General features: G+C 64.3%; 58 protein-coding genes (2 of these 58 only partly in view). 46 read left to right on the top strand and 12 right to left on the bottom strand.

Going from position 1 to position 55,550, the window contains the following annotated elements; genetic code table 11:
* The 6 genes from tkt to RPPS3_RS23355 all read left to right on the top strand — a co-directional run.
* Window positions 1-392: the end of a transketolase gene (gene tkt, locus RPPS3_RS23380; protein WP_107346180.1), read on the top strand. 1,624 nt of this gene lie to the left of the window's left edge; only the last 392 of its 2,016 coding nucleotides appear in the window; the start codon falls outside the window, past its left edge; the stop codon is at window positions 390-392.
* 59 nt (window positions 393-451) lie between these two features.
* Window positions 452-1,537, top strand: a complete 1,086-nt coding sequence (gene fba / locus RPPS3_RS23375; protein ID WP_011160174.1) for a class II fructose-bisphosphate aldolase — start codon at window positions 452-454, stop codon at window positions 1,535-1,537.
* 58 nt (window positions 1,538-1,595) lie between these two features.
* Entirely contained in the window at window positions 1,596-2,981 is a 1,386-nt protein-coding gene (locus RPPS3_RS23370) for a ribulose-bisphosphate carboxylase (RefSeq protein ID WP_107346751.1), read from the top strand.
* A gap of 280 nt (window positions 2,982-3,261) precedes the next feature.
* Entirely contained in the window at window positions 3,262-3,654 is a 393-nt protein-coding gene (locus RPPS3_RS23365) for an acyl transferase (RefSeq protein ID WP_107346179.1), read from the top strand.
* A gap of 204 nt (window positions 3,655-3,858) precedes the next feature.
* Entirely contained in the window at window positions 3,859-5,550 is a 1,692-nt protein-coding gene (locus RPPS3_RS23360) for a methyl-accepting chemotaxis protein (protein ID WP_107346750.1), read from the top strand.
* Window positions 5,551-6,056: 506 nt separating this feature from the next.
* Window positions 6,057-7,748, top strand: a complete 1,692-nt coding sequence (locus RPPS3_RS23355; protein WP_107346749.1) for a methyl-accepting chemotaxis protein — start codon at window positions 6,057-6,059, stop codon at window positions 7,746-7,748.
* Between the two features lie 384 nt (window positions 7,749-8,132).
* Here RPPS3_RS23355 and RPPS3_RS24700 read toward each other — a convergent pair whose 3' ends face one another.
* Window positions 8,133-8,294, bottom strand: a complete 162-nt coding sequence (locus tag RPPS3_RS24700; RefSeq protein WP_199852173.1) for a hypothetical protein — start codon at window positions 8,292-8,294, stop codon at window positions 8,133-8,135.
* Between the two features lie 357 nt (window positions 8,295-8,651).
* Here RPPS3_RS24700 and RPPS3_RS23350 point away from each other — a divergent pair, with 357 nt between their 5' ends.
* Both RPPS3_RS23350 and feoB read left to right on the top strand, forming a co-directional pair.
* Entirely contained in the window at window positions 8,652-8,942 is a 291-nt protein-coding gene (locus RPPS3_RS23350; protein ID WP_107346178.1) for a FeoA family protein, read from the top strand.
* A gap of 37 nt (window positions 8,943-8,979) precedes the next feature.
* Window positions 8,980-10,860 carry a ferrous iron transporter B gene (feoB, locus tag RPPS3_RS23345; protein ID WP_107346177.1) on the top strand — a complete coding sequence of 627 codons (1,881 nt, stop codon included), beginning with the start codon at window positions 8,980-8,982 and terminating at the stop codon, window positions 10,858-10,860.
* A gap of 666 nt (window positions 10,861-11,526) precedes the next feature.
* On the opposite strand, the gene RPPS3_RS23340 is transcribed toward feoB, so the two are convergent.
* The gene (locus tag RPPS3_RS23340) at window positions 11,527-12,381 is read right to left on the bottom strand and encodes a xanthine dehydrogenase (RefSeq protein ID WP_107346176.1); all 855 of its coding nucleotides are present in this window, start codon (window positions 12,379-12,381) and stop codon (window positions 11,527-11,529) included.
* 357 nt (window positions 12,382-12,738) lie between these two features.
* Between RPPS3_RS23340 and RPPS3_RS23335 the strand changes: the two genes are divergently transcribed.
* From RPPS3_RS23335 to RPPS3_RS23175, 32 genes are all read left to right on the top strand, one after another.
* The gene (locus RPPS3_RS23335; RefSeq protein ID WP_349626913.1) at window positions 12,739-13,536 is read left to right on the top strand and encodes an SDR family NAD(P)-dependent oxidoreductase; all 798 of its coding nucleotides are present in this window, start codon (window positions 12,739-12,741) and stop codon (window positions 13,534-13,536) included.
* Window positions 13,537-13,849: 313 nt separating this feature from the next.
* Entirely contained in the window at window positions 13,850-15,604 is a 1,755-nt protein-coding gene (gene nifA, locus RPPS3_RS23330) for a nif-specific transcriptional activator NifA (RefSeq protein WP_107346174.1), read from the top strand.
* Window positions 15,605-15,881: 277 nt separating this feature from the next.
* On the top strand, window positions 15,882-16,076 hold the full coding sequence (locus RPPS3_RS23325; protein ID WP_011160163.1) for a 4Fe-4S binding protein: 195 nt from the start codon (window positions 15,882-15,884) through the stop codon (window positions 16,074-16,076).
* 158 nt (window positions 16,077-16,234) lie between these two features.
* A complete protein-coding gene (gene nifB / locus RPPS3_RS23320; protein WP_107346173.1) occupies window positions 16,235-17,791 on the top strand; it encodes a nitrogenase cofactor biosynthesis protein NifB in 1,557 nt (518 codons plus the stop codon).
* A gap of 26 nt (window positions 17,792-17,817) precedes the next feature.
* Window positions 17,818-18,039, top strand: coding sequence for a 4Fe-4S binding protein (locus tag RPPS3_RS23315; RefSeq protein ID WP_107346172.1), 222 nt, complete (start codon window positions 17,818-17,820; stop codon window positions 18,037-18,039).
* A gap of 10 nt (window positions 18,040-18,049) precedes the next feature.
* Window positions 18,050-18,406 (top strand): HesB/IscA family protein, encoded by a 357-nt coding sequence (locus tag RPPS3_RS23310; RefSeq protein WP_107346171.1) that lies wholly within the window; start codon window positions 18,050-18,052, stop codon window positions 18,404-18,406.
* A 3-nt stretch (window positions 18,407-18,409) separates the two neighbouring features.
* A complete protein-coding gene (locus tag RPPS3_RS23305; RefSeq protein ID WP_107346170.1) occupies window positions 18,410-18,949 on the top strand; it encodes a hypothetical protein in 540 nt (179 codons plus the stop codon).
* On the top strand, window positions 18,939-19,724 hold the full coding sequence (locus RPPS3_RS23300) for a 4Fe4S-binding leucine-rich repeat protein (protein WP_107346169.1): 786 nt from the start codon (window positions 18,939-18,941) through the stop codon (window positions 19,722-19,724). The genes RPPS3_RS23305 and RPPS3_RS23300 overlap by 11 nt, the downstream gene beginning before the upstream one ends.
* Window positions 19,721-20,020 (top strand): nitrogen fixation protein NifZ, encoded by a 300-nt coding sequence (locus RPPS3_RS23295; protein WP_107346168.1) that lies wholly within the window; start codon window positions 19,721-19,723, stop codon window positions 20,018-20,020. The genes RPPS3_RS23300 and RPPS3_RS23295 overlap by 4 nt, the downstream gene beginning before the upstream one ends.
* Window positions 20,020-20,253 (top strand): nitrogen fixation protein NifZ, encoded by a 234-nt coding sequence (locus RPPS3_RS23290; protein WP_107346167.1) that lies wholly within the window; start codon window positions 20,020-20,022, stop codon window positions 20,251-20,253. The genes RPPS3_RS23295 and RPPS3_RS23290 overlap by 1 nt, the downstream gene beginning before the upstream one ends.
* Window positions 20,254-20,289: 36 nt before the next feature.
* Window positions 20,290-20,490 carry a putative nitrogen fixation protein NifT gene (nifT, locus tag RPPS3_RS23285; RefSeq protein ID WP_107346166.1) on the top strand — a complete coding sequence of 67 codons (201 nt, stop codon included), beginning with the start codon at window positions 20,290-20,292 and terminating at the stop codon, window positions 20,488-20,490.
* A 2-nt stretch (window positions 20,491-20,492) separates the two neighbouring features.
* Window positions 20,493-20,771 carry a hypothetical protein gene (locus RPPS3_RS23280; RefSeq protein ID WP_107346165.1) on the top strand — a complete coding sequence of 93 codons (279 nt, stop codon included), beginning with the start codon at window positions 20,493-20,495 and terminating at the stop codon, window positions 20,769-20,771.
* Between the two features lie 14 nt (window positions 20,772-20,785).
* A complete protein-coding gene (locus tag RPPS3_RS23275) occupies window positions 20,786-21,688 on the top strand; it encodes an SIR2 family protein (RefSeq protein ID WP_107346164.1) in 903 nt (300 codons plus the stop codon).
* A 609-nt stretch (window positions 21,689-22,297) separates the two neighbouring features.
* Window positions 22,298-23,191: a nitrogenase iron protein gene (gene nifH, locus RPPS3_RS23265; protein WP_054161688.1), complete on the top strand. Its 894-nt coding sequence runs from the start codon at window positions 22,298-22,300 to the stop codon at window positions 23,189-23,191.
* A 71-nt stretch (window positions 23,192-23,262) separates the two neighbouring features.
* Entirely contained in the window at window positions 23,263-24,726 is a 1,464-nt protein-coding gene (gene nifD / locus RPPS3_RS23260) for a nitrogenase molybdenum-iron protein alpha chain (RefSeq protein ID WP_107346162.1), read from the top strand.
* A gap of 77 nt (window positions 24,727-24,803) precedes the next feature.
* Window positions 24,804-26,363, top strand: a complete 1,560-nt coding sequence (gene nifK / locus RPPS3_RS23255) for a nitrogenase molybdenum-iron protein subunit beta (RefSeq protein WP_107346161.1) — start codon at window positions 24,804-24,806, stop codon at window positions 26,361-26,363.
* Between the two features lie 38 nt (window positions 26,364-26,401).
* Window positions 26,402-27,865 carry a nitrogenase iron-molybdenum cofactor biosynthesis protein NifE gene (gene nifE / locus RPPS3_RS23250; protein WP_107346160.1) on the top strand — a complete coding sequence of 488 codons (1,464 nt, stop codon included), beginning with the start codon at window positions 26,402-26,404 and terminating at the stop codon, window positions 27,863-27,865.
* Between the two features lie 10 nt (window positions 27,866-27,875).
* Window positions 27,876-29,249 (top strand): nitrogenase iron-molybdenum cofactor biosynthesis protein NifN, encoded by a 1,374-nt coding sequence (gene nifN / locus RPPS3_RS23245; protein WP_107346159.1) that lies wholly within the window; start codon window positions 27,876-27,878, stop codon window positions 29,247-29,249.
* Between the two features lie 55 nt (window positions 29,250-29,304).
* Complete coding sequence (gene nifX, locus RPPS3_RS23240) at window positions 29,305-29,703, top strand: nitrogen fixation protein NifX (RefSeq protein ID WP_107346158.1); 399 nt, start codon at window positions 29,305-29,307, stop codon at window positions 29,701-29,703.
* 1 nt (window position 29,704) lies between these two features.
* A complete protein-coding gene (locus tag RPPS3_RS23235; protein ID WP_107346157.1) occupies window positions 29,705-30,169 on the top strand; it encodes a NifX-associated nitrogen fixation protein in 465 nt (154 codons plus the stop codon).
* Window positions 30,170-30,186: 17 nt separating this feature from the next.
* Complete coding sequence (locus tag RPPS3_RS23230) at window positions 30,187-30,393, top strand: CCE_0567 family metalloprotein (protein WP_107346156.1); 207 nt, start codon at window positions 30,187-30,189, stop codon at window positions 30,391-30,393.
* A 59-nt stretch (window positions 30,394-30,452) separates the two neighbouring features.
* The gene (gene fdxB, locus RPPS3_RS23225; RefSeq protein WP_107346155.1) at window positions 30,453-30,764 is read left to right on the top strand and encodes a ferredoxin III, nif-specific; all 312 of its coding nucleotides are present in this window, start codon (window positions 30,453-30,455) and stop codon (window positions 30,762-30,764) included.
* A gap of 17 nt (window positions 30,765-30,781) precedes the next feature.
* The gene (locus RPPS3_RS23220) at window positions 30,782-31,489 is read left to right on the top strand and encodes a nitrogen fixation protein NifQ (RefSeq protein ID WP_107346154.1); all 708 of its coding nucleotides are present in this window, start codon (window positions 30,782-30,784) and stop codon (window positions 31,487-31,489) included.
* A gap of 347 nt (window positions 31,490-31,836) precedes the next feature.
* Window positions 31,837-32,157, top strand: a complete 321-nt coding sequence (locus RPPS3_RS23215; protein WP_013504427.1) for a HesB/IscA family protein — start codon at window positions 31,837-31,839, stop codon at window positions 32,155-32,157.
* A gap of 27 nt (window positions 32,158-32,184) precedes the next feature.
* Window positions 32,185-33,174, top strand: coding sequence for a Fe-S cluster assembly protein NifU (nifU, locus tag RPPS3_RS23210; RefSeq protein ID WP_107346153.1), 990 nt, complete (start codon window positions 32,185-32,187; stop codon window positions 33,172-33,174).
* Window positions 33,171-34,403 (top strand): cysteine desulfurase NifS, encoded by a 1,233-nt coding sequence (nifS, locus tag RPPS3_RS23205; RefSeq protein ID WP_107346152.1) that lies wholly within the window; start codon window positions 33,171-33,173, stop codon window positions 34,401-34,403. The genes nifU and nifS overlap by 4 nt, the downstream gene beginning before the upstream one ends.
* Entirely contained in the window at window positions 34,396-35,589 is a 1,194-nt protein-coding gene (gene nifV / locus RPPS3_RS23200) for a homocitrate synthase (RefSeq protein WP_107346151.1), read from the top strand. Before nifS ends, nifV begins: the two co-directional genes overlap by 8 nt.
* Before the next feature lie 28 nt (window positions 35,590-35,617).
* Window positions 35,618-35,968: a nitrogenase stabilizing/protective protein NifW gene (gene nifW / locus RPPS3_RS23195; protein ID WP_107346150.1), complete on the top strand. Its 351-nt coding sequence runs from the start codon at window positions 35,618-35,620 to the stop codon at window positions 35,966-35,968.
* A 330-nt stretch (window positions 35,969-36,298) separates the two neighbouring features.
* Complete coding sequence (locus RPPS3_RS23190) at window positions 36,299-37,144, top strand: electron transfer flavoprotein subunit beta/FixA family protein (RefSeq protein ID WP_107346149.1); 846 nt, start codon at window positions 36,299-36,301, stop codon at window positions 37,142-37,144.
* A 24-nt stretch (window positions 37,145-37,168) separates the two neighbouring features.
* Window positions 37,169-38,275 carry an electron transfer flavoprotein subunit alpha/FixB family protein gene (locus RPPS3_RS23185; protein ID WP_107346148.1) on the top strand — a complete coding sequence of 369 codons (1,107 nt, stop codon included), beginning with the start codon at window positions 37,169-37,171 and terminating at the stop codon, window positions 38,273-38,275.
* A 12-nt stretch (window positions 38,276-38,287) separates the two neighbouring features.
* Complete coding sequence (locus RPPS3_RS23180; protein WP_107346147.1) at window positions 38,288-39,595, top strand: FAD-dependent oxidoreductase; 1,308 nt, start codon at window positions 38,288-38,290, stop codon at window positions 39,593-39,595.
* Between the two features lie 33 nt (window positions 39,596-39,628).
* On the top strand, window positions 39,629-39,925 hold the full coding sequence (locus RPPS3_RS23175; protein ID WP_107346146.1) for a ferredoxin family protein: 297 nt from the start codon (window positions 39,629-39,631) through the stop codon (window positions 39,923-39,925).
* A gap of 407 nt (window positions 39,926-40,332) precedes the next feature.
* Here RPPS3_RS23175 and RPPS3_RS23170 read toward each other — a convergent pair whose 3' ends face one another.
* From RPPS3_RS23170 to RPPS3_RS23160, 3 genes are all read right to left on the bottom strand, one after another.
* On the bottom strand, window positions 40,333-40,920 hold the full coding sequence (locus RPPS3_RS23170) for a DUF2478 domain-containing protein (RefSeq protein ID WP_107346145.1): 588 nt from the start codon (window positions 40,918-40,920) through the stop codon (window positions 40,333-40,335).
* Window positions 40,921-41,093: 173 nt separating this feature from the next.
* Window positions 41,094-41,549: a cupin domain-containing protein gene (locus RPPS3_RS23165; RefSeq protein WP_107346144.1), complete on the bottom strand. Its 456-nt coding sequence runs from the start codon at window positions 41,547-41,549 to the stop codon at window positions 41,094-41,096.
* 67 nt (window positions 41,550-41,616) lie between these two features.
* Entirely contained in the window at window positions 41,617-41,889 is a 273-nt protein-coding gene (locus RPPS3_RS23160; RefSeq protein ID WP_107346143.1) for a phosphopantetheine-binding protein, read from the bottom strand.
* Window positions 41,890-42,255: 366 nt separating this feature from the next.
* On the opposite strand from RPPS3_RS23160, the gene RPPS3_RS23155 reads away from it, so the two are divergent.
* Together RPPS3_RS23155 and RPPS3_RS23150 are read left to right on the top strand one after the other, a co-directional pair.
* Window positions 42,256-43,485: an acyl-CoA dehydrogenase family protein gene (locus RPPS3_RS23155; RefSeq protein WP_107346142.1), complete on the top strand. Its 1,230-nt coding sequence runs from the start codon at window positions 42,256-42,258 to the stop codon at window positions 43,483-43,485.
* Window positions 43,486-43,519: 34 nt separating this feature from the next.
* A complete protein-coding gene (locus RPPS3_RS23150; RefSeq protein WP_107346141.1) occupies window positions 43,520-44,461 on the top strand; it encodes an amino acid--[acyl-carrier-protein] ligase in 942 nt (313 codons plus the stop codon).
* Between the two features lie 73 nt (window positions 44,462-44,534).
* Here RPPS3_RS23150 and RPPS3_RS23145 read toward each other — a convergent pair whose 3' ends face one another.
* Genes RPPS3_RS23145 through RPPS3_RS23135 form a run of 3 tightly spaced genes read right to left on the bottom strand, consistent with a single transcriptional unit; the run spans window position 44,535 to window position 46,867 of the window.
* Entirely contained in the window at window positions 44,535-45,266 is a 732-nt protein-coding gene (locus RPPS3_RS23145; RefSeq protein ID WP_107346140.1) for an SDR family NAD(P)-dependent oxidoreductase, read from the bottom strand.
* Window positions 45,259-46,635 carry a class I adenylate-forming enzyme family protein gene (locus RPPS3_RS23140; protein ID WP_107346139.1) on the bottom strand — a complete coding sequence of 459 codons (1,377 nt, stop codon included), beginning with the start codon at window positions 46,633-46,635 and terminating at the stop codon, window positions 45,259-45,261. Before RPPS3_RS23140 ends, RPPS3_RS23145 begins: the two co-directional genes overlap by 8 nt.
* Window positions 46,622-46,867, bottom strand: a complete 246-nt coding sequence (locus tag RPPS3_RS23135) for an acyl carrier protein (RefSeq protein WP_012497748.1) — start codon at window positions 46,865-46,867, stop codon at window positions 46,622-46,624. Before RPPS3_RS23135 ends, RPPS3_RS23140 begins: the two co-directional genes overlap by 14 nt.
* A gap of 100 nt (window positions 46,868-46,967) precedes the next feature.
* Here RPPS3_RS23135 and RPPS3_RS23130 point away from each other — a divergent pair, with 100 nt between their 5' ends.
* Window positions 46,968-47,852 carry an acyl-CoA acyltransferase gene (locus RPPS3_RS23130; protein WP_107346138.1) on the top strand — a complete coding sequence of 295 codons (885 nt, stop codon included), beginning with the start codon at window positions 46,968-46,970 and terminating at the stop codon, window positions 47,850-47,852.
* A 27-nt stretch (window positions 47,853-47,879) separates the two neighbouring features.
* Here RPPS3_RS23130 and RPPS3_RS23125 read toward each other — a convergent pair whose 3' ends face one another.
* Both RPPS3_RS23125 and RPPS3_RS23120 read right to left on the bottom strand, forming a co-directional pair.
* The gene (locus RPPS3_RS23125) at window positions 47,880-48,749 is read right to left on the bottom strand and encodes a branched-chain amino acid aminotransferase (protein WP_234820040.1); all 870 of its coding nucleotides are present in this window, start codon (window positions 48,747-48,749) and stop codon (window positions 47,880-47,882) included.
* 11 nt (window positions 48,750-48,760) lie between these two features.
* Complete coding sequence (locus tag RPPS3_RS23120) at window positions 48,761-50,578, bottom strand: long-chain-acyl-CoA synthetase (protein ID WP_107346748.1); 1,818 nt, start codon at window positions 50,576-50,578, stop codon at window positions 48,761-48,763.
* Window positions 50,579-50,840: 262 nt separating this feature from the next.
* On the opposite strand from RPPS3_RS23120, the gene RPPS3_RS23115 reads away from it, so the two are divergent.
* Complete coding sequence (locus RPPS3_RS23115; RefSeq protein ID WP_107346136.1) at window positions 50,841-52,142, top strand: O-acetylhomoserine aminocarboxypropyltransferase/cysteine synthase family protein; 1,302 nt, start codon at window positions 50,841-50,843, stop codon at window positions 52,140-52,142.
* 13 nt (window positions 52,143-52,155) lie between these two features.
* Window positions 52,156-53,157, top strand: a complete 1,002-nt coding sequence (gene metA / locus RPPS3_RS23110) for a homoserine O-succinyltransferase MetA (RefSeq protein ID WP_107346135.1) — start codon at window positions 52,156-52,158, stop codon at window positions 53,155-53,157.
* Window positions 53,158-53,226: 69 nt separating this feature from the next.
* Here metA and RPPS3_RS23105 read toward each other — a convergent pair whose 3' ends face one another.
* Complete coding sequence (locus RPPS3_RS23105; RefSeq protein WP_234820038.1) at window positions 53,227-54,585, bottom strand: lipopolysaccharide biosynthesis protein; 1,359 nt, start codon at window positions 54,583-54,585, stop codon at window positions 53,227-53,229.
* Between the two features lie 252 nt (window positions 54,586-54,837).
* Here RPPS3_RS23105 and RPPS3_RS23100 point away from each other — a divergent pair, with 252 nt between their 5' ends.
* Entirely contained in the window at window positions 54,838-55,203 is a 366-nt protein-coding gene (locus RPPS3_RS23100) for a hypothetical protein (RefSeq protein ID WP_107346134.1), read from the top strand.
* 16 nt (window positions 55,204-55,219) lie between these two features.
* Here RPPS3_RS23100 and RPPS3_RS23095 read toward each other — a convergent pair whose 3' ends face one another.
* Window positions 55,220-55,550, bottom strand: partial view of a glucosamine inositolphosphorylceramide transferase family protein gene (locus tag RPPS3_RS23095; RefSeq protein WP_107346133.1) — the final stretch only. 1,199 nt of this gene lie beyond the right edge of the window; only the last 331 of its 1,530 coding nucleotides appear in the window; its start codon lies beyond the right edge, outside the window — the gene reads right to left on this strand; it ends in the stop codon at window positions 55,220-55,222.

The following is a 55,550-nucleotide window of genomic DNA, read 5'->3' as shown; positions in this document are numbered from 1 at the left end:
TGGCGCGCGGCGCTTACGTCGTGGTCGATCCCGGCCAGCGTGACGTCACCCTGATCGCCACCGGCTCGGAAGTGTCGCTGGCGCTGGATGCGGCCTGCAAGCTGGAAGCCGCAGGCATCAAGGCGGCGGTGGTTTCGGCCCCGTGCTTCGAACTGTTCGCCGAACAGGATGACGCCTACCGCGCCAGCGTGCTCGGCACCGCGCCGCGGGTCGGCATCGAAGCGGCGCGCGACACCGATTGGCGCCGCTGGATCGGCGATACCGGCGCGTTCGTCGGCATGACCGGGTTCGGTGCCTCGGCGCCGGCGCCGGTGCTGTACCAGAAGTTCGGCATCACCGCGGACGCGGTGGTGGACGCCGCCAAGGGCGCGATCGCCCGCGGCAAGCACTGAGCCCGATTTTTGAACATCAGGACGACCCTGTCGTCACACAGTTAGTTTGAGGAGACATCATGGCGCGTATCACTCTGAGGCAATTGCTGGATCACGCCGCCGAGCACGGCTACGGCGTGCCCGCGTTCAACATCAACAACATGGAGCAGGGCCTCGCGATCATGGAGGCGGCGGCGCTGGTCGACGCGCCGGTGATCATCCAGGCGTCGCGCGGCGCCCGCTCCTACGCCAACGACATCATGCTGGCGAAGATGATCGACGCGCTGGCCGAGATGTATCCGGACATCCCGCTCTGCATGCATCAGGACCACGGCAACGACGAAGCCACCTGCGCCACCGCGATCCGCTACGGCTTCACCTCGGTGATGATGGACGGCTCGCTCAAGGCCGACGCCAAGACCGCCGCGGACTATCAGTACAACGTCGACATCACCCGCCGCGTCGTCGACATGGCGCACTGGGTCGGCGCTTCGGTGGAAGGTGAGCTCGGCGTGCTCGGTTCGCTGGAACACGGCGGCGGCGAGCAGGAAGACGGCCACGGCGTCGAGGGCAAGGTCAGCCGCGAGCAGCTGCTGACCGATCCGGACCAGGCTGTCGAATTCGTGCGCGCCACCAAGGTCGACGCGCTGGCGATCGCGATGGGCACCTCGCACGGCGCCTACAAGTTCAGCCGCAAGCCGGACGGCGACGTGCTGGCCATGAAGGTGGTCGAAGAGATCCACCGCCGCCTGCCGAACACCCATTTGGTGATGCACGGCTCGTCGTCGGTGCCGCAGGATCTGCAGGACATCTTCAACGAGTTCGGCGGCGCGATGCCGCAGACCTTCGGCGTGCCGGTCGAGGAAATCGTCCGCGGCATCAAGCACGGCGTCCGCAAGGTCAACATCGACACCGATTGCCGTCTGGCGATGACCGGCGTGTTCCGCAAGGTCGCGACCCAGAACAAGGCGGAGTTCGATCCGCGCAAGTTCCTGAAGCCCGCGATGGATGCGATGCGCGACATCTGCAAGCTGCGCTTCGAGCAGTTCGGCACCGCCGGCAATGCCTCGAAGATCAAGGTCGTCCCGATGGCGGAAATGGCCAAGCGCTACAAGTCCGGCGCGCTCGATCCGCAGATCGGCCAGGTCGCCCGCGCCGCGGAGTAACCGCTTTCAATTCGCGGCGGCCAGCGCGCCGCCGCGCCTCGCATTGCAGGAGATCACCATGGACCAGTCGAACCGCTACGCCAACCTCAACCTCAAAGAGAGCGAGCTGATCGCGGGCGGACGGCACGTGCTGTGCGCCTACATCATGAAGCCGAAGGCCGGCTTCGGCAATTTCCTCCAGACCGCCGCGCACTTCGCCGCCGAATCCTCGACCGGCACCAACGTCGAAGTCTCCACCACCGACGACTTCACCCGCGGCGTCGACGCGCTGGTGTACGAGATCGACGAAGCCAAGCAGCTGATGAAGATCGCGTACCCGATCGAGCTGTTCGATCGCAACGTGATCGACGGCCGCGCCATGATCGCCTCGTTCCTGACCCTGACGATCGGCAACAACCAGGGCATGGGCGACGTCGAATACGCCAAGATGTACGACTTCTACGTGCCGCCGGCGTATCTCAAGCTGTTCGACGGCCCGTCGACCACCATCAAGGATCTGTGGCGCGTGCTCGGCCGGCCGGTGATCAACGGCGGCTTCATCGTCGGCACCATCATCAAGCCGAAGCTCGGCCTGCGCCCGCAGCCGTTCGCCAACGCCTGCTATGATTTCTGGCTGGGCGGCGACTTCATCAAGAACGACGAGCCGCAGGGCAACCAGGTGTTCGCGCCGTTCAAGGACACGGTGCGGGCCGTCGCCGACGCGATGCGCCGCGCGCAGGACAAGACCGGCGAAGCCAAGCTGTTCTCGTTCAACATCACCGCCGACGATCACTACGAAATGCTGGCGCGCGGTGAGTTCATCCTCGAGACCTTCGCCGACAACGCCGATCACATCGCGTTCCTGGTCGACGGCTACGTTGCCGGCCCGGCCGCGGTCACCACCGCCCGCCGCGCGTTCCCGAAGCAGTACCTGCACTATCACCGCGCCGGCCACGGTGCGGTGACCTCGCCGCAGTCTAAGCGCGGCTACACCGCCTTCGTGCTGTCGAAGATGGCGCGTCTGCAGGGCGCTTCGGGCATCCACACCGGCACCATGGGCTTCGGCAAGATGGAAGGCGAAGCCGCCGATCGCGCGATCGCCTACATGATCACCGAGGATTCGGCCGACGGTCCGTACTTCCATCAGGAGTGGCTCGGCCTCAACCCGACCACCCCGATCATCTCCGGTGGCATGAACGCGCTGCGGATGCCGGGCTTCTTCGACAACCTCGGCCACTCCAACCTGATCATGACGGCGGGCGGCGGTGCGTTCGGTCACGTCGACGGCGGCGCGGCCGGTGCCAAGTCGCTGCGTCAGGCCGAACAGTGCTGGAAGCAGGGCGCCGATCCGGTCGAGTTCGCCAAGGATCACCGCGAATTCGCCCGCGCGTTCGAGAGCTTCCCGCAGGATGCCGACAAGCTGTATCCGAACTGGCGCGCCAAGCTGAAGCCGCAGGCGGCGTAAGCTTCTCGCACCGCACACGACTGACGGCCCGCGCTTCGGCGCGGGCCGTTTGCTTTTTGACCTGGTAGTTGTTCGAGGACCGCCTGACGGCCCGCCGCATTCTCCGATCAGTTGATCTCAACGCCGGCGAAAGCCGCAACGGAAAAGAAACGATCCGCGCCGATTGGGGAGTGGCGGCTTGCGTTTCCTGAGCGTCGTGCAATGCTGGGGTGTGGTCACAGGTCAATTCGCGTTGGCGTCCGTTCGAGTTCGGCGGAAACCCTGACGTCGGAGAACTCAGATGACACACAGTCGTTCTGGCCCGTATCAGTTTCAGATCGCCGTCAACGGCGTGTACTACCCGAGCGCGTTCGTGATCATCGACAACCGGCTGATCACGGTGACGGCCGCCGGCCGGAAGCGGACCGAAGAGCTCGGCATGATGCCGCCGCTGGCGCTCGCGGAATTCCTGGCCGGCGAGCTGGTGCGCGAGCAGCTCACCCGTGCTGTGGCAGCGGCGGTCCACCCCCATCCTGAAGACGAGCCGGAGCCACACTCCCACTTGGCAGGCGTCCCGGAAGCTGCCGTCGAGCCGGAGCCGACCTCGGAATCGCACGAGGCCCACAAGGGCTGGTTCGGCAAGCACCTGCTGCGCTGGGTCGGAGTCCAGCCGGCACATCATCCCCGCTCGTAGTTCTCGGTCGATTAGTTCGCTGCGCCGGCAATGTACGTAATCGTACGCGGTGCTGAATTAAGGAACTCGCAAGCGGGTGGAACTCAGAGTACCCGCGGTGCAGGGGCGCAGTCTCGGCTGAGTCAGTGATGGTGAGTCCGGTTCGATGCCGGGCCATCGTCGGGTGACGGCGCGCGCCATGGTCTTTCTCACAGGATGATGTCGATGTTCGCCAAGATCACCATACGTACCAAGATTACTGCGCTGGTCGCCGCGCTGCTGATCGCCCTGTCGGGTCTCGGCGCGCTGGCGGTGGTCGAGATGCGGTCGCTCAATGCCGCGTCGACCGACATCGCGACCAATTGGCTGCCGAGTGTGCGGATTCTCGGCGAGATGCGGGCCTATGTGCTGAGCTATCGCGGCGCCCTGCGCGACCACATCCTCGATCTCACCGCAGAGGGCAAGGATGGTGCCGACAAGCGTCTGACCGCTGCTCAGACGGCGCTCGACAAGGCGAATGTCGACTATGAAAAGCTGATCTCATCGCCGGAGGAGCGGGCGCTCTTCAACGAGTTCGCGAAGGGGTGGACCGACTACAAGGCCACCGTTGGAAAGGCCATCGAGATCTCGCGCGGCAGCGTCGGCCAGTATCCGGCGTCGGCCTGGGACTACGTGAAGAAGAACCTGGTCCCGATCGCAACGCGGATGGATGAAACCCTGCAGAAGGATATCGACCTCAACAACAAGGGGGCGCAGACCTCGACCGAAACGGCCGACACCACTTACAGCTTCGGTTTCGGTCTGGTCGTCACGATCCTCGCGCTGGCCTTTGCGCTTGGTATCGCCATGAGCGTGCTGGTGATCCGCGACATCATCAGCGCAATTGCGTCGATCATCACTCCGATGCAGGACCTCGGGAAGGGCAATCTGTCGGCGGAGGTCCCGCATCGTGGCGAGCCGACCGAAATCGGCCGGATGGCGGATGCGCTGCAGATCTTCAAGGAGGCACTGATCGCCAAGCGCGATGCCGATGCCGCGGCCGCCAAGGAGGCCGAGGAGAAGATTGCGCGCGCCCAGAGGGTCGACAGCGCGACCCGGCAGTTCGAACACGCCATCGGCGAGATCGTCGACACCGTGTCGTCGGCCTCGACTGAACTCGAAGCCTCGGCCAGCACGCTGACCTCGACCGCCGAGCGCGCCCAGGAACTGGCGACGTCGGTGGCGGCGGCTTCCGAGGAAGCCTCCACCAACGTGCAGTCGGTGGCGTCGGCGACCGAGGAAATGACGTCGTCGATCACCGAGATCAGCCGCCAGGTGCAGGAATCGGCGCGCATCGCCAACGATGCGGTCGACCAGGCGCGCCGGACCAACGAAAGCGTCAGCACCTTGTCGCACGCCGCCAGCCGGATCGGCGACGTCGTCGAACTGATCAATACCATTGCCGGGCAGACCAACCTGCTGGCACTCAACGCCACGATCGAAGCGGCGCGTGCCGGCGAGGCGGGCCGTGGCTTCGCGGTGGTGGCGGCCGAAGTGAAGGCGCTGGCGGAGCAAACCGCCAAGGCCACCGGCGAGATCAGCCAGCACATCACCGGCATCCAAACAGCGACCGGCCAGTCGGTCGACGCCATCAAGGAGATCGGTCAGACCATCGGCCGGATGTCGGAAATCGCCTCGACCATCGCTTCGGCGGTGGAAGAGCAGGGCGCCGCCACGCAGGAAATCTCTCGCAACGTGCAGCAGGCTGCGCACGGCACCCAGCAGGTGTCGTCGAACATCACCGACGTGCAGCGCGGCGCCACCGAGACCGGCTCCGCCTCGTCGCAGGTGCTCTCCGCCGCGCAGTCGCTGTCGCAGGATAGCAACAAGCTGAAGGTCGAGGTCACCAAATTCCTCGACACCGTGCGGGCGGCGTAACTGCCCCCGGCTCGCGGAGGCAAGGTCTGCGAAGGCGCAACGCTCAACGACATCGTGGCCGGGCTCTGTCCCGGCCATTTGCCTTTGGGATTGCTGTCCGAGAATGGTGCGGTATCTGACTGTTTGTTGGTGCGCCATCGATTAGTTCGGGCGCCTGCCTTCCAAGAAAGTGAACCTGATACTCAGAATGCGTCCAACTCGGCTCAGGGAGCGCATCCACTATTCTGCAATGCCGCCATGCGCGCTGTGATTGGACAGTCCTTCTGACCGAATCCTTCGCCAGGAAAACCGCCGTCTCGACTGCTAATAAGCTCCGGCGCCGCGAAATCCTCCAGTCGTCCTACTTGTTCAGTAGTTCTACGGGGGCGTGGCTTAACCCCCCCTCAATCTGCAAGCTGCACATTGGTTCCGGAATTGGACCGGTGACTGCGCCCCTGTGCTCGCTGTGGTGCGCGGTGTCGTACCAATTCCTGTTATTTGGTCTTCCATCAGACGAGTAGATGCCGATGCTTTCCAGACTCTCGATTCGTACCAAGATCATTGCGCTCGTGGCGCTGCTTCTCGTGGCCGTGTCAGGGATCGGTGGCCTGGGTCTGCTCAAGATGCGGACCCTGAATGACTCGACGGTCGACATCGCCACCAACTGGCTGCCGAGCGTTCGCGTCCTTGGCGACATCCGAACCTCGCTGGCAATGTACCGCGTGACCCTGCGGGCTCATGCGATGGAAGCGACGGCGGAAGGCAAGGCGACGGCCGCGAAGCGAATTGCCGGCGTCGAAGAGGTCATCAACAAGCAGCTCGCCGCCTATCGCAAGATGATCACGTCGCCGGAAGAGAAGGCGCTGTACGAGGAGTTCAGCAAGGAGCTGAACGTCTATCTCGATGGAGCCAAGAAGGCGATCGAGATGTCGCAGCAAAGTCTCGGTCAATCCACCGCGGAGCTTGGCGTCTACCTGACCAAGACGCTTGGCCCGATCGGCAGCCGCGTTGACGCGGTCCTGCAGAAGAGCGTGGATTTGAATAATAACGGCGCCGATCAGTCGACCGCGACGGCGGAGGCCGCTTATAGCTCGGCGGTCATGATCGTCGTCACCATTCTTGTGCTCGCGATGGCTTTCGGCTTCATCGCCAGCTATCTGGTGATCCGCGACATCAGCCGCGGCATCGCGTCGATTATCGAGCCGATGCAGGCGCTGGGCCAGGGCAATCTCGCTGCCGAGGTGCCGCATCGCGGCGAGTCGACCGAAATCGGCGCGATGGCGGATTCGCTGCAGATCTTCAAGGAAGCGCTGATCGCCAAGCGCGAGGCCGATCTCGCCGCGGCCCGCGAGGCCGAGGAAAAGATCGCGCGCGGCCACCGGGTCGACGCGGCCACCCGGCAGTTCGAATCTGCGATCAGCGAAATCGTCGAAACGGTGTCGTCGGCCTCCACCGAGCTGGAAGCTTCGGCCGGCACATTGACCTCGACCGCCGATCGCTCCCAGGAGCTGGCGACCTCGGTCGCCGCGGCGTCCGAAGAAGCCTCCACCAACGTTCAGTCGGTCGCCTCCGCGACCGAGGAGATGTCGTCGTCGATCACCGAGATCAGCCGTCAGGTGCAGGAGTCCTCGCGGATCGCCTCGGAAGCGGTGGACCAGGCGCGCAAGACCAACGACAGCGTCGGTGATCTTTCGGAAGCGGCCAGCCGGATCGGCGACGTCGTCGAACTGATCAACACCATTGCGGGCCAGACCAACCTGTTGGCGCTCAATGCCACGATCGAGGCGGCGCGCGCCGGTGAGGCCGGTCGCGGCTTCGCGGTGGTGGCGGCTGAGGTCAAGGCGCTGGCGGAGCAGACCGCGAAAGCCACCGGCGAAATCGGCCAGCACATTTCGGGAATCCAGTCGGCGACCAACGAGTCGGTCAATGCGATCCGCGAGATCGGTATGACCATCGGGCGGATGTCCGAGATTTCGTCGGCGATCGCCGCCGCGGTCGAGGAGCAGGGCGCCGCCACCCAGGAAATCTCCCGCAACGTGCAGCAGGCGGCGCATGGCACCCAGCAGGTGTCGGCGAACATTACCGACGTGCAGCGTGGCGCGACCGAGACTGGTTCGGCCTCCGCCCAGGTGCTGTCGGCGGCGCAGTCGCTGTCACAGGAATCGAGCCGGCTGAAGATCGAGGTCACCCGGTTCCTCGATACGGTTCGCGCGGCCTGATCGCCGCGCCGTCTTCCCCCTTCAACTCCGCGTCATGCCCGGCCTCGTGCCGGGCATCGACGTTTTTGAGCATTTCTGATTTCGACGAATCAGGACCGCACTTCCTAGCGGTCGCAGCTTGCAGAACCTCATGGTGAGGAGGCGCGAAGCGCCGTCTCGAACCATGTGCCGCAAGCCCTGCGGCTCCTCATCCTTCGAGACGCCCGGCTTTGCCGGGCTCCTCAGGATGAGGACTTTAGTGCCCTTGGAAAGGCCAAGTTCGCTTCAATCAATCGATGAAGCGCTCTAGGGGGGAGACGGCGCTGTGCGCCTCCTCATCGTGAGGTTCTGTCTGCGGTTAGTCCGCCAAAGCGCGGCTCTGATTCCAATAGAGCGGAATCGCCCTCAGGCGAAGCGCTTGGCGATCAGCAGGCAGAGCAGCACCGAACCCGAGGTTGCCATCACGATCGCCATGTTGGTCAGGTTCTGAGTCAGCATCGAGAGCCACGCGCCGCCTACCGCGGCGGCCGGCTTGCGTCGTTTCGCTTTGGAGGTCTTGGCGGCCATGGCGCGATCCGGTCAGAGCGGTGATCGGGCATGTTCCCGATCCGGCGCCGAGTATCCGGCGCAGCGTTGGCCAAAGCCTTAACCGCGGCGATGTTCAGCCTCTGATCACGCTCCATGGTTTACGGATCTCGGCTCCGTGATGGTTCGATGTCTGGTCAGACGAGGCATGCGGTTTGCAAGCTCGCCTTCAGATTGAATCTGGCCGAAGCCGTCCGCAGTTTTGTGCCAAATCAAACCATTTGGCAGGGCTCTTTTGTTAGATTGAGAATTGATAGCGCCTGTTACAATCGTTCTAAACTCCCGATGGCGCCGGCTTGAATCTCTTGACCTTCACGGCGCCGATTGGAAGAACGAGTAATGACCCAAACCCCCCTTCATAACGGCCACAGCCATCACCAGCCGATCCTGCTGGGGAACGCGCGACGCGGCTATCGCGGCGTCGTCCAGGCGATCGATCCGCACCGCGGCACGTCGTCGTTGCAGCCGATCGAGTTGGAAAGCCGACTGATCGAACTCGGCTTCGTCGAGGGGGCCAAGGTCGAAGTGTTGCACGAGGGTATCATCGGCCGGGATCCGATCGCGGTCCGGGTCGACAACATCACCATCGCGGTTCGCCGCCGCGAGGCGATGGCCATCGTGTTGATGTGACGCGCAGATTGCAGCTTCTTGATTTGGCGATTGCGCGATGAGCTCGATCGATTCTCAGCCGTTCAACCTTGCCCTGGTTGGAACACCCAATAGCGGCAAGACCTCCCTGTTCAACGCGCTGACGGGTAGCCGCCAGAAGGTGGCGAACTACCCGGGCGTGACCGTCGAGCGCAAGACCGGCCTGTTCACCACGCCGGCTGGCCGCGTCGTCAGCCTGGTCGATCTACCAGGCACCTATTCGCTGCGCGGCCGCAGCCCCGACGAAGAGATCACCCGCGATGTCGTGCTCGGCCGCAAGTCGGGCGAGCCGGTGCCGGATCTGGTGCTGTGTGTTGCCGACTCGACAAACCTGCGGCTGACCTTCCGGCTGATGCTGGAATTGAAGGGGACCGGCCGTCCGCTGATGCTCGTGCTGAACATGTACGACATCGCGATGCGCCGCGGCGTCACGGTCGATGTCGAGAAGCTTTCGGCGCAGCTTGGTATTCCGGTGGTGACGTCGATTGCGGTCCGCAAGGGCGGCACCGCGGAGCTGCTGAAACGGACCGATGAATTCGCCGCCCAGACGCCGGCGCCCGCGACCGACACCAATTGGCGACCGCTGTCCACCAGCGAGCTGCGCGCCCTGCAGCGCGAGGCCGACCGCATCATCGGCGAGTGCGTCAGCCTGCCGGCGCGGCCCCACACCCTGACGGCTCAGATCGACCGGGTGGTGCTGCATCCCGTCGCCGGCCTGCTGATCCTGATCCTGATCCTGTTCGTGATGTTCCAGGCGGTGTTCTCCTGGGCGCAGCCGATCATGGAGCTGATCTCCGGGGGCTTCGAGGCTCTCGGCGCATTCGTCCAGGCCAACTTGCCCGAGGGGCTGCTGCAGAGCTTTCTGCAGAACGGCGTGATCTCCGGCGTCGGCAGCGTCCTCGTGTTCCTGCCGCAGATCATCATCATCTTCCTGTTCATCCTGCTGCTGGAAGACCTCGGCTACATGGCGCGCGCCGCGTTCCTGATGGATCGCATCATGGGCGGCGCCGGTCTGCACGGCCGGGCGTTCATTCCGCTGCTGTCGAGCTTTGCCTGCGCGATCCCCGGAATCATGGCGACGCGCGTGATCGACAACCGCCGTGACCGCCTCACCACCATCCTGATCGCGCCGCTGATGACCTGCTCGGCGCGCATTCCGGTCTATACGCTGATCATCTCGGCGTTCGTGCCGGCCAAGGATGTGTTCGGCTGGATCAATCTGCAGGGGCTGGTGATGTTCGGCCTCTACACCGCGGGCATTGTCAGCGCCCTGACGGTGTCGGCGCTGGTCAAGTTCTTCATGTGGCGCGACTACGAGCCGGCGCCGTTCATGCTCGAACTGCCGGACTACAAGCTGCCGCGGCTGAAGAGTGTGGCCATCGGCATCTATATCCGCGCCAAGATGTTCCTGCAGCGCGCCGGTACCACCATCTTCTCGATGATGGTGCTGATCTGGTTCCTGGCCTCGTTCCCGCGGCCTCCGATCGGCGCGACTGAGCCGGCGATCGACTACAGCCTGGCCTCGATCATCGGTCACGCGGTCGAGCCGGTGCTGGCGCCGCTCGGCTTCAACTGGCAGATCGCCGTGGCGCTGATCCCCGGCATGGCGGCGCGCGAGGTCGCGGTCGCGGCGCTTGGTACCGTCTATGCGATCGAGGGCGGCAAGGAAGCGGCCGAGCAGATCGGCCTGGTGCTTGCCTCGAAGTGGAGTCTGGCCACCGCGCTATCGCTGCTGGCCTGGTTCGTGTTCGCTCCGCAATGCGCCTCGACGCTGGCGGTGATCAAGCGCGAGACCGGAAGCTGGCGCTGGATGGGCGTCACCTTCGTCTACATGTTCGTGCTCGCCTATATCGCCAGCCTGATCACCTACAATGTCGCCGTCGCTCTCGGCGCCGGCTAGTCCGGCGTCACCGAGCGCAGTCCAGTGCTGCGCTCTGGATCGCTCACCCTAGAAGCGCTTCATCGATTGATTGAAGCGGATTTGACCTTTGCCAAGCGTCCGAAGTCCTCATCCTGAGGAGCCCGGCAAAGCCGGGCGTCTCGAAGGATGAGGAGCCATATCGCCTGCGGCGCATGGTTCGAGACGGCGCTTCGCGCCTCCTCACCATGAGGCTCTACAAGCTGCGACCGCTAGAGCGCTTCATCGATTGATTGAAGCGAACTTGGCCTTTCCAAGCGCACTAAAGTCCTCATCCTGAGGAGCCCGGCAAAGCCGGGCGTCTCGAAGGATGAGGAGCCGCAGGGCTTGCGGCACATGGTTCGAGACGGCGCTTCGCGCCTCCTCACCATGAGGTTCTGCAAGCTGCGACCGCTAGGAAGTGCGGTCCTGATTCCGTCGAAATCAGAAATGCTCTAGGAAGTTCGGTCCTGATTCTGTCAAAAGCAGAGATGCTCTAGGCGAAGCCTCGTGGTGAAGAGACACGCCGCGCCGTCTCGAACCATTTGCCGCGCGACATGCAACCGCTCATCCCGTCGAGACGCCCGGCTTTGCCGGGCTCCTCGGGACGAGGCGTCAGTCAATGTGGGAAGGCCATCTGGCGATGGCGAGCGGCAGGCCGTCGCTGGCCTAGAACACCGCGATCGGCTGCGCCGCGTAGCTCGGGCGGATTTCGGCCTGCGGCTGCACGGCGCGCAGCACCGCCTTGGCGATGCCGCGGCCGCGATCGTCGATCCCGGTCCACTGCGCATGGCGGCCGCGGGAATCCACTTCCAGCAGCTTGACGCCCTGAGGCACGTCCTGGCCGTCGCGCACGACGCCGCGCAGGATGCCGTCGCACGGCGCCCGCACCGGAACGCCGCCGAGGTGACCGATCGGATAGCCGTTGAAGACACGGCTGCCGATCTCGACCGCGGTCCGCCATCGGCCGCTGGCCTGAGAATATTGGAAGCGCTCGGCTCCGACGCCGCCGAGCGGGCTGGCGACGCCGACGGCCGCATCGGTCCAGCCGGAGCCGACGATCAGGCCGCTGCGGCCTGGACGGGTTTCGATCGCTACGTCGCAGTTCACCGCGGTCGAGAAGCCGGGCCCGAGGCCGACGCTGACGCGCGCGAGCCCGCGCAGGTCCGGCGTGACCCGGTGCTTCTGCATCCGCGCATCGATCAGCACGTCGACCGCGCTGATCGGCAGCAGGTCCGGCAACGCCAGCCAGGTCACCAGCACGTTGTTCGACCGGCGCAGCGCCTTGAAAATCTGGGTGGCGTGATCGACCCGCTCGCCACGCACGCCTTCGACCGTGACTTCGTCGCCGTACAGCGCGTCGTGAAACGCCATCTTGCGGCGGATCACCGGCGGAAACGGATCGTGCGACATCACCACACAGCAGCCGGCGCGGTGCAGATGCACAGCGACGGCGGAGGCGATCTCATTAGTCCCGAGCACGACCGCGAAGCCGCCGGCGCTGAGTTGGAGAGGCTGCGTCATCACCACCACGCTGTGTTCAGTGTCTGGAGCCTGTTTAAGCAAGAGCCGGACCAGACCGAGCGGGCGCTGTTAGTGGTAATGGGTGGCGGGTTTTGATGTCGGAAAGCCAACGTTGTGTCGGGTTGTGCGGCGCGAGCGGTGTCGCTGTAATGACATCGGCTGGCAACTAGGTGTGGTTTGTCGGCCTAAATCGAACGTCGTAGCGGTTGGCCCGGTTCATGCAAGTTCACTTGCAACGAAACCGATGGAGACCGTCCCGTGCACCCTGAACCACTGCACGCAGAGCGGCCCGAACCCGCGCCCTCTTCGCCCCCTGCCGGGCGCCCCGCAGAGATGCCTCCTGGTATGCCGGCCGGAATGCCGTCGGCCACAGGCGGCGCCTGTCCGTTTCACAATGATCAGCGCGAGGCGCGCGTCGGCAAGCAAAAGACGTTGGTTCTGACCGGCGCGTCGCGCGGGATCGGCCATGCCACCGGCAAGCTGTTCTCCGACGCCGGCTGGCGCATCATTACCTGCTCGCGGCAGCCGTTCGCCGATGACCGCTGTCCGTGGGCGACCGGCCTTGAGAATCACGTCGCGGTCGAACTCGCCGACCATCGCGCGGTACCCCGGGCGATCGACGAGCTGAAAGAGAAGCTCGGCGGCGGCCCACTGAACGCCCTGATCAACAATGCGGCGATCTCCCCCAAGAACGCCGAAGGCGAGCGGCTGACGTCGCTGAATACGCCGGTCGGGACGTGGATGAGCGTGTTCCACGTCAACCTGCTGGCGCCGGTGATGCTGGCGCAGGGGCTGTTCGACGAACTGCGCGCTGGGCAGGGCTCGATCGTCAACGTCACCTCGATCGTCGGCTCGCGCGTGCATCCGTTCGCCGGCAGCGCCTACGCCACCTCGAAAGCGGCGCTGACCTGCCTGACCCGTGAGATGGCGCATGACTACGCGCCCTACGGCATCCGGGTGAATGCGATCGCGCCGGGCGAGATCAAGACTGACATCCTGTCGCCCGAAACCGAGGCCATGCTGGCGCCGACGATTCCGATGCGGCGGATCGGGACGCCGGAGGAGGTCGCCAAGGTGATGTTCTTCCTGTGCTCGGATGCAGCCAGCTACGTCACCGGTGAAGAAATTCACATCAACGGCGGTCAGCACGTCTGAGTGTCGGCTTCAGGCGAATAGTTCGCAATTAGTTGCGGTTGACTAGCAATCACACACGGCAGCCTGCTGGCTGCCGCTCTTTTGGTCGGTCAGTTTTGCGCTGCATCAATGCGGTAACGGCGGCGGACTGGTGCTAGAGTAGTAATCAGTTGATTATCAGCATTTTTATCAGTGGTAATGAACTAAGCAGAGCTAGCCATAACTTCCGCAGCGATGCAGCCAAGATGAGCACGACATCTGGTTGGAATTCATCCACAATCTCGCAATGCTCCGGATCTGACGGGGGAAGGCTCGGGAGCGATGGAGACGAGCTATGGCTCAGCGCGAAATCCGCCTTGTCGAAAACGAGTACCCATCGCCGTCGATGACCCATCCTCCGATACCGCTGAGTGATATCGCGCTCACCGGCATTTTCGAGATTTCGAAAATCCTCACCTCACCGGCGCGGCTGGAGATCACGCTCGCCAACGTCGTCAACCTGCTGCAGTCGTTCCTGCAGATGCGCAACGGCGTGGTGTCGCTGTTGGCGGATGACGGCATCCCCGATATTACCGTCGGCGTCGGCTGGAACGAAGGCAGCGACAACCGCTATCGCGCCCGGCTGCCTCAGAAGGCGATCGACCAGATCGTCGCCACCGCGGTGCCGCTGGTCGCCGACAATGTCTCCGCCCATCCGATGTTTACCGCCGCCGATGCGATGGCGCTCGGCGCTACTGACGAGACCCGGGTGTCGTTCATCGGGGTGCCGATCCGGATCGACTCGCGGGTGGTGGGGACGCTGAGCATCGATCGCGTCCGCGACGGCCGTTCGCATTTCCGGATGGACGCGGACGTGCGCTTCCTCACCATGGTGGCCAATCTGATCGGCCAGACCGTGAAGCTGCACCGCGTCGTCACCCGCGACCGCGAGCGGTTGATGGCGGAGAGCCACCGGTTGCAGAAGGAACTGTCCGAGCTGAAGCCGGAGCGCGAGCGCAAGCGGGTCAAGGTCGACGGCATCGTCGGCGAGAGCCCGGCGATCCGCAAACTGCTGGCCAAGGTCAGCATCATCGCCAAGTCGCAGTCGCCCGTGCTGCTGCGCGGCGAGTCCGGCACCGGCAAGGAGCTGATCGCGAAGGCGATTCACGAGCTGTCGGCGCGCGCCAACGGCCCGTTCATCAAGATCAACTGCGCGGCGCTGCCGGAATCGGTGCTGGAGTCCGAGCTGTTTGGGCACGAGAAGGGCGCGTTCACAGGCGCGATCGCCTCGCGCAAGGGGCGGTTCGAGCTCGCCGACAAGGGCACGCTGTTCCTCGACGAGATCGGTGAGATCTCCGCGTCGTTCCAGGCCAAGCTGCTGCGCGTCTTGCAGGAGCAGGAGTTCGAGCGGGTCGGCGGCAACCAGACCATCAAGGTCAATGTCCGCATCGTCGCCGCCACCAACCGCAATCTCGAAGAGGCGGTGGCTCGCAAGGAGTTTCGCGCCGACTTGTATTACCGCATCAATGTGGTGCCGATGATCCTGCCGCCGCTGCGCGACAGGCCCAGCGACATCCCGCTGCTGGCGACTGAATTCCTGAAGAACTTCAACAAGGAGAACGGCCGCGAGCTGGCCTTCGAGTCGCACGCGCTGGATCTGCTGAAGGCCTGCTCGTTCCCCGGCAACGTGCGCGAGCTGGAGAACTGCGTGCGCCGCACCGCCACCCTGGCGATGGGGCCGGAAATCCGCGACAGCGATTTCGCCTGTCACCAGGACGAGTGCCTGTCGGCGATCCTGTGGAAGGGCCACGCCGAACCTGCGCCAGAGCGTCCGCGCCCGGAAATTCCGCTCCAGGTCCTGCCACGCAAGGCGCCGGTGGAAATCGTGCATCCGCGCGAGCCGGTCGCATCAGCGGATGATTTTGCGTCGGCGCCGGTCCGTTCGGAGATCCCGTCCGACGAATCGAACATGTCGGAGCGCGAGCGGCTGATCAACGCCATGGAGCGAGCCGGGTGGGTGCAGGCGAAGGCCGCGCGCATTCTCGGCCTCACGCCGCGCCAGATCGGCTACGCGCTGAAGAAGCACAACATCGAGCTCAAGCACTTCTGACGCGCCTGCCGCGCGCTCATCTTCGGCCGAACTCGCGGCGCTCCTCAGCGTCGCGCGTTCGGCTGCCCGTATGCACTTCAACGCGGATCTCTGCCGTGTGAGACGGGGCTTAATGACGGGTCAGGATGCCTGTCAGACTTGCGACAAGTGTCGGGGGCCCTACACCGGCGCGGGCCCTCTGAGGCGACAAATAGTTCTTTAAAATCAATCATCACGCATCTGGCACGCGGCTTGAAAGACAACTGGTCAGCAGCACTCTGCGAACCAGGAGCCGACCATGGCCTACAAGATTGTTACCTCCCAGTGCACCGTCTGCGGTGCGTGTGAATTCGAATGCCCGAACGCCGCGATCAGCATGAAGCGCGGCACCTACGTGATCGACGCGACCAAGTGCACCGAGTGCGAAGGTCAGTTCGACAAGCCGCAGTGCGTCTCGGTCTGCCCGGTCGACAACACCTGCGTGCCGGCCTGACGCGTGATCTTGCAAGACGGCCGACGCCTTGACCGTCGGACGCCGTCTTCAACGGATCGCCGCGCCAGCGGATCGGAATTGATCTTCGCCGGCTCGGTTGCAGCACCATCACCCACCGTCAAGCCGCCTGTCGTGCGGCGATCGAACGAGGCCCGGATATGAGCAAGCTGCTGCAACTGCATGATTTCAGCGCGCTGGGAACGACGTCGTTCGACGAGATGCGCAAGAGCGCAGCGCAATCGGGCTGCAGCAGCAAGGGCGGCGCCGGCAAGACCAGCTGCGGCTCGGCCGCAGGTCCCAGCGATCTGCCGCCGGAAGTTTGGGAGAAGGTGAAGAACCATCCCTGCTATAGCGAGCAGGCGCACCATCACTTCGCCCGCATGCACGTCGCGGTCGCGCCCGCGTGCAACATCCAGTGTAATTACTGCAATCGCAAATACGATTGCGCCAACGAATCCCGCCCCGGCGTGGTCAGCGAAAAGCTGACCCCGGAGCAGGCCGCGCGCAAGGTCGTCGCAGTGGCCTCGACCATCCCGCAGATGACTGTGCTCGGCATCGCCGGCCCGGGCGATGCGCTCGCCAATCCGGCCAAGACCTTCAAGACCTTCGAGTTGGTCACTGAGACCGCACCCGACATCAAGCTGTGCCTGTCGACCAACGGCCTGATGCTGCCCGACTATGTCGAGCAGATCGCCGCCATGAAGGTCGATCACGTCACCATCACCATCAATATGGTGGATCCCGAAGTCGGCGCGAAGATCTATCCGTGGATCTTCTACAATCACCGCCGCTACACCGGCGTCGAGGCTTCGAAGATCCTCAGCGAACGGCAGTTGCTCGGCCTGGAGATGCTGGTCGCGCGCGGCATCCTGGTGAAGGTCAACTCGGTGATGATCCCGGGGATCAACGACGAGCATCTGATCGAGGTCAACAAGGCGGTGAAGTCGCGCGGCGCCTTCCTGCACAACATCATGCCGCTGATCTCCGAAGCCGAGCACGGCACTGCATTCGGCCTGTCCGGCCAGCGCGGCCCGACCGCGCAGGAGCTCAAGGCGCTGCAGGATGCCTGCGAAGGCGAGATGAACATGATGCGGCACTGCCGGCAGTGCCGTGCCGACGCCGTCGGTCTGCTCGGCGAGGACCGTAGCGCCGAATTCACCACCGAAAAGGTGATGGCGATGGACGTCGAATACGACCTTGCCGCGCGCCAGGCCTACCAGGCCAAGGTCGAGGCCGAGCGCGACGCGATCGCGGTCGCCAAGCAGCGCGAGCTGGACAAGCTCGCCGACGAGACCGCGACCATCAAGATCCAGGTGGCAATCGCCACCAAGGGCGGCGGCGTCATCAATGAGCACTTCGGCCACGCTCACGAATTCCAGATCTACGAAGTGTCGACTGCCGGTGCGAAGTTCGTCGGTCACCGCCGCGTCGATCTGTATTGCGAAGGCGGCTACGCCAGCGAATCCGGCATCGAGCCGATCCTCAAGGCGCTGAACGACTGCACCGCCGTCCTGGTTGCCAAGATCGGCATGTGCCCGAAGGATTCGCTTGCAGGTGCCGGCATCGAGGCGGTCGAGTCGTATGCGTTCGAATACATCGAGCAGTCAGTGATCGCGTACTTCAAGGAGTACCTCGAGCGCGTCGGTAAGTCGGAGATCCGCCACGTCGCGCGCGGCGATGCCACGATCCGCCAGGGCGCCTTCACCGAGGCTTAGGGCGAGCGCAGCGAAGGGGAACGGCCATGGCCTACAAGATCGTCGCCTCGCAATGCACCGGCTGCTCGGCCTGCGAGCCGCAGTGCCCGAATGTGGCGATCTTCGAGAAGGGCGGCACCTTCGCGATCGATCCTTCGAAGTGCTCGGAGTGCATCGGCCACTACGACGAGCCGCAATGTGTCGCGGTGTGCCCGGTCGACGGCACCTGCGTGATCGACAATTCCGTCCCGCGCTACCAGGCAGCATGAGGCGATTCCGATGGATATGAGCTTCACCCCCTCGGCCGAGAAATTCATCCGTCGCATGCTGCGGTTCAGCGGCGGCACCGGCGGCTTCCGCCTGGTGGTCAGCGCCGGCGGCTGCTCCGGCCTGTCGGCGCAGTTCGATATCGCCGGCGCGCCGCACACCGGGGACGCGGTGGTCGATCGCGGCGACTACAAGCTGTTTTTGCCGGAATCGAGCTTGAAGCTGCTCGAAGGCGTGGTGATCGATTTCATGGAGACGCCGACCTCAAGCGGCTTCATGTTCCACGACCCGAAGGGATCGAACTGTCAGTGCGCCAGCGACAGCGGGTCCAAGCCGACCGCCGGTCTGCACCAGCTGCGGGAGCTGTGAGCCATGCCCGACCTGATGCACAGCGAACTGACGATGTCTGGTCCGGAGCAGTCGCTGCTGGCCGGGGCGCTGCTCGGCGCCGGTCTGCCGGCAGACGCACATCGGCATCTCGAACTGGCGGGCCGTGACTATCAGAGCGAGGCGCTGGCTGAGCAGCATCTGCGCGAAGCTCATCTGCTGGCGCCCGACCATGCCGCAGTGCTGATCGGGCTGTACCGGTTCTATTTCTATAAGGGCCGTCTCGGCGAGGCACTCGAAGTGGCGCAGGCCTGCCTGTGCAAGGCGGCGCGCGACAATGGCCTGGCCTCCGACTGGCGCAAGGTGCGCCGCGGCGATGCCGAGTTCTCCAGCTATTCGGCGGTGCTGCCGCGGTTCTATCTGTTTGCGCTGAAGGCCTACGCCTATTTGCAGATGCGGCTCGGCCAGCTCGACGAAGGTCACGCGGCTGTCGAGAAGCTGCTCGAACTCGATCCGACCGACAAGGTCGGCGCTGCCGTGCTGCTCGAGGTGTGGCGGCGGATAGGGCAGGACGATGACGACTGACATCGACGAAGCCCGTGATTGGCAGGGCAATGAGGTTGATTGTGCGTCGTGCCCGCATCACGAGCTGCTGTCCGCCGGGCTGTGCGAATTGAAGAAGGCGTGTGTCCAGGATCGCTATGCGCGGCGGCTGGAGCGGTTCTTCCAGCAGAACCGCGGGCTCGCCGATTCGTATCTCGACCATCCCTATTTCGAGACGCGCGCGGTTGCGGCCGGCTATGCCACGGTGTTCCTGCTGCCGAAGCTGCTGCAGGATCCCGACGAGACGGTGCGGTGGAGCGCGGCACGCCGGCTGCCGAAGCGCTATCTGCTCGGCCTGCGCAGCGACCCGCATCGCGAAGTGCGGATCCGCGTCGCCTCGGTGCTGAGCGACGACGAGCTGCGCCCGATGGCGAGCGACGAGGATTATTATGTCCGCCAGATCGTGGCGCGGCGGGCATCGCCCGGCCTGCTGCCGCTGTTGGTGCTCGATCCCGATCCCGGCGTGCGCCGCGAAGTGGCTCGGCGGATCGGCCCGGAATGGCTGGCCCAGATCGCGATGGATAAGGACGGCGAAGTTCGTCTCGAAGCCGCAAAGCGAATGACGCCCGGCCGGCTGCTGGCGATGCTCGGTGATGCCGATTGGCGGGTTCGCTACGAAGTCGCCAGCCGTGTCGACGCCTACGAACTGGCGCCGCTGCTCGACGATCCCGATCCGCTGGTGCGCGAGCTGGCGCGCAGCCGCAGCGGCTTCACCGAACCTGCACAGCTCAAACCCGCAACGGAGCCCTCGCCATGAACATCGCGCGTGACAGCGACATCGTCGAGCTGGATGGCCCGCCGGACTTTGAATACGGCCAGAAGGTCCGGGCGCGGCTCAACATCCGCAACGACGGCACCTTTCCAGGCAAGGAGATCGGCGAGGTGCTGGTGAAGAAGGGCGACGAGGGCTACGTCGTCTCGATCGGCACCTTCCTGCAGCAGTTCTACATCTACGGCGTCGACTTCGTGGCGCAGGGCCGCATCGTCGGCATGAAGCGGCGGGAGTTGGTCGCGGTCGAAGCTTTTCAGGCCGAAACGCAGGAGGCAGTGTGATGACGCCGGAGCCGCGATACCAATGGGGCCAGCGCGTCCGCGCCGAGATCGACCTGTTCAATGACGGCAGCTTTCCGGACCAGCCGGAGGACGCGCTGCTGGTGAAGAGCGGCGACGCCGGCGAGATCGTCCGGATCGGCCTGCACACCGAAACCAATCGGCCAGTTTATCTCGTCGAATTCGCCGAACACCGGGTGATCGGCTGTCTCGAAGACGAAATCACCCCACTCTGACTGTCGCCGCGGCGGCCAAGCAAAGGACCACCCTCGATGAAAGTGATGATCCGCAAGACCGCGACCGGTCACTCCGCCTATGTCGCCAAGAAGGACCTCGAGGAGCCGATCGTCGCGATGGAGAATCCCGCGCTTTGGGGCGGCAAGGTTACGCTTGCCAATGGCTGGCAGCTCGAACTGCCGGTGATGGCGGCGGACACGCCACTGCCGATCACCGTCGAAGCCCGCAAGCTCTGACCATGGCGCTGTCGCCCGACGATCTCGCCCGGCTCGACGCGCTGCTCGGAGGCGACGCGGCTGATGTCGGTGCGCTGAAGACGGTGCGGCAGGAGCTTTCCGGCCTGTCGCTGACGCAGTGTGACGCGTCCGACATCTATGCGGAGCAGCCGTTCCGCGATTATCCGCGGTTCAGCGTTTATCTGGTCGACGGATCGAACCATTGCTGGACCATCACGACCGATGCGGCGCGCGCGACCGGCCTGGTGGTGGTCCATCACAAGGCTGCAAGAGCAATCTAACAGGGAGCAGGATCATGCCGGCACAAGCACTCGACGACATCGCCGCAGGCTTGTTGCGCGGCCGGGTGATCCCGTATCTCGGCTCGGCCTGCGTGGCGCTCGGCGAATCGAGCAGCGTGCCGACCTCGCCGGCCGAGCTGGTGGCGCGGCTGACCGCGAAGACCACGGTGCCGTACAAGGTCCGCACCAATCTCACCGGCGCCGCGCAGTACATCGAGAACTTCAAGCACCGCAAAACGCTGACGACGATGATGGCGGAGGCGTTCCGGTCCTCGCCACAGCCGAACGAGCTGCATCGGATGCTGGCGTCGCTGCCCGAGCTGCCGCTGCTGGTCCACGCCTGGTATGACGACCTGCCACAGAAGGCGTTCGCCAATCGCCAGAATTGGGGCATGGCACAGGGCGTCAGCCAGAGCGAACATCACGGCCATTGGGTGAATTACTACAAGCCCGACGGCAGCGAGATTGCTGAGCCCGCACCCGGCATCGTGACCGAAGACGAGATGCCGCTGTATGCGCCGGTCCCGGACGAGGCGCTCGGCTGGACGACGATGCTGTATCAGCCGATCGGCTCGGTCGCGCCGGCGGCCAATTTTCTGGTGTCCGACAGCGACTATGTCGAAGTCCTGACCGAGATCGACATTCAGACGCCGATCCCGCTGACGGTGCAGCAGCTGCGCAAGGACAGGAACTTTCTGTTCCTCGGCTGCCGGTTCGATAACCAGCTCGACCGCGCATTCGCCCGCCAGATCATGAAGCGCTCCTCTGCCCAGCATTGGGCCGTGTTGCCGGATACGCCCACCCGCAACGAAGAGCGCTTCCTCGAGGAACAGTCCATCACCCGGATTGATTGGCCGCTGACGAAGTTCGTCGCCACGCTCGGCGAACTGCTGCAGAGCCAGGCGCTGACGGCGTAGGCGCTTCTTCGTCTCTTCCCACTCTCAATGAATGTCTTGGCCGGGCTCGTCCCGCCTGCGCCGAAGCTGCTTCGGCGCGGCGGCGGCTCGGCCATCTCCGTTCTTGCTCCAGGTCCTGCCGTACCCGTGAATGCCCGGCACAAGGCTGGGCACGACGATACGTGCACTCGCCCTGGTCATGGTGAGGAGCTTGGTCCTGCTTCCGTACAACTGGCCCTGGATTGCCTCGCTTCCCTCCCGATGACGCAGCGAAACCGTTTTCGAGTTGCGACAGAGTCTCGCTTAGCTCGCCCGGCCGGTATCAGTTTGTTTCGTTTCTAACAGCCGTCCCCTGCGATGTCGTCCGCTCGGCAGCGATGTCGGATTCTAAACATCTACGTACATTCTGCCCGGACATTCTACATCTCCGCGAAAACACACACTTTTTCGTCTCCGGCGAAGCTTGGCACGCTCGTTGCAAAACAGGGATCAGCAAGGCGAGGGATGGTTGGCCGAGCAGCTACTGCAAAGGGCAACGTCCGCATCTGAGCCGTGCGACGGTTTTGAACGGAAGAAGGCTGCGCCTCGGCGCAAATCGATCAAGCGGCATTAGGTCAACGGAGAGAAAACATGGCACTTCGGCAAATCGCATTCTACGGCAAGGGCGGCATCGGCAAGTCGACCACCTCGCAGAACACCCTCGCGGCGCTGGTCGAGATGGGGCAGAAGATCCTGATCGTCGGCTGCGACCCCAAGGCGGACTCCACCCGTCTGATCCTCAACACCAAGATGCAGGACACGGTGCTGAGCCTCGCCGCGGAAGCGGGTTCGGTGGAAGACCTCGAACTCGAAGACGTGATGAAGATCGGCTACAAGGGCATCAAGTGCACCGAAGCCGGTGGCCCGGAGCCGGGCGTCGGCTGCGCCGGACGCGGCGTTATCACCGCGATCAACTTCCTCGAAGAAAACGGCGCCTATGAAGACGTCGACTACGTCTCCTACGACGTGCTCGGCGACGTGGTGTGCGGCGGCTTCGCGATGCCGATCCGTGAAAACAAGGCGCAGGAAATCTACATCGTCATGTCCGGCGAGATGATGGCGCTGTATGCCGCCAACAACATCTCCAAGGGCATTCTGAAGTACGCTTCGTCGGGCGGCGTCCGCCTCGGCGGCCTGATCTGCAACGAGCGCCAGACCGACCGCGAGCTCGACCTCGCCGAAGCGCTGGCCAAGAAGCTGAACTCGAAGCTGATCCACTTCGTGCCGCGCGACAATATCGTGCAGCACGCCGAGCTGCGCCGCCAGACCGTGATCCAGTACGCGCCCGACAGCCAGCAGGCCAAGGAATATCGCGCCCTGGCCAACAAGGTCCACGCCAACTGCGGCAACGGCACCATCCCGACCCCGATCACCATGGAAGAGCTGGAAGAGATGCTGCTCGACTTCGGCATCATGAAGACCGAGGAGCAGCAGCTCGCCGAGCTCGCCGCCAAGGAAGCCGCCAAGGCGGCCGCGTCCGCCTGATCGCATCAGCCAGGCCGGTCGCCTAGCGCGACCGGCCGCCATCCCGGCGGCCCCAGACACGAGGAACAACGATGAGCACCGCAGTCGCAGAATCCCCCGCGGACATCAAGGAACGTAACAAGAAGCTGATCGGCGAAGTCCTGGAGGCCTATCCGGACAAGTCGGCCAAGCGTCGCGCCAAGCATCTCAACACGTACGACGCCGAAAAGGCGGAGTGCTCGGTCAAGTCCAACATCAAGTCGATCCCGGGCGTGATGACGATCCGCGGTTGCGCCTACGCCGGCTCGAAGGGCGTGGTGTGGGGCCCGATCAAGGACATGGTTCACATCAGCCACGGCCCGGTCGGCTGCGGCCAGTATTCGTGGGGCTCGCGCCGCAACTATTACAAGGGCACCACCGGCGTCGACACTTTCGGTACGATGCAGTTCACCTCCGACTTCCAGGAGAAGGACATCGTTTTCGGCGGTGACAAGAAGCTCGGCAAGATCATCGACGAGATCCAGGAGCTGTTCCCGCTCTCCAAGGGCATCTCGGTGCAGTCGGAATGCCCGATCGGTCTGATCGGCGACGACATCGAGGCGGTCTCCAAGGCCAAGTCGAAGCAGTATGACGGCAAGCCGATCATCCCGGTGCGTTGCGAAGGCTTCCGCGGTGTGTCGCAGTCGCTCGGCCACCACATCGCCAACGACGTGATCCGTGACTGGGTGTTCGACAAGGCCGCCGAGAAGAACGCCGGCTTCCAGTCGACCCCCTACGACGTCGCGATCATTGGCGACTACAATATCGGCGGCGACGCCTGGGCCTCGCGTATCCTGCTCGAGGAAATGGGCCTCCGCGTGATCGCGCAGTGGTCCGGCGACGGCACTATCGCCGAGCTGGAGAACACGCCGAAGGCGAAGCTGAACATCCTGCACTGCTACCGCTCGATGAACTACATCACGCGGCACATGGAAGAGAAGTTCGGTATTCCGTGGGTTGAGTACAACTTCTTCGGCCCGTCCAAGATCGAGGCGAGCTTGCGCGAGATCGCCGCGAAGTTCGACGACAAGATCAAGGAAGGCGCCGAGCGCGTCATCGCCAAGTACAAGCCGAAGATGGATGCGGTGATCGCCAAGTATCGCCCGCGCCTCGAAGGCAAGAAGGTGATGCTCTATGTCGGCGGTCTGCGTCCACGCCACGTCATCGGTGCCTACGAAGATCTCGGCATGGAAGTGGTCGGTACCGGCTACGAGTTCGCCCATAACGACGACTATCAGCGCACCACCCATTACGTGAAAGACGGCACGCTGATCTACGACGACGTCACCGGCTACGAATTCGAGAAGTTCGTCGAGAAGGTGCAGCCCGACCTGGTCGGCTCCGGCGTCAAGGAAAAGTACATCTTCCAGAAGATGGGCGTTCCGTTCCGCCAGATGCATTCCTGGGACTATTCGGGCCCGTATCACGGCTACGACGGGTTCGGCATCTTCGCCCGCGACATGGACATCGCCATCAATGCCCCGGTCTGGAAACTGACCAAGGCACCTTGGAGCTGAGCTGAACCTTCACACCGGGCTTCCGGCGCCAGCCGCCGGAAGCGCCGCGACACCGAATTCTTGGGAAAGACATCACCATGACCGAGACCGCAGAGAAGATCCGCGATCACTTCGACCTCTTCCGTGAGCCCCAGTACGAAGAGTTGATGGAGAACAAGCGGAAGAATTTCGAGAACTATGTTGGCGAAGCCGAGGTCGCGCGCGTCTCGGACTGGACCAAGACCAAGGAATATCAGGACAAGAACTTCGCCCGCGAAGCGCTTGTCATCAACCCGGCCAAGGCCTGCCAGCCGCTCGGCGCGGTGTTCGCGGCGGTCGGCTTCGAAAAGACGCTGCCGTTCGTGCATGGCTCGCAGGGCTGCGTCGCTTACTATCGCAGCCACTTCACCCGGCACTTCAAGGAGCCGACCTCCTGCGTGTCGTCGTCGATGACCGAAGACGCCGCGGTGTTCGGCGGCCTCAACAACATGATCGACGGTCTGGCCAACGCCTATGCGCTGTACAAGCCGAAGATGATCGCGGTCTCGACCACCTGCATGGCGGAAGTCATCGGTGACGACCTCAACGCGTTCATCAAGAACGCCAAGGAAAAGGGCTCGGTCCCGACGGACTTCGACGTCACCTACGCCCACACCCCGGCGTTCGTCGGCAGCCACATCACCGGCTACGACAACACCATGAAGGGCGTGGTCGAGCACTTCTGGGACGGCAAGTCCGGCACCGCGCCGAAGCTCGAGCGCAAGCCGAACGAGTCGATCAATTTCCTCGGCGGCTTCGACGGCTACACCGTCGGTAACCTCCGCGAAATCAAGCGCATCTTCGAAACGATGGGCGTTGAATACACCATCTTCGGCGACAACAGCGACGTCTGGGACACCCCGGCCGACGGCGAGTTCCGGATGTACGACGGCGGCACCACGCTGGAGCAGGCCGCCAACGCCGTCCACGCCAAGGCGACGATTTCGATGCAGGAGTTCTGCACCGAAAAGACGCTGGCGACGATCGCCGACCATGGCCAGGAGGTCGTGGCGTTCAATCACCCCGTCGGCGTCAGCGGCACCGATCGGTTCCTGCAGGCGGTGTCGCGGATCACCGGCAAGGCGATCCCCGAAGCGCTGACCAAGGAACGTGGCCGGCTGGTCGACGCCATCGCCGACTCGGCCGCCCACATCCACGGCAAGAAGTTCGCCATCTATGGCGATCCGGACCTGTGCTACGGCCTCGCCGAATTCATCCTCGAACTCGGCGGCGAACCGACCCACATCCTCGCCACCAACGGCAACAAGACGTGGGAAGCCAAGGTGCAGGCGCTGCTTGACTCGTCGCCGTTCGGCGCTGGTTGCAAGGTCTACGCCGGCAAGGACCTCTGGCACCTGCGCTCGCTGCTGTTCACTGAACCGGTCGACTTCATGATCGGCAACACCTACGGCAAGTATCTCGAGCGCGACACCGGCACGCCGCTGATCCGCATCGGCTTCCCGATCTTCGATCGCCATCACCATCACCGCGCGCCGGTGTGGGGCTATCAGGGTTCGATGAACGTCCTGGTCAAGATCCTCGACAAGATCTTCGACGAAATGGACAAGTCGACCAACGCCGCCGGCAAGACCGACATCAGCTTCGACATCATCCGCTGATGCCGCAGCTTCGGAGAACCTGATTACAGGAGTGCCGCATGAGCCGCCTCGCAGACAAGATTCAAGACGTCTTCAACGAGCCCGGCTGTGCGGCCAATCAGGCCAAGTCCGACAAGCAACGCAAGAAGGGCTGCAGCAAACCGCTGCAGCCGGGAGGCGCAGCCGGCGGCTGCGCCTTCGACGGCGCCAAGATCGCGCTGCAGCCGATCGTGGACGTCGCGCACCTGGTGCACGGCCCGATCGCCTGTGAAGGCTCGTCCTGGGATAACCGCGGCACCAAGTCGTCCGGCTCGAAGCTGTATCGCACCGGCTTCACCACCGACATGGGCGAGAACGACGTCATCTTCGGCGGCGAGAAGCGGCTGTTCCGGTCGATCAAGGAAATCATCGAGAAGTACGATCCGCCCGCAGTCTTCGTGTATCAGACCTGCGTGCCGGCGATGATGGGTGACGATATCGTCGCCGTCTGCAAGGTGGCGGCCGAGAAGTTCGGCAAGCCCTGCGTCCCGATCATCTCGCCCGGCTTTGTCGGGCCGAAGAATCTCGGCAACAAGCTCGCCGGCGAAGCGATGCTGGACTACGTGATCGGCACCCAGGAGCCGGAGTTCACGACCCCGTACGACATCAACATCATCGGCGAATACAACGTCGCGGGCGAGCTGTGGCAGGTGAAGCCGCTGCTCGATGAGCTCGGTATCCGCATCCTGTCGTGCCTGTCGGGCGACGCGCGCTATCACGAGGTGGCGCAGTCGCACCGCGCCCGTGCCGCCATGATGGTGTGCTCGACCGCGATGATCAACGTCGCGCGTAAGATGGAAGAGCGCTACGGCATCCCGTACTTCGAAGGATCGTTCTACGGCATCAGCGACACCTCCGAGTCGCTGCGCCAGATCGCCCGCCTGCTGATCCAGCGCGGCGCCGACGCCGAGCTGATGGACCGTGTCGAAGTGCTGATCGCGCGCGAAGAGGCCAAGGCCTGGGCGGCGATCAAGGCCTACACCCCGCGCCTCGAAGGCAAGAAGGTGTTGCTGATCACCGGCGGTGTGAAGTCGTGGTCGGTGGTGGCGGCGCTGCAGGAAGCCGGACTGTCGATCGTCGGCACCAGCGTCAAGAAGTCGACCAAGGAAGACAAGCTGCGGCTCAAGGAGATGAGCCCGGACGTCCACCAGATCGACGATCTGCGCCCGCGCGAAATGTACAAGATGCTGAAAGAGGCGCAGGCCGACATCATGCTGTCGGGAGGTCGTTCGCAGTTCGTCGCGCTGAAGGCGCGGATGCCCTGGATGGATATCAACCAGGAGCGCACCTACGCGTATTGCGGCTATGTCGGCATCGTCGAGATGGTCCGGCAGATCGACAAGTCGCTGTCCAATCCGATCTGGGCTCAGGTGCGCAGCGCCCCTCCGTGGGACGAGGTGACCTGGGAAGAGCGCGCCGATGCCGCTAACGCCGCCGACGATCGCCAGCGCGCGATCTTCGGGCGTTCGGCTCGGGTGGCGTAAGGAGGCTGCGATGGCACAGATCGTCACCTCGACTAAGTCCTGCACCGTCAATCCGCTGCGGATGAGTCAGCCGCTCGGCGCCGCGCTGGCCTTCATGGGGCTGCGCAACTGCATGCCCCTGCTGCACGGCTCCCAGGGCTGCACCTCGTTCGGCCTGGTGTTGTTCGTTCGCCACTTCCGCGAGTCGATTCCGCTGCAGACCACGGCGATGAGCGAAGTCGCCACCGTGCTCGGCGGCTTCGAGAATGTCGAGCAGGCGATCGTCAACATCGTCGGCCGCACCAAGCCCGACGTGATCGGGATCTGCACCACCGGCGTCACCGAGATCAAAGGCGATGATCTCGACGGCTACATCAAGATGGTGCGAGCCAATCATCCGGAACTGGCGAACGTCGCGCTGGTGCCGGTGTCGACCCCGGACTTCAAGGGCGCGTTCGAAGACGGTTTCGCCGCTACCGTGGCGCGGATCGTCGAGACCCTGGTCGAGGCGCCGGCTGAGGGCATCGCGCCGGATGCCGACAGGATCAACGTGTTGGCCGGCAGCCATCTGACGCCGGGCGACATCGACGAACTGCGCGATATCATCGAAGCGTTCGGCCTGGCGCCGACCTTCCTGCCGGACATCTCCGGCTCGCTCGACGGCCATCTGCCGGACGACTTCACACCGACCACGCATGGCGGCGTCTCGGTCGCCGAAGTCGCCGCGATGGGCGGCGCGGCCTACACGCTGGCATTCGGCGAGCAGATGCGCAAAGCCGCGGTCGCGCTCGAAGCCAAGGCGGGTGTGCCGTTCACGCTGCTGGCGCGGGTCACCGGGCTTGCCGCCGCCGATGAGCTGATGGCGACGCTGGCCAAGATCAGCGGCCGCCCGGTGCCGCCAAAATATCGCCGCCAGCGCAGCCAGCTGGTCGACGCCATGCTCGATGGCCACTTCTATTTCGGCGGCAAGAGCGTCGCGATCGGCGCCGAGCCGGACATGCTGCTGAATATCGGCGGCTTCCTCGCCGACATGGGCTGCACCGTCAGTGCTGCGGTCACGACCACGACCTCGCCGATCCTGGCCCAGGTGCCGAGCGACGAGGTGCTGATCGGCGATCTCGAAGATCTCGAACGCCGCGCTGAAGATTGCGATCTGTTGGTGACGCACTCGCACGGCCGCCAGGCCGCGGAACGACTGGGCGTGCCGCTGTTCCGGATGGGGCTGCCGATGTTCGATCGGCTCGGTGCCGCGCATCAGGTGGCGGTCGGCTATCGTGGCACCCGCGATCTGATCTTCGCGATCGGCAATGTGTTCATCGCCAACATCAAGGAGCCGGATGTGAACAGCTGGCGGAGTGCCTCTGCTCGCCCGGATCAGACCGATGCGCCGGCTACGGCTCATTAGCAACGACGGCAGTCGAGCGGAGCACAGCGCCGATGCACAACTCAGGAGAACCGGCATGAAAGTCGCCTTTGCCACCCAGGACCTTGCGCGCGTCGATGCGCATTTCGGCTGGGCCCGGAACATCGCGATCTACGAAGTCACCGCCGACGATTATCGCTTTATCGAAGCGGTGCAGTTCGCCGAGGAGAAAGAAGACGGCAACGAGGACAAGCTGGTCGCCAAGATCGACGCGATCCGCGATTGCGCCATCATGTACTGCACGGCGATCGGCGGCTCGGGCGCGGCGCGGGTCGTCGCCGCTCAGGTCCACCCGCTGAAGCTGGCGCAGCCGGAGCTGATCACCGATCTGATCACCAAGCTGCAGGGCGTGCTGCGCGGCGTGCCGCCGCCGTGGCTGCGCAAAGCGCTGATGAAGGGTGAAGAGCGCACGTTCGATTTTGCCGACGAGGCCTGACATGACCGAAGCCACCACTGCTCCCGACGCCGCGCTCGACTCGCTGTTCGTCAAGGAACTGGTCAAGCAGCTCCGCGCTCAGGACACCCACGGTGTCTGGGAGGGCAAGTCCGATCTGAAGCTGCTGGAGCCGTTCATCATAGACAAGGCCAAGCGCCGCGAGATCCCGATCATGGGCGATCCGGATCCGGAGACGCTGTGGCGGCTCGAACTGTTCTACAACGCGGTGGCGCTGTCGATCGAACGCGAGACCAGAATCATGGTGTCGCCGATGATGAAGATGCACCACGAGGGCTTCGGTCGGCTGATCCTCAGCGCCGGGCGGTTGATCGTCATCAACAAACACATGCGCGACGTTCATCGCTTCGGCTTCGATAACCTCGGCAAGCTGGCCGAGGAGGGTGACAAGCTGGTCGCCGCCGGCAGCGAGATGATCCGCAAATATCCCGACGTCGCCAACCTCTAACGCGAGAGCGAGAACGCATGTCCGACATCGACACGCTGAAGGCCGAGATCAAGAAACTGTCCGCTCGCGCGACGACGATGAAGATGAATCTGCACGACCTGTCGGAAGAGCTGCCGATCAATTGGCAGAACATCATGACGGTGGCGCAGGAAACCCAGGATGCCTACGCGGCCCTTGAAGCCGCGCGGAAGGCTTTGAAGGAGCTGGAAGCGAAAGCCGCCTGATCGCGGCCGAACGCCTCAGCCCAAACGGCGCGGCCGCGAGCCGTGCGCAGGAGCGAACAATGGCGATCTTTTCCACCCGCGACGGCCAGCCGTGGGAACCGACTTACCTCACCGCGATCGACGACAAGAAGTGCATCGGTTGCGGCCGCTGTCACAAGGTGTGCTCGCGCGACGTGATGCATCTGATGGGTGTCAACGAGGAGGGCGAACTGGTCGCCTGTTCGCTCGATGATGATGACGATGACGAGGAGTTCGTCCGCAAGGTGATGGTCCTCGACGCGGCCGGCAATTGCATCGGCTGCTCGGCCTGCGTCCGGGTCTGCCCGAAGGCATGCCAGACCCACGTCAAGGCCAGCGAACTCGGGCTCTAAGCAAGGGAGCGACGGACATGCTCGGCGCAGCGGGAATCCAGGCGGCAGGCGCGACGGCAGCGGCGCTGCCGCTGCGCGTGACGGCGTCGAGCTTCGCGTCCTCTCCGGCGGTGGTGTACCGGGCCTTGACCGGCTGCACCCCGGCCGAAGCCCAGATCGATGACGATCGGGCATTCGATCGTCACGTGTTGGCGTCGATCCTGTCGGTTGCGGTCACCGAACCCGGCTCGATCACGGAGTCCAGCGGTCTGACAGCCGACGATTTCGCGGCGCTGATCGTCGGCTGGTTCCCGCATGTCTCGGTCCTGTTGTCGGTGCTGGCGGTCGGCGAGCACGACGAGGACGAGGAAGCCGGCATGGTTCGCGACCTGCTGCTCAAGCATTGCTCGACCTCGGGCGACGTCGGTCGCTGGCTCGCCGCGATGGTGGCGCGCCGAGCAATGCAGCCGGAGCATTTGTGGGAAGATCTCGGGCTGCGCAGCCGCGCCGAGCTGAGCCGGCTGCTGATGCGGCATTTCGAGCCGCTGGCCCGCGACAACACCCGCAACATGCGCTGGAAGCGGTTCTTCTACCGCAAGCTCTGCGAAGACGACGGTATGGTGATGTGTAGCACCCCGGTCTGCTCGCAGTGCGGCGACTTCGCCGAGTGCTTCGGTGAAGAAAGCGGCGAAAGCCGGATGGCGATCCGGCGCCGCGAGGTTGAACTGCGGACGGCCGTGGCTTGACGCTGTGACGCCGCTCTTCACCTCCCGTGAGGGGGGAGGAGCGCTCGCGCAGCGAGCGCGGCGGGGTGGCAAAGAGCGGCTTACCCCACCCCGGCACCCACTTCGCTTCGCGGCCTGCGTGCCGCTCCTCCCTCTCCAGGGGAGGGTGAAGGGGGGCGCGATGCTTGCGGCCTTGAGGTGAATAGCTGCGAGCGATTGTCGGAAACCGTCGGCTTCGCGACCATGTCGGACGTCCGACATTGTCGGGTGCTGATAATTTTGCACGAAATCAGTGGCTTGCCGTCTGTGCCCGCGCTGGCACAGCGGTTGCACTTGTTGATGTCGGACCCAACAAATGGAGGCCGACCATGATCATTCTCACCGAACAAGCCGGGACCGCTGTGAAGGCTGCGATGTCGCGCGCCGGCAAGCTTGAAGCCGGGCTGCGCGTCATGGTCGAGGCGGGCGGCTGCGCCGGCTACAAATATCTGATCGGCCTCGATGCCGAACCGCGTGTCGATGACGCTGTGGTCGAAGCCGGCGGCGTCAAGGTGTTCATCGATCCGGACTCGCAGCCGCTGCTGTCCGGCATGACCATCGATTTCGTCGAGAGCCTGGAAGGCTCCGGCTTCACGTTCGACAACCCCAACGCCGGCACTAAGTGCGGTTGCGGTAAGTCGTTCGGTTAAGCGCAGCGCCAGCCACGGGAGCGGGCCATGCTCAGCCTCGGCAAGTTCGATCATCATTTCTCCACTTCTCCGAATGCCGGTCCTCTGCCGCAGGCTGATGCAGTCGGACGGTTCGGCAGCATCGGCTGGGGCGACGCCGTCAAGTTGATGCTGAAGGTCGAGCCCGACGACGGACGGATCGCGCAGGCCCGCTTTCAGGCGTTCGGCTGCAGCTCGGCGATCGCCGCCTCGGCGGCCCTCACTGACATGATCACCGGCAAGACCATCGATGAAGCCAGCGGCATCAGCGCCGCGGCGATCGCCGACTACCTGGGCGATTTGCCGCGCGAGCGGATGTACTGCGCGGTGATGACTTTTGAGGCCCTGCAGCAGGCGATCGGTTCGTATCGCGGCAAGGCCGCAGTGGCCGAGGCCGATGCGCCGCCGGCCTGCAAGTGCCTCGGCGTCGGCCAGATGATGATCGAGCGCACCATTCGCTTCAATCGGCTGACCAGTCTCGACGACGTCACTGCCTACACCAAGGCTGCCGGCAGCTGCAGCACCTGCTTCAAGCAGATCGAATCCCTGCTCGCGCGCGTCAATGCCGAGATGGTCGAGGACGGCCTGATTGCGGCCGAAGACGCCTACCGGATCGGCTCCGCGACGCCGCGCGCCACTGAGTTGAAGCCGCATGGTGCGCCGCCGCCGGCCGCCAATATCTTTGCCGCCAAGGCGACGCCCGCGCATCTGCGGCCGATTGCCAAGGCCACGCCGTCACGTCCCGTGCCTCCGCCGGCCGGACTGGTCGATGCGCCGCCGCAAGAGGCGCTGATCGCCGAAGCGGTCGAAGAATTGCGGCCGCATCTGCAGCGCGATGGTGGTGACTGCGAATTCGTCAGCCTCGACGGCAACATCGTCTATGTCCGGCTGTCCGGCAATTGCGTCGGCTGCCAGCTTTCGTCGGTGACGCTGTCGGGTGTCCAGGCCAAGCTGGCTGAGAAGTTCGGCCGGCCGCTACGCGTGGTGCCGGTGTCATGAACGAGCCGGCAGACATCGTCTATCTCGACGCCAATGCAACGACGCGGACCGATCCGCGCGTCGTCGAAGCGATGCTGCCGTACTTCTCGCTGTACTACGGCAACCCGTCATCGAAATACGGACTCGGCGGTCACGCCGCGCTTGCGGTCAAGCGGGCGCGCGAACGCGTCCAGGCGCTGATCGGCGCCGCGCAGCCGCATGAGCTGATCTTCACCTCGGGCGGCACCGAGAGTAACAACGCTGCGATCCTGTCCGCGCTGGAAGCTGCGCCGCGGCGGCGTGAGGTGATCATCTCGGCGGTCGAACATCCGGCGGTGCTGTCGCTTTGCGCCTGGCTGGAGAAGAACAAGGGCATCCGCGTTCATTTGATCCCGGTCGATCGTCAGGGCCGGCTCGACATTCTGGCCTATCGCGAAGCGATGTCTGACCGTGTCGCGATCGCGTCGATCATGTGGGCCAATAACGAGACCGGCGTGATCCAGCCGGTGGCGGATCTGGCTGAGCTAGCCAAGGAAGTCGGCGCGCTATTCCACACCGACGCGGTGCAGGCGGTCGGCAAGTGCCCGATCGATCTGCAATCGACCATGATCGACATGCTGTCGCTCTCCGGACACAAGCTGCATGGCCCGAAGGGCGTCGGCGCGCTGTATGTACGGAACGGCATCCGCTTCAAGCCGCAGATCAAGGGCGGTCAGCAAGAGCGCGGCCGCCGTGCCGGGACCGAGAACGTGCCGGGCATCGTCGGCCTTGGCATCGCGGCTGAGCTTGCCGCTGGCGCGATGGCCGACGAGGACATCCGTGTGCGTGGTCTGCGTGACCGGCTCGAACGCGAGATCCTGGCGCGGGTCGATCACTGCGTCGCCGTCGGTGCTCGCGCCGAGCGCCTCCCCAACACCTCGAACCTCGCATTCTCGTTCATCGACAGCGAGGCGATCATTACGCTGCTGGACCGGGCGGGCATCGCGGCTTCGATGGGTTCGGCGTGCGCGACCGGTTCGTTCGAGCCGTCGCATGTGCTGCTGGCCATGAAAGTCGCCGAAGACGCGGTTCGGGGCGGCGTGCGGTTCTCGCTGTCGCGCGACAACACCGATGCAGACATCGACCGCGCGCTGGAAGTCGTTCCCGCCGTGGTCGCCAAGCTGCGGGCAATCTCGCCGTTCGGAGCCGATGATGCTCCGCAAGCGGTCGGGCGTTCGTCTGGAAGTGCGCAAGGAACAACCCATGTCTGAGATCAAGTCTGAGATCGTCCGGCCGGATCAGTCCTGCGGTTTTCAGTCCGCTCCGATCGTGCTCAACGACACCACCTTGCGTGATGGTGAGCAGGCGCCGGGTGTTGCGTTCTCCACCGCCGAAAAGGTAGCGATCGCCCGCGCATTGGCGCGCGCCGGCGTGCCGGAAATCGAGGCCGGGACGCCTGCGATGGGCGCCGACGAGATTGCGGCGATCCGCGCCATCGTCGAGGCCGGGCTGCCGCTAACGACGATTGCCTGGTGCCGGATGCGTACCGAGGACGTCGATGCCGCGCTGAAGGCCGGCGTTTCGATGGTCAATGTTTCGGTGCCGGTGTCGGATGTGCAGATCGCTGCGAAGCTCGGCGGTCTACGTTCGAATGCGATCGAAACCGTCAAGCGCGTGGTCGGCTATGCCCGCGACCGCGGCCTCGACGTCGCCGTCGGCGGCGAGGATTCTTCGCGTGCCGATCCCGAATTCCTCGCCGAGGTGATTGCCACCGCGAAGGCATCCGGCGCGCGTCGGTTTCGGATCGCCGATACACTCAGCGTGCTCGACCCATTCTCCAGCCACGCGCTGCTCGCGGCGCTCCGCGCCTCGACCGACCTCGAGCTTGAATTCCACGGCCACGACGACCTCGGCCTCGCCACCGCTAACACGCTGGCCGCGTTGCGTGCCGGCGCCACCCATGCCTCGGTGACGGTGATCGGTCTTGGTGAGCGTGCCGGCAACGCGCCGCTCGAAGAGGTTGCGGTGGCGCTGAAGCAGCTCTATGGCCGCGACACCGGCATCGTGCTGTCGGAGCTCGGCAACGTCGCCGATCTGGTCGCGACCGCGGCGGCGCGCACCATCCCGCTCAACAAGGCGATCGTCGGCGAGCACGTCTTCACCCATGAATCGGGAATACATGTCGACGGGCTGCTCAAGGATCAGCGCACCTATCAGTCGCTCGATCCGAATCTGTTCGGCCGCTCCAACCGCATCGTCATCGGCAAGCATTCCGGGCTGTCGGCGATCACCTCATCGCTCGCCAAGCTCGATCTGCCGGCCACCGCGGACGAGGCGCAGGGCATCCTGGCCAAAGTTCGCCGTTATGCGGTCACCCACAAGGGCCCGGTTGGCAACGAGACACTGATCGCAATCTGGCGCGAGGTCCGCGAGCGGACGCTCACCACCTGCGCCTGAGCGACGACAACCCACCAAGGAGACCGAGATGAGCACATCCGCCGTCACCGAACCCGCCGATATCGTAGCCCGGCTGCAGCGCGCCGGCTCCGCCGAGGAGTTCTTCGAACTGCTCGGCGTCGATTACGATCCCAGGCTGCTCAACGTCGCGCGGCTGCACATCCTCCGGCGCATGGGTCAGTATCTCGCTGGTGAAGATCTCGAGCACCTGCCGGGCGACGAAGCCGCTGCCCGCTGCAAGGCGGTGCTGGAGCGGGCTTATGCCGATTTCGTCGCGTCCTCGCCGCTCGATCAGCGTGTGTTCAAGGTGTTGAAGGACGCGGTGGCGCCGAAGACGCCGAAGCGCCCGGCCTTCGTGCCGCTCGACGCGTTGAAGTAACCGCCGCCTTTTGGTGCTGCTATCGCCGGCCCGTCGCGTTCGCGGCGGGCCGTTTTGCTGCGCCTGCCAGACGTATTTTCTCACATCCATGTCGTGTTTGGCGGGTGATCTCACAGTGGCGTGAAATGTCTGGTCGGTCACGCCGCTGTCGCCTTCCCGACAAGTGTCGGAGTTGTCGGATTGCAACCCTCGGAAGCGCCGGTAACAATCCCAGCTGCCCGTCGCAAATGATTGGTTTGGCGTGATATTTTCCTCGGCGGAAAAGTTGGTACGAGGCTTGCTCATAAGTCTCCGTCGTCAAGCTTCTGTCAGCAAGCGCGGAGCCACTCCATGCATATCGTCGTCTGTATCAAGCAGGTTCCGGACTCGGCCCAGATCCGCGTGCATCCGGTCACTAACACGATCATGCGCCAGGGCGTGCCGACGATCATCAATCCCTACGATCTGTTCGCGCTCGAAGAGGCGCTGCGGCTACGTGACAAGCTCGGCGGCGAAGTCACGGTGCTGACGATGGGCCCGCCGACCGCCGAGGACTCTCTGCGCAAGGCGCTGACCATCGGCGCCAACCGCGCCGTGCTGCTGACGGACCGCTTCTTCGCCGGCTCCGACACGCTGGCGACCAGCTACGCGCTCGCCGCGGCGATCCGCAAGATCGGCTCGACCTTCGGTGCCGTCGATGTGGTGTTCACCGGCAAGCAGACCATCGACGGCGACACCGCCCAGGTCGGCCCCGGCATCTGCAAGCGGCTCGACTTCTTGCAGCTCACCTACGTTTCGAAGGTCTCATCGCTCGACCTCGAGGCCCGCACCATCGAAGTCGAACGCCGCTCCGAAGGCGGCGTGCAGGTGCTGCGCAGCAATCTGCCATGCCTGATCACCATGCTGGAAGGCACCAATCAGGTGCGCCGCGGCTCGATGGTCAACGCGCTGAACGCCGCACGCGCCGAAGTGGTGAAGTGGAGTGCGCAGGACGCCGGTGTCGAAGACATCCAGAAGTGCGGCCTGCGCGGCTCGCCGACGGTGGTGAAGCGCGTGTTCGCGCCGACCCCGCGGGCCGAGAAGGCCAAGGTCGTTGAGGCCGCCGGGCAGCCCCCGGCGGAAGCGCTGATCGACGAAATCTTCAAGCTCCGGCCCAAGCTCGAGAACGAAATGTTCGAGCTGGCGCGCGGATTCTGACAACCCGAACAGAGAGCCGCTTCGATGAGCCAGCCCGCCAAGCCTGCCCCGCAGCCCGCCGGACGCGCCGCCGCCAAGAAGGAGCTGCCCGAGCATTTCAAAGCTTATAAGCACGTCTGGGTGTTTATCGAGCAGGAGCGTGGTCACGTTCACCCCGTCTCCTGGGAGCTGATGGGCTCCGGCCGCCGCCTCGCCGATAAGCTCGGCGTCGAGCTTGCCGCGGTGGTGATCGGCCCGACCGGTGACGCCACCAAGGCTGCGGTCGCCGAGTCGTTCTGCTACGGCGCCGACCTCGCTTACGTCGTCGCCGACGACGTGCTGACCGACTATCGCAACGAGTCCTACACCAAGGCGCTGACCGATCTGGTCAATACCCATAAGCCGGAGATCCTGCTGCTCGGCGCCACGACGCTTGGCCGCGACCTCGCCGGCGCGGTGGCTACCACGCTGCTGACCGGCCTGACCGCGGACTGCACCGAGCTCGAAGTCGACTCCGACAACTCGCTCGCCGCGACCCGTCCGACCTTCGGCGGCTCGCTGCTCTGCACGATCTACACGCTGAACTTCCGCCCGCAGATGGCGACCGTACGGCCGCGCGTGATGTCGATGCCCGAACGGGTCGAGAAGCCGGTCGGCCGCGTCATCGAATTTCCGCTCGGTCTGGTCGAAGCTGATATCGTCACCAAGATCCTGGCCTTCGTGCCGGATCGCGACAAGGCGACCTCGAACCTCGCTTATGCCGACATCGTCGTGGCCGGCGGTCTCGGGCTTGCTTCGCCGGAGAATTTCCAGCTGGTGCGCCAGCTCGCCGGCGTGCTCGGCGCCGAATACGGCTGTTCGCGGCCGCTGGTGCAGAAGGGCTGGGTCTCGGCCGACCGCCAGATCGGTCAGACCGGCAAGACCATTCGGCCGAAGCTGTACATCGCCGCCGGCATCTCCGGCGCGATTCAGCACCGCGTCGGCGTCGACGGCTCCGACCTGATCGTCGCGATCAACACCGACAAGAACGCGCCGATCTTCGATTTCGCCCATCTCGCCCTCGTCACCGATGCGATCCGCTTGCTGCCGGCGCTCACCGAAGCGTTCCGCAAGCGGCTGTCGCCGCACACCCGCGATCGGATCGCGAGCTAACAGGAGGCTGCCATGATCGAAGAACGTTTCGACGCCATCGTCGTCGGAGCCGGCATGGCCGGCAACGCCGCGGCGCTGACCCTGGCCAAGCGTGGCCTGAAGGTGCTGCAGATCGAGCGCGGCGAATATCCGGGCTCGAAGAACGTGCAGGGCGCCATTCTTTATGCCGACATGCTCGAGAAGCTGGTGCCCGACTTCCGCGAGGATGCGCCGCTGGAGCGTCACCTCGTCGAGCAGCGGTTCTGGATGATGGACGCCAAGTCTCACACCGGCCTGCATCACCGTTCGGAAGACTTCAACGAAGAGAAGCCGAACCGCTACACCATCATCCGCGCTCAGTTCGACAAATGGCTGTCGAGCAAGGCCCAGGAAGCCGGCGCGATCGTGCTCTGCGAAACCACCGTCAAGGAACTGGTGCAGGACGCCTACGGCAAGGTGATCGGCGTGATCACCGATCGTGAAGGCGGCCAGGTGCATGCCGATGTCGTGGTGCTGGCCGAAGGCGTCAACGGCCTGCTCGGCACCAAGGCCGAGCTGCGCGAGCGTCCGTCGCCGGAGAACGTCGCGCTCGCTGTGAAGGAAATGCACTTCCTGCCGCGCGAGACCATCGAAGCCCGTTTCAATCTGAAGGGCGACGAGGGCGTGGTGATCGAGGCTGCCGGCACGATCTCGGCGGGTATGACCGGCATGGGCTTCATCTACACCAACAAGGAGTCGATCTCGATCGGCATCGGCTGTCTGGTGTCGGACTTCCAGAAGACCGGCGAGACGCCGTACGGCCTGCTCGAACGCTTCAAGAAGCATCCGTCGGTGGCGACGCTGATCGAAGGCTCCGAAGTGAAGGAATACGCCGGCCACCTGATCCCGGAGGGCGGCTACAAGGCGATCCCGCAGCTTTACGGCGACGGCTGGGTCGTGGTCGGCGACGCCGCGCAGCTCAACAACGCGATGCATCGCGAGGGCTCGAACCTGGCGATGACCTCGGGCCGGATCGCCGCCGAAGCGATCTTCCAGGTGAAGTCGCGCAAGGATCCGATGACCAAGGAGAATCTCGCGCTCTACAAGAAGATGCTGGACGACTCGTTCGTCATGAAAGATCTGAAGAAGTACAAGGATATGCCGGATTTGCTGCATATCCGCTCGCAGAACTTCTTCCTGACCTATCCGCAGCTCGTCAACAAGGCGCTGCAGAACTTCGTGCGGGTCGACGGCACGCCGAAGATCGAGAAGGAAAAGACCACGATCAAGTCGTTCGTTTCGGCGCGGTCGTGGGGCGGATTGTTCGGCGACGCGTTCCGCTTCGCGCGGGCGTGGCGATAACTCAGCGGGATTCGAGAAAGCGGAGAACGGACGATGACAACGGAAGCCCCGGTTCGCGTCGAAGACAAGCTGTATCAGAACCGCTATCTGGTCGACGTCGGCAACGCCCACATCAAGGTCAAGCCTCACACCAAGCCGTCGCCGCAACTGCTGGCGCTGCTGAAGATCTGCCCGGCGCATTGCTACGAGCTCAACAGCAACGGCCAGGTCGAAGTGACGCCGGACGGCTGCGTCGAATGCGGCACTTGCCGCGTGCTGGCCGAAGGCGGCGGCGACATCGAGTGGAGCTATCCGCGCGGCGGCTACGGCGTGCTGTTCAAGTTCGGCTGAGAGCACCGCGCCAGGGGCGACGGCCCGCGCAGGCAGGAGACGCCGCCTGCGCCTCTGTGGCTGCTCGCTTCGGCCCTGGTTGCTTCATCCCGCAAGACATCATGCCCGGGCTGGTCCCGGGCATTGGTGTTTAGGGATCCGTCCTGCTGTTGTGGCTGTGTAGCTCGAGGCGAGCACAACCGCATAGTAAGGAGACGCGTAGCGTCGTCTCGAACCATGCGCCGCAAATGTCAGTCTCCGGACCCTTCGCGACGTGCGCTGCCTTCGCTCCTCAGGATGGAGCGTATTGTGCGCGACGAGGAAACCGCGTCGATTGGTCGATGAAGCGCGACAGATGGAGAGCGGGAAGCGGCAGGCGACCGAGCAGCTCAGTCGTGAGGCCGCAGGGACCGCCGCCTTTTATCGCCTCACGCCGCCGAATTGAGCACGTGCTGCGGGCCGACGGTGCCGCGTCGCAGGCCGAAGCCGCGGCGGGCCAGCCATTGCTGAATACGGGGCGAGTCCAGCGTCGCTTCTTCGGCGAGGCCACTGGTGAAGCAGCGCCACGGCGCCAGATGCCGCTCGGGAACGCCGACGATGACCGGAATTCCCTGATCCACGGCGTCGCTGATGACGTCGCTGAGGCCGCCGCCATCGGCTTCGAGCTTGCCGAATTTGTTGACGATCAGCAGTTCGGGGGCATTGCGGAACGAGGCTGCGATCAGTGCGGCTGCTTCCTGCACGGCTTCCGGATCGACGCGGCAGCCGTGGGGCTGCTTGTCGCGCTCTTCGGCGAGCTGAAGGATGAAGTGGGAGGACAGCTCCTCGACTTCCATGTCACAGCGCGGGCCGCCGTCATCGACGACCGCCTGATACGGCACCAGACCAGCGACAACGACGCCTGCGTCGCGCAGCCGTCGGCCGAGATCCGACATCAGCCTGCAAGCGGCTGCGCCGTCGGTGTACACGATCGCGAGAATCGAAGGCCGTCCCGACCTGCCGTGAGAAAAGTCCATCGCGTCTGCTTTGCCCCAAATGCGACTTTCGCCTTAGGACATGCCAGAACCCGCAAACTGCTTCTTTGCGTCAAATCAATCCGACTTCAGTAGGGCTGGCGAACGAAAGCGGCGGACCGCCATGCGATCCGCCGTCTGATTTGCGGCCTTCGGCCGCGGCGATGGTGATCGGCTCAGTTGGCGCCGAGCAACGACTGCGCGGGCCGATTGGCGGACGGCAGCAGCATCGAACGCAGCTTGGCGTATACCCGCACGCCCAGCCCGACGAGCCGCGGCTGGGTGCGACGGCAGAACGCAATCTTGCGGATGTGGCCTTCGACATGCCAGCGCGCGCTGGCACCGTCCTTGAAGAAGATCACGTCGCCTGGACCGTAGCGCTTCGCCGGCATGCCGGCGCTTTCGATCACAACCGAGCCTTCGAGAATGCAGATGGTCTCGTCGATGTCGTAGTGCCAGTTGAACTTGCCTTCGGTGCACTGCCAGATGATCGTTGACGCCATGCCGTCGGCACTGCGCGACAGCGTGCAGTTCGTTGCGACCGGATTGCCTTCGATGATCCACGACGGCTCGATCGGCGCCGGCTCTAGCTCGACGTCGGTGCGGGAGGTGAGGATCAGGTCGTTGGGCATCGGGCGTCTCCTGCTGATCGTTGTTCGGTTGTGATGCTGGTCGTTTCCGGCGAGAAAGCTCACGTAACTAAGCGGCCTGGGCGTGCTGGCGTCGCAGCACGAGCTGCGCGACTGTCGCGGCCGAGGTGAAATTCTCCGGCGTGATGTCGGACTGCGGCAGCGTCATGTCGAATTCGGCTTCCACTGCGAGCATCAGGTTGACCATCTCCATCGAGGTCAGTCCCGCATCGGCAAACGTCGTGTCGCGTTTGATGTCGCCGGAGAGCCCGTTCTGCGTCAGGATCGACTCCACCAGAGCGAGGACCTTGCTCTCCACCGCAGCCGCCGAGCCTGCCTGCATGACGCGATCTCCTTGATGTGTTCGAAGTCTTCCGTGCGCCTCACGAACAGTTTGGTCCGCGCACGCAGCTCGCTATCGTTGCGGCGATGTAATCGCAACTGCCAGTCGGAGACAATGCTCCGCCGAGTGTCGACATATTCATTCGAATTTTAACACTAACGGGGATTCCGAAAGTTTTCGCGATCGGCGCAAAGTCCGATTAACCCTCAATTCGAATCCAAATTGATTCACTTTGAATTCGCCTCGACGTGTTCCTGACCAATCCATAGCTTGCTACCAGCAGCGATCGACGGTTCGGCGCAGCCGGTCTGATCCCGATCGCGAACGATACACACGGCGTACGTCCGCATCAGGGAGTTCACGACCATGGCGATCATCACCGATAACGCGGTTCGCGACTTCACGGCTCAGCCGGCCAATGACAAGTTCGGTACCGAGCCGATACCGTTGATGCAGCGCGTGGTTCACGTCGCGGCGATCGCCGCCGCTCATGCGGAGGCGGTCGATCGCGAAGCCCGGTTCCCCAAGGCTGCGCTCGATGCAGCGCGCGAGTACGGGCTGCTTGGCGCGCAGATTCCGATCGAGTTCGGTGGCGAGAGCGCCTCGGTCCATGACATCGCCGAGATGTGCTACGCGCTCGGGCGCGCCTGCGCCTCCACTGCGATGATCGTCGCGATGCACCAAACCAAGGTGGCGTGCCTGGTGCGCCACGGCCGAGGCAACGCCTGGCACGAGCAGCTGATGCGGCGGATCGCTGCCGAGCAGATGCTGCTGGCGTCGTCGACCACCGAAGGCAACAATGGTGGCAACGTCCGCTCCAGCGCGGCGGCGATTGAGCGGACCGAAACCGGCGTCGCGCTGGTGCGCGACGCCACTGTGATCTCCTACGGCGCCGAAGCGGATGGCGTGATGACCATCGCGCGCCGTGCGGACGATGCTGCCGCCTCGGATCAGGTGCTGGTGGTGTTCACCAAGGACGACTACACGCTGACGCCGACGCTGGGCTGGGAGACGCTCGGCATGCGCGGCACCTGCAGCACCGGCTTCGAGCTGCGTGCGACCGGTCGGACCGATCAGGTGTTCACCGAATCTTACGATCGCATTCATGCGCAGACGATGACGCCGGTGGCGCATCTAAGCTGGTCGTCGGCTTGGGCCGGCATTGCTGCTGCCGCAGTGGAGCGGGCGCAGGCGTTCGTTCGCAAGGCGGCGCGCGGCGCCGGCGGGCAGATGCCGCCCGGCGCGGCGCACTTCACCAGCGCCAAGCGCTCGCTGACCAAGCTGCGGGCGATGATCGCCACGCATCTCGACGCCTACACCGCGCATGAATTCGACGAACGCGCGCTGAGCTCGCTGGAGTTCCAGTCCTCGATCAACCTGCTCAAAGTCGAAGCTTCTGAACTTGCTGTCGAGACGGTGATGAGCGCGATGCGCGCCTGCGGCCTGTCGGGCTATCGCAACGATGGCGACTTTACCCTCGGCCGTCATTTGCGCGACGTGCTGTCTGCGCCGCTGATGATCAACAACGATCGGATCCTCGCCAATATTGGCACCGCCAATCTGATGAGCCCGGTCCCGGCGAGCCTGCGCGACTAAATCGACCGTCAATCGTCAACGAGGAGGCCGCTTCATGAATATGGCGATCCGCACCACGCCGGCCGAAGCCGCGCTGCAGCCGGTCGATCCGCTTGATCACCTGGCCGAGCACCTGTTCCACAAGCTCGGCGCCGACGGCGTCTATGCGCGCACCGCTCTGTACGAGGGCGTGGTCGAGAAGCTGGCGGCGCTGATCTCGCGGCATCGCGAGGACGGCACCGAAGTGATGCGGTTTCCGCCGGTGATGAGCCGCGGTCAGCTCGAGAAGTCGGGCTATCTGAAGAGCTTCCCCAATCTGCTCGGTTGCGTCTGCGGCCTGCATGGCACGGAGCAGGAGATCAACGCGGCGGTCAGCCGGTTTGATTCCGGCGGCGATTGGACGACGTCGCTGTCTCCCGCCGACCTCGTGCTGTCACCCGCGGCCTGCTATCCGGTGTATCCGATCGCGGCGAGCCGCGGTCCGCTTCCGGCGGGCGGCGCGCGTTTCGATGTTGCTGCCGATTGCTTCCGCCGCGAGCCGTCGAAGCATCTTGACCGGCTGCAATCGTTCCGGATGCGGGAATATGTCTGCATCGGTGCGCCGCAGGATGTCGCGGACTTCCGCGAGCGCTGGATGGTGAAGGCGCAGGCGATCGCCCGCGGTCTTGGTCTCACATTCCGCGTCGAGACTGCATCCGATCCGTTTTTCGGCCGCGTCGGCCAGATGAAGGCGATCAGCCAGCAGCAGCAGGCGCTGAAGTTCGAATTGCTCGTGCCGCTCCGGTCTGAAGAGCAGCCGACCGCCTGCATGAGCTTCAACTATCACCGCGAGCATTTCGGCGTCACCTGGGGCATCGAGGATGCGGTTGGCAACCCGGCCCACACCGGCTGCGTCGCCTTCGGCATGGATCGCCTCGCGGTAGCGCTGTTCGCGACCCACGGCATCGATACGAGTGCTTGGCCGGCCAGCGTGCGCGACGTGCTGTCGCTCGACTGACGGCCTCGCATTGTCATTCCGGGGCATGCGTACCGCGTGACCCGGAATGACGAGAGGTTGGTAACTTCGCGACCTACGCCGTATTCCCGGCGTCAATGGTTTGCACCGAGCCGGTGATATTGCGGCCGCCGTCGCCGAGTAGGTACTCGACCATTCGGGCGACGTCATCGGCTTCGGCGAGGCGGCGCAGGGCGCTGCGGTTCGCTATCTTGTCGCGACCTTCGCCGGCAAGTCCCGCGGTCAGTTCTGTGTCGATGAAGCCGGGCGCGATTGCGTTGACGGTGATGCCGAGTCGGCCGACCTCGCGCGCGAGCGAGCGGGTGAAGCCGATCGCCGCCGCCTTGGTGGCGCCGTACACCGACAGGCCGTTGTAGCCGGTCGAGCCGATGATCGACGACATGTTGATCACGCGGCCGGCGCCATCGGCCATCATGTGGCGGACAATGTATTTGGTCAGCACGATCGGCGAGGTCACGTTGATGCGCAGCAGCGTCTCGATCTGGCTGTTGTGCATGGTGGCGAGCACGCCCTCGGTGCCGATGCCGGCGTTGTTGACGAGGCCGTAGATCTTGCCGAATTCCTGGCGCAGCGACTTGGCGAAGCCGGCGAGGCCGTCGATGTCTCCGAGGTCGTAAGCCTTGAACGCGATCGACCCAGGTCCTTTCGCAGCCTCGTCGATCGTAGTCTTCAGCTCGTCGCTCTCGCGCCGCGCCACAGCGATCACGCCGTAGCCGGCCGCGGCGAGGCGCCGTGCGATCGCGAGCCCAATCCCCCGGCTGCCGCCGGTCACCACCACCTTATGCATGGCGGGCCAGCTTTCCTGAGGCGGTGACATCGAGTTGCTGCACGAAATGGATCGACGCCGGGACTTTGTGCGGCGGCAGCGCGGCGCGGCAATTGGCGAGGATCGCCTCGCGGATCGCGCCGGTGCGCCCGGCGTCCGCCACACTGGCGAGCACCGCCTCCGCGACGACCAGCGCGCCGGTGATTGGGCTGCGCCGCGCCCGCACCCGCGACATCCGCACCGAGGGATGCTGGTTGATCACGGCTTCGACTTCCTCAGGATGAACCTTGAGGCCTCCGACATTGATCACGCCGTCGCGGCGGCCGACGAAGTAATAGCGATCGCCGCGCAGCTCGACCATGTCGCCGGTGTCGACGAAGCCGTCGGCGTCGGTTAGCGGCGGGGCGCTGCGGCCGACGTAGGTGTGTGCGGCGCGGGTCGATTTGATCCGCAGCGAGCCGTCGACCACCTTCATGGTGATGCCGGGTGCGTTGCCGATCAGCGACGCCGGAAAGCCCTCATGGCCGTCATTGACGGCGAAGCCGACGCCGGCTTCAGTCGAGGCGTAGGCGTGGCCGATCGAGGCGTCAGGAAACGCGTTGCGGAGTCCGTCGAGCACGGCCTGGTCGGCGATCTCGCCGGACAATCGGACATAGCCGGGGCGGAAACCGCCAATCGCTGGATTCATCAGCGCCTTGCGCCAATGCGACGGCGTGCCGGAGATGTGGGTCACGCCGCGCGCGGCGAGCCGCGCCAGATGATCGCCAATTGCTTCGCCGGGCGCGGACAGCACCATCGAGCCGCCGCCGAGCACGGCGCGGAGGAAAATCTGCAGGCCGCCGTAGCGGCGGATGTCGTAGAACGTCGCCCAGGTCGGCGCATCTTTCGCGACGTTGTCGCCGACGATCGCGCCGGTCAACGCTGCCAGCGTGTGGGCGACGATCTTCGGCCGGCCGGTGGTGCCGGAGGTCAGCATCAACCACGACGTAGCGTGCGTGGCCGCGATGGGGGCCGCGGGCTGCAGCGGCAGACCTGCGGTGATGATGGTGCCGACGCCGAGGCCTTGCCAACGCTCTGGCGCATCTGTGACGATGGCGTCGATCTCCGCATCCGCGATCAGATCGGCGGCGTAGGTCATGTCGACGTCCGGCGGGCATAGCAGCATTCGCCGCGCCACGCCGTCGAGTTCGATCATTGCCAGTCCGGTGACGAGCTGCGTCGAGAGCGACAGCAGCACCGAACGGCCGGCGAGCTCAGGCAACTTGCCGGCAAGACAAGTCCCCCGCGCGATGTCGGCGAACGCGATCTCATGAGTCGCGTCCGACAGCGTGCGGCTGGTCAGATCAGTGGTGAGATAGTGGCGGAGCGCAACGATCTCACGCGGGGACATTCTCATAGGCTCCAATGAAGTCGCCGAGTGTCTCCGGGAAGATGGCGTCGTCTGCCGTGCTGAACGGATCGATGCCGAGTTCGTCTTCAAGTCGCGCGACGAGCACGGCAAAGCCGAGCGAGTCGAAGCCGGATTCGTGTAGCACCAGGTCATCCGTCAGCGCAGGAACCTTGAAGCCTTGTTCGTCAGCGATCTGCTGCATCGCCGAGACGATTGTTAACCGTACAGACATCGACACTTCGCCTTTCTGATCGATCCGTGAGACAAAGAGCATATGGCGCAAAATCGAAACAAATCCATGCGCTTCACTTGCAATTCGGGCCGATTGGTAAATGGCTTTGGAAGCCCGCAAAGTACGTTGCCGTGAGATCGGCGACGCCGACATCGACGCTGTCTCCGATCTGCTGACGCGCGGCTTTCCGGGCCGCCGCCGCGACTATTGGTTGCGCGGACTGCATCGCGTCGGCGCGCGTGAATTGCCGGAAGGCTGCGCGCGATACGGTTATCTGCTGGAGAGTGGTGGCCGTCCCGTCGGCGCATTGTTGTTGCTGTACGCGGCGCGTCGTCCCGGCCCGGAACAGATTCTCCGCTGCAACGTCTCGAGCTGGTACGTCGAGCCCGATTTTCGTAATTATGCGACGCTGTTGACGTCGATGGCGCAGAAGAACAAGCAGGTCACCTATGTCAATATCTCGCCGGCGGTGAACACATGGCCGATCGTCGAGGCGCTGGGGTTCAAACGCTACTGCAACGGCATGTTCTTCGCGTTGCCGTGGTTGTCGCGCGCCGAAAAGGGCGCGCGTGTCGAGGTGGTGACCGAAGCAACCGGCGTGGTCGCCGGGTTGAGTGAGACGGAGTGTGAGCTGCTCCGCAGCCATGCGTCTTATGGATGCCTGGCTCTCGCGGTGCATCTGCCTGATGGCCGCACGATGCCGTTCCTGTTTTTGCCGAAGCGGGTGAAGCACGGCCGCTTCCCGTTCCCCGCGATGCAGCTGGTGTATTGCCGCGGCGTTGCTGAATTCGTGCAATGCGCAGGCGTGCTGGGCCGAGCGCTGCTCTGGCGCGGCCGGCCGCTCGTGATTCTCGACGCGCTCGGTCCGATGAACGAGCTGACCGGCTTCTATGTCGAGTCCCGTGGCCGCAAGTACTACAAGGGCCCGAACCCGCCGCGGCTTGCCGATCTCAGCGAGACCGAGCTGGTGCTGTTCGGTCCCTGAATTGCGGGCCGGTATCGGCAGCGGCGCTCAACCGTGAGCGAACTCCCAATATAGCTTGCGCGCCTTGGCGTAGAACGGGCCCGGCTGCAGCGAGCGGTCGTCGATCCGGATGATCGGTTGCACCTTGGCGAAATTGCCGCTGGCGAAGATCTCATCGGCAGTTTCGAAATCCCGATAGCTCAGCGAACGCTCGATCACGGTGACGCCATCGCCGCGCAGCAGCTCGATCACGCGCTGCCGGGTGATGCCGCTCAGGAAGGTGCCATTGGCGGCCGGCGTGTAGACAACGCCGTCCTTCGCCATGAAGATGTTGGAATTGCCGAGCTCGGCAATGTGGCCGAGCATGTCGCGCAGCAGGCAATTGTCGAAGCCGCGGCTCTTGGCTTCCATCATCGCGCGTGAGTTGTTTGGGTACAGGCAGCCGGCTTTGGCCTCCACCGGCGCAGATTCCGCGGTCGGGCGGCGGAACGGCGATAGCGTGATCGACAAGCCGGTCGGTTTCGGCATCGGCGCTTCGTAGATGCACAGGCACCAATTGGTGGTGTCGGGATCGAACAACACGCCGCCGCCGACACCGTTCTGCGCCCAATACATCGGCCGGATGTAGAGTTCGGCACTTCCGGCGAACCGCTTCAAGCCGTCCTGGACTAGACCCAGCCATGTCGGCTGATCCACCAGGGCATTCAGTTTGAAGTTAGCCGCGGACCAGTTGATCCGTGCCAGATGTCGGTCGAGATCCGGCGTGACGCCCTCGAATGCGCGCGCGCCATCGAACACCATCGAGCCGAGCCAAGCAGCATGGGTGCGCGGCCCCATGATCGGCACGTTGCCATCGTGCCACTTGCCCTCGAAGAAGGTCCAGGTCTGCGAATAGTTGATTGGTGCGGCAACAGGCATCGTCGGGTCCATCACAATCGGAATGCGCCGCGGGTAATGCGGCTGAAGATGTCGGCGTCGAGCGCAACGTAGCGGCCTGCGGCTGGAGCGGCGAAATAGAGCGGATCGCTGACGAGGGACGGATCGAACCCCTCGGCGATCAGCGGCTGCTTTGCCTGCTTGAACGTGCCGGTGAGATCGAGGGCCGTCCGTAGCCGCAGGAACAGCGGCCGTGCGTAAGCCGGCAGCCGCTCGGCGAGATGCCGATGCAGCGTCGCGGGATCAAAGCCGTGGTCTGTCACAAGGGCCGCCATGCCGGCGCGGCCGTCATGGTTCGGAACGCTGACGCCATAGACGGTGGCGTCGATCACGCCGGGGCAGGCGGCGAGGATGTCGGCGACTTCGCTCGCCGCGACATTCTCGCCCTTCCAGCGGAAGGTGTCGCCGATCCGGTCGACGAAGCGGAAGAAGCCCTTGGCGTCCTGCAGCATCAGGTCGCCGGTGCGGAACCAGGCGTCCCCCGGCGCAAACACGTCGCGCAGGATTTTGCGCTCGCTGTCGCCATCGGTGGTGTAGCCTTCGAACCGGCCGCCGCCGCGCTCGGCCTCGCCGATCCGGCCGATCGCCTCACCAGGCTCGCCGCGGGCGCAGCGAATGCAATGGCCTTGGCCGTCTCGCATCGGCAGCCCGGTTTCGAAATCGAATTTCACCAGCGCGGCCGGAAAGCGATGCGCCAGGAATGATGGTATCCGCCCGATCGCGCCCGGCTCACCCTCGACATTGTAGAGCGAGAAGTTGCCCTCGGTGGAGGCGTAGAATTCCAGAATGCGCGGGATCGCGAACCGCCCCTGAAACGCGCCCCACACGTCCCCGCGCAGCCCGTTGCCGCAGGCGATCCGCAGACGATGGCGGGTTTCGTTGGGCGCGTGTGGCGCCTGGACAAGATAGCGGCACAGCTCGCCGATATATTGAAACAGCGTGCAGTCGTAGCGGACGATATCGTCCCAGAATCGCCGCGCGGAGAATTTCTCGGCGATCACGACCGAGCCGCCTGCCATCAGCAGGCTGCCGGTTGCGACCACGCCGCCGACGCTGTGATAGATCGGCAGACAATCGTAGATGCGATCATCGGGCGTCGCCCCGGTGAGCCCAGCGAACCAGCCGGCCCAGCTCATCACCCGGCGATGACTGACCCGCGCTGCCTTCGGCAGGCCCGTGGTGCCCGAAGTGTAGATCAGCAGTGCCACATCATCGATGGTGACAGCGGGACGTTCATTTACTGTCAGAGGATCGTCCTTCGCGGTCGCCAATGCTGCGGAGAGCCCTGACTCGTCAACCTCGTTGCCATGCAGCCATAGCCGAGGCGCCGATGCCAGATGCGGTGTTGCGCTGTCGTAGGCGTCGTTCAATTCCTTCGCCACGATGATATGGCTGGGTGCTGCAACATCGATGCAATGGGCGAGCGAAGGGCCGGTGAGTTGAGTATTGAGCAGCGCCACAACGCCGCCGATTTTAGTGATGCCGAGCCAGATCGCCAGATAGTCGGGACGGTTCGGCATCAGGAGCCCGACGATGACGCCTTTGCCGATGCCCTGCTCCAGCGCCCAGCGCGCGTAGCAATCAATCCGTTGCGTGAATTCCGCGTAGCTGAACCGTTCGTTCTCCGAGAGCAGCGCCGGCGCGTTTGGCGTGCGCGTCGCCCACTCGGCGATCGCATCGCACAGCAGGCGCTGTGGCTCGCGTTCGATGCGCGCGGTGATTTCAATCGCGTTCAGCCAGCTCTTGGCGACCGACGGGCGCGCAGGCCCTGTATCGGGGGGGCGGGTAGCTGCAGCTGCGTGCACGGTCATCGACACCGGTTCTGAAAGTTCGTTCGAGTTTGAGTGCAATTGTAGGCGAGGGCGGTTGGCGATTTGTTGCGAACGGTTCGACGAAGCGCGCTTAAGGTAAACAAATCGGAATCGATTCAAATTGTCTTCAAATCAGCAAGCGAAATTAGGGATAGTTTGTCGTCGTCTTTGAAATGTGTTGTCCGCTAATGCGGTGCGTTCTAGCAAAGGCCAGACGCGGACCTCTGTGTGTGAAGTGCAGCCGCGGCGAAGGGAGGAGCTCATGCGCAACGAGACGCTCGCTATCCACGCCGGCTACGAGCCCGAACCCACCACTCACGCCGTTGCGGTGCCGATCTATCAAACCGCATCCTATGCGTTCGACAGCGCCGACCACGGCGCCGCGTTGTTCAATCTCGAGACCGAAGGCTATCGCTACTCGCGGATCGCCAATCCGACCACCAGCGTGCTGGAAAAGCGTGTGGCTGAGCTGGAAGGTGGCGTCGGTGCACTAGCGGTGGCGAGCGGTCAAGCCGCGCTGCATTTCGCCTTCGTCAATCTCGCCGATCACGGCGGCAACATCGTTTCGGTGCCGCAGCTCTACGGCACCACGCATACGCTGCTGTCCCACATCCTGCCGCGGCAGGGCATCACCGGCCGTTTCGCGATCAGCGACAAGCCAGACGACATCGCCAGGCTGATCGATGAAGACACCCGTGCGGTGTTCTGCGAAACCATCGGCAATCCGGCCGGCAATGTCTGCGACATCGAAGCCATCGCCGAAGTCGCGCATCGCGCCGGCGTGCCGCTGATCGTCGACAACACCGTGGCGACGCCGATTCTGTTCAAGCCGATCGAATTCGGCGCGGACGTCGTCGTACACTCGCTCACCAAGTTCCTTGGCGGCCACGGCACCACGCTCGGCGGCGCCATCGTCGACAGCGGAAGGTTCGACTGGGCCAAGAACCCCGAGCAGTTTCCGGCCTTCAATCAGCCGGACCACTCTTATCACGGCATGGTCTACGCGGAGCGGTTCGGGCCGACTGCTTATGTCGAGCGCGCGCGATCGATCTATCAACGTACGATGGGCTCGGTGCTGTCGCCGTTCAACGCCTTCCTGCTGCTGCAGGGGATCGAGACCGTGGCGCTGCGGATGGAGCGTCATGTCGAGAACGCCCGCAAGGTTGCCGAATTCCTGCGCGACGATCCACGTGTCGCCTGGGTCAACTATACCGGATTCCCGGACAGCCCGTATTATCCGCTGGTGCAAAAGTATCTCGACGGCCGCGCATCGTCGCTGTTCACCTTTGGCATCAAGGGCGGAATGGAGGCTGGCAAGGCGTTCTACGATTCGCTCAAGCTGATCACCCGGCTGGTGAACATCGGCGATGCCAAATCGCTCGCCTGCCATCCGGCCTCGACCACCCATCGCCAGATGTCGGCCGAGCAGCAGCGCCAAGCAGGAGTGCTGCCGGAGACGATCCGGTTGTCGATCGGAATCGAACACATCGCCGACATCATCGAAGATCTCGACCAGGCGCTGGCGCAGGCCTGCGGTTCGCAGCCGCGTCTCGCAGCCGAATAGGCGGCCAGGGCGTATGACGCTCCTGTTCGACAATGCCGATCCGATTGCCAGCCCAGCGTTGGCCCCGGCTGGCGTCGGCGATGAACGACGCCGGCGAGGACGATTAGGTCATCGCAAGCCGATCGAGATCGGTCTCGTCAACAACATGGGCGATGCCGCGTTGCGGGCAACCGAGCGTCAGTTCGCCCGGCTGCTGCGCGATGGCGCCGGCACCCAGCGCGTTCGGCTGCATTGCTTCGCGCTGCGATCGGTGCCGCGGTCGCCAACCGCCCGCCACCGCATCGACAGCCTCTATTCCGATATCGCTGATCTCGGCCGCGTCCGGCTCGACGGTCTGATCGTCACCGGCGCCGAGCCGCGCACGGCGGCACTCCGCGACGAGCCATATTGGGACGAGTTCCGCCGGTTGGTGGATTGGGCCGAAGCCAACACCCGCTCGACGATCTGGTCCTGTCTCGCCGCCCATGCCGCCGTCCTGCACCTCGACGGCATCGAGCGCCGAAGACTGCCGCGCAAATGCTCGGGGGTCTATGCCATCGAGAAGCTGCAGCAGGATCCGATGCTGGATGACCTGCCGTCGACGATGCGGGTTTCGCATTCGCGGCTCAACGATCTCGACGCGGACGACCTGTCTGCCGCCGGCTACGACGTGCTGACGCAGGCAACAGGAGCGAGCGTCGACGTGTTCAAGCGCGACGGCCGTAGCCGCATGGTGTTCTTTCAAGGCCATCCGGAGTACGACGCCGCGACGCTGCAGCGCGAATTCCTCCGCGACATCGGCCGCTATCTTGCCGGTGAACGCGACGATTGTCCGGCGGCACCGGAAAACTACTTCTGCGCCGAGACGGAACTTCGGCTCGCCGCGTTTTGCGATCGTGCCCGCGCGGATCGTAAGCCGGAGATGATCGCTGAACTGCCGCCGTTGGCGCTTCGGCCTGGACTGGTGGCTGCGCTCGAAGCCTCTGCGGCGGCCCTATTCAGCAATTGGCTCTCGCTGCTCGCGGCCGAGCATTAAGCCGCAAACCAATTCATCCGAGCATATGATGAAGCGTGGCGTTGGTCGCGCGGACGCCCGGAAGGCGGATCATTCCGCCGGCTGCGTGAGCCGACGTCGGCGCCATCCCGTCAGGAGCCGCAGTACCGAACCGTCGATGCCGGCCAGTTTGATCGACGCGCTGCGCATCAGCAGCGCCAGCGCGATGAACGAGATTGCGGTTGCCGCGACAGCACCGGAGATTCCGAACAGCGGGATCAGGATGAAGAAGCCGACTGCGCGCATCAGCACGGTGCCGCCGATGATCGTCAGATAGCGGCCCTCGTGGCCCGTCAGCATCAGGATCGAGCCGCAGGGGCCGGCGGCGGCGACGGCGGCGGTGCCTGCCGTCAGGATCGCCAGGGCGCTGTAATACGAGACGTATTCGGCGTTGAAGAGATACAGGATCCAGTGGCCGCCGCCGAGCACCACCATCAGGCCGCCGATGACGATCGCGAGCGTGACGAGCGCCACGGAATCGAGCAGGCCGTCGAGCTCGCGATGCTGCCGGCTGTAATACAGGTGGGGGAAGTGCCGAGTCGAGAAGATGTAGACCGCTCCAGTGGCCATCGCGAAGGCGTTGGCGATCCGGGTGGTGACGAAATATGCGCCGGCGACGGTCGGACTCATCAGGTAGCCGATGATCACGACGTCGGCGTATTGATTGGCCGCCTCCAGGCAACTCGACACCCACAGCTTGGCCGAGCGTGTGCTCCAGGTGCGCAGCTCGAAGGCTAAGCGTGAGCGGCCGAAATGAGGAAACTGTGCGTGGACCCGTCGCCGCAACAACGTCATCTGCACCATCACGGTGAAGCACGAGGCCGCCGCCATGGTCAGAAAGATGGTGTGGATTTCGATCGGGGTGCCGGAGATGACGCACCCGGCGAGGTAGACCATCGGGCAGGTGGCGACCAGCAGGTAGGTGAGTCCGTCGCTGACACCGACGCCGACGGCGCCGCGGGTGACGTGTGCCGAAATCAGCATCAGCGCGAAGCACACCAGGTACAACGTCGTCGATGCGGCCAGAACCGTATCTTGCTCCAGCGAGACCCAGAAGAAGAACGGTAGGCCGACCAGGATGCTGCCGGCGAGGCTGGCCAGCGCCGTGAAGGTCATCGCGCCTTTCAGTTTCGGCTCGTCGCCCGCATTGGTGTATTCGCTCCACGACCGCATGATGAAGATCTGCTGGCCGAAGGTGGCGACGACGCTGAGCAGGCCCGCGGCGCTGAACAGCATCGAATAGGTGCCGAAGTCATGGCCACTCAGCGTGCGTGCGGCGAGCGTCACCAGTCCGAGATTGACGATCGTGATCAGAACGCGCAGCCCGAACGCGCCGGTCATGGCGCGAATGGCAGGGTTGTTGCGCAGATCGATCAGTCTTTCGAACGCGGTACCGAATTTCAAAGTCATCGACCTCGCGACGGGTCTGCAGATTCTGAGGGAGTCGCCGACGACCGGAACGGTCCTCCGGGGACCGGGTTCACCACGTCGATAATCCCGCCGCCACCGTCCTGGCGCACCGTAGCAATCTATCCTATTTGAACGATCGGCGAGCGAATGCCGGGCGATAATTGTCGATAACGGTAAAGATGCTCGCAGACCCGACCGAAGCGGGGGCGCTTTGGCATTAACCATCGTCTCATCAGCGCGGATATCGGATCTATGAATAGTCGTGTCGTTAGCCTCAACTTCGGAACGCTGCTTCGGATTGCGGCCTGGATGTGCCTTGCGGGGATCGCGTTTGCGACCCTCAGCCCGATAGGTCTCAGGCCAACCACCGGATTTTCGCCGTCGATTGAGCGCTTCGTGGCGTTCGCGGTGGTGGGAGCACTGTTCGGATCGGCTTACCCGCGTTACCTCCTGTTCGCTGCGATGATCGTGCTCGGCGCTGCGGTGCTATTCGAACTGCTGCAGGTGCTGGAGGCGTCACGGCATGGGCGGCTATTCGACGCCAGCGTCAAACTCGCCGGCGGAACGATTGGTCTTGCCGCCGGATCGATCGTCGGCCGTCTGCTCCGTAGCGATTGAGGCGCAAGGCAGAGCGTCAGCGCGCCGGGACGGCGACGGGGTCGTTGGCGCGGGCCATTCGGCGTAGCGGCTGCAGCTTGGGCTGAATCACGCTGCCGTCGATCAACTCGAGTCGTCCACAGCGGTTGAGCGTGTGCAGCTTGCGGCCGGGCCAGCGCGGCCCAGGTTCGATGACGTGATGCACGGTCTGCTCGAAAGTCTCTGGCGAGAGCGCATTAATCTCCGCAAGTGCCAGCGCCCCGCCATAGCCGTGCGTGCAGTCCTGCACCGGTCGCCATAGCCGTCCATTGCGCCGGAAGAAATGCCCTGCGGGACGCGCGCTGGCGCGATCAACCAGGGCTGGACGC

The sequence above is a fragment of the Rhodopseudomonas palustris genome, from assembly GCF_003031265.1.
Taxonomy (GTDB): Bacteria; Pseudomonadota; Alphaproteobacteria; order Rhizobiales; family Xanthobacteraceae; genus Rhodopseudomonas; species Rhodopseudomonas palustris_H.
This window is presented reverse-complemented; position numbering and strand designations above follow the sequence as displayed.

Coding starts and splice junctions, on each gene's coding strand:
- RPPS3_RS23335 (WP_349626913.1), top strand. CDS start 12,739: ATGCCGTCGGCCACAGGCGGCGCCTGTCCGTTTCACAATGATCAGCGC.
- RPPS3_RS23140 (WP_107346139.1), bottom strand. CDS start 46,635: ATGTCCCCGCGTGAGATCGTTGCGCTCCGCCACTATCTCACCACTGAT.
- nifA (WP_107346174.1), top strand. CDS start 13,850: ATGGCTCAGCGCGAAATCCGCCTTGTCGAAAACGAGTACCCATCGCCG.
- nifH (WP_054161688.1), top strand. CDS start 22,298: ATGGCACTTCGGCAAATCGCATTCTACGGCAAGGGCGGCATCGGCAAG.
- fba (WP_011160174.1), top strand. CDS start 452: ATGGCGCGTATCACTCTGAGGCAATTGCTGGATCACGCCGCCGAGCAC.
- nifE (WP_107346160.1), top strand. CDS start 26,402: ATGAGCCGCCTCGCAGACAAGATTCAAGACGTCTTCAACGAGCCCGGC.
- RPPS3_RS23220 (WP_107346154.1), top strand. CDS start 30,782: ATGCTCGGCGCAGCGGGAATCCAGGCGGCAGGCGCGACGGCAGCGGCG.
- RPPS3_RS23295 (WP_107346168.1), top strand. CDS start 19,721: ATGAACATCGCGCGTGACAGCGACATCGTCGAGCTGGATGGCCCGCCG.
- RPPS3_RS23160 (WP_107346143.1), bottom strand. CDS start 41,889: ATGCAGGCAGGCTCGGCGGCTGCGGTGGAGAGCAAGGTCCTCGCTCTG.
- nifW (WP_107346150.1), top strand. CDS start 35,618: ATGAGCACATCCGCCGTCACCGAACCCGCCGATATCGTAGCCCGGCTG.
- RPPS3_RS23360 (WP_107346750.1), top strand. CDS start 3,859: ATGTTCGCCAAGATCACCATACGTACCAAGATTACTGCGCTGGTCGCC.
- nifU (WP_107346153.1), top strand. CDS start 32,185: ATGCTCAGCCTCGGCAAGTTCGATCATCATTTCTCCACTTCTCCGAAT.
- RPPS3_RS23125 (WP_234820040.1), bottom strand. CDS start 48,749: ATGCCTGTTGCCGCACCAATCAACTATTCGCAGACCTGGACCTTCTTC.
- RPPS3_RS23310 (WP_107346171.1), top strand. CDS start 18,050: ATGGATATGAGCTTCACCCCCTCGGCCGAGAAATTCATCCGTCGCATG.
- RPPS3_RS23350 (WP_107346178.1), top strand. CDS start 8,652: ATGACCCAAACCCCCCTTCATAACGGCCACAGCCATCACCAGCCGATC.
- RPPS3_RS23150 (WP_107346141.1), top strand. CDS start 43,520: ATGAATATGGCGATCCGCACCACGCCGGCCGAAGCCGCGCTGCAGCCG.
- nifX (WP_107346158.1), top strand. CDS start 29,305: ATGAAAGTCGCCTTTGCCACCCAGGACCTTGCGCGCGTCGATGCGCAT.
- RPPS3_RS23115 (WP_107346136.1), top strand. CDS start 50,841: ATGCGCAACGAGACGCTCGCTATCCACGCCGGCTACGAGCCCGAACCC.
- RPPS3_RS23145 (WP_107346140.1), bottom strand. CDS start 45,266: ATGCATAAGGTGGTGGTGACCGGCGGCAGCCGGGGGATTGGGCTCGCG.
- RPPS3_RS23105 (WP_234820038.1), bottom strand. CDS start 54,585: ATGACTTTGAAATTCGGTACCGCGTTCGAAAGACTGATCGATCTGCGC.
- RPPS3_RS23340 (WP_107346176.1), bottom strand. CDS start 12,381: ATGACGCAGCCTCTCCAACTCAGCGCCGGCGGCTTCGCGGTCGTGCTC.
- RPPS3_RS23290 (WP_107346167.1), top strand. CDS start 20,020: ATGACGCCGGAGCCGCGATACCAATGGGGCCAGCGCGTCCGCGCCGAG.
- RPPS3_RS23300 (WP_107346169.1), top strand. CDS start 18,939: ATGACGACTGACATCGACGAAGCCCGTGATTGGCAGGGCAATGAGGTT.
- RPPS3_RS23165 (WP_107346144.1), bottom strand. CDS start 41,549: ATGCCCAACGACCTGATCCTCACCTCCCGCACCGACGTCGAGCTAGAG.
- RPPS3_RS23280 (WP_107346165.1), top strand. CDS start 20,493: ATGGCGCTGTCGCCCGACGATCTCGCCCGGCTCGACGCGCTGCTCGGA.
- fdxB (WP_107346155.1), top strand. CDS start 30,453: ATGGCGATCTTTTCCACCCGCGACGGCCAGCCGTGGGAACCGACTTAC.
- RPPS3_RS23365 (WP_107346179.1), top strand. CDS start 3,262: ATGACACACAGTCGTTCTGGCCCGTATCAGTTTCAGATCGCCGTCAAC.
- RPPS3_RS23100 (WP_107346134.1), top strand. CDS start 54,838: ATGAATAGTCGTGTCGTTAGCCTCAACTTCGGAACGCTGCTTCGGATT.
- RPPS3_RS23230 (WP_107346156.1), top strand. CDS start 30,187: ATGTCCGACATCGACACGCTGAAGGCCGAGATCAAGAAACTGTCCGCT.
- metA (WP_107346135.1), top strand. CDS start 52,156: ATGACGCTCCTGTTCGACAATGCCGATCCGATTGCCAGCCCAGCGTTG.
- RPPS3_RS23215 (WP_013504427.1), top strand. CDS start 31,837: ATGATCATTCTCACCGAACAAGCCGGGACCGCTGTGAAGGCTGCGATG.
- nifV (WP_107346151.1), top strand. CDS start 34,396: ATGTCTGAGATCAAGTCTGAGATCGTCCGGCCGGATCAGTCCTGCGGT.
- RPPS3_RS23315 (WP_107346172.1), top strand. CDS start 17,818: ATGGCCTACAAGATCGTCGCCTCGCAATGCACCGGCTGCTCGGCCTGC.
- nifS (WP_107346152.1), top strand. CDS start 33,171: ATGAACGAGCCGGCAGACATCGTCTATCTCGACGCCAATGCAACGACG.
- RPPS3_RS23305 (WP_107346170.1), top strand. CDS start 18,410: ATGCCCGACCTGATGCACAGCGAACTGACGATGTCTGGTCCGGAGCAG.
- RPPS3_RS23190 (WP_107346149.1), top strand. CDS start 36,299: ATGCATATCGTCGTCTGTATCAAGCAGGTTCCGGACTCGGCCCAGATC.
- RPPS3_RS23355 (WP_107346749.1), top strand. CDS start 6,057: ATGCTTTCCAGACTCTCGATTCGTACCAAGATCATTGCGCTCGTGGCG.
- RPPS3_RS24700 (WP_199852173.1), bottom strand. CDS start 8,294: ATGGCCGCCAAGACCTCCAAAGCGAAACGACGCAAGCCGGCCGCCGCG.
- RPPS3_RS23275 (WP_107346164.1), top strand. CDS start 20,786: ATGCCGGCACAAGCACTCGACGACATCGCCGCAGGCTTGTTGCGCGGC.
- nifN (WP_107346159.1), top strand. CDS start 27,876: ATGGCACAGATCGTCACCTCGACTAAGTCCTGCACCGTCAATCCGCTG.
- nifK (WP_107346161.1), top strand. CDS start 24,804: ATGACCGAGACCGCAGAGAAGATCCGCGATCACTTCGACCTCTTCCGT.
- RPPS3_RS23180 (WP_107346147.1), top strand. CDS start 38,288: ATGATCGAAGAACGTTTCGACGCCATCGTCGTCGGAGCCGGCATGGCC.
- RPPS3_RS23170 (WP_107346145.1), bottom strand. CDS start 40,920: ATGGACTTTTCTCACGGCAGGTCGGGACGGCCTTCGATTCTCGCGATC.
- RPPS3_RS23235 (WP_107346157.1), top strand. CDS start 29,705: ATGACCGAAGCCACCACTGCTCCCGACGCCGCGCTCGACTCGCTGTTC.
- RPPS3_RS23185 (WP_107346148.1), top strand. CDS start 37,169: ATGAGCCAGCCCGCCAAGCCTGCCCCGCAGCCCGCCGGACGCGCCGCC.
- nifT (WP_107346166.1), top strand. CDS start 20,290: ATGAAAGTGATGATCCGCAAGACCGCGACCGGTCACTCCGCCTATGTC.
- RPPS3_RS23325 (WP_011160163.1), top strand. CDS start 15,882: ATGGCCTACAAGATTGTTACCTCCCAGTGCACCGTCTGCGGTGCGTGT.
- nifD (WP_107346162.1), top strand. CDS start 23,263: ATGAGCACCGCAGTCGCAGAATCCCCCGCGGACATCAAGGAACGTAAC.
- RPPS3_RS23370 (WP_107346751.1), top strand. CDS start 1,596: ATGGACCAGTCGAACCGCTACGCCAACCTCAACCTCAAAGAGAGCGAG.
- RPPS3_RS23155 (WP_107346142.1), top strand. CDS start 42,256: ATGGCGATCATCACCGATAACGCGGTTCGCGACTTCACGGCTCAGCCG.
- RPPS3_RS23135 (WP_012497748.1), bottom strand. CDS start 46,867: ATGTCTGTACGGTTAACAATCGTCTCGGCGATGCAGCAGATCGCTGAC.
- RPPS3_RS23130 (WP_107346138.1), top strand. CDS start 46,968: ATGGCTTTGGAAGCCCGCAAAGTACGTTGCCGTGAGATCGGCGACGCC.
- RPPS3_RS23120 (WP_107346748.1), bottom strand. CDS start 50,578: ATGACCGTGCACGCAGCTGCAGCTACCCGCCCCCCCGATACAGGGCCT.
- RPPS3_RS23175 (WP_107346146.1), top strand. CDS start 39,629: ATGACAACGGAAGCCCCGGTTCGCGTCGAAGACAAGCTGTATCAGAAC.
- feoB (WP_107346177.1), top strand. CDS start 8,980: ATGAGCTCGATCGATTCTCAGCCGTTCAACCTTGCCCTGGTTGGAACA.
- nifB (WP_107346173.1), top strand. CDS start 16,235: ATGAGCAAGCTGCTGCAACTGCATGATTTCAGCGCGCTGGGAACGACG.